Source organism: Mesorhizobium sp. C416B (genome assembly GCF_030323165.1).
Taxonomy (GTDB): Bacteria; Pseudomonadota; Alphaproteobacteria; order Rhizobiales; family Rhizobiaceae; genus Mesorhizobium.
The window spans coordinates 5038771-5096112 of the sequence record NZ_CP100471.1 but is presented as its reverse complement, the minus strand read 5'-3'; the positions used below and the strand labels follow the sequence as shown (position 1 = coordinate 5096112).

At 63.2% G+C, this 57342-nt stretch carries 53 protein-coding genes and 1 tRNA gene (1 of these 54 only partly in view); 34 read left to right on the top strand and 20 right to left on the bottom strand.

Translation table 11 applies throughout. The annotated features are described in order from the left end of the window. On the bottom strand, positions 1–320 hold the 5' portion of the coding sequence (locus NLY43_RS24905) for a hypothetical protein (protein ID WP_245260023.1). 37 nt of this gene lie to the left of the window's left edge; only the first 320 of its 357 coding nucleotides appear in the window; it begins with the start codon at positions 318–320; the stop codon falls past the left edge of the window. Between the two features lie 170 nt (positions 321–490). On the opposite strand from NLY43_RS24905, the gene NLY43_RS24900 reads away from it, so the two are divergent. After that, the gene (locus tag NLY43_RS24900) at positions 491–805 is read left to right on the top strand and encodes a hypothetical protein (RefSeq protein ID WP_156033727.1); all 315 of its coding nucleotides are present in this window, start codon (positions 491–493) and stop codon (positions 803–805) included. 39 nt (positions 806–844) lie between these two features. On the opposite strand, the gene NLY43_RS24895 is transcribed toward NLY43_RS24900, so the two are convergent. Continuing rightward, entirely contained in the window at positions 845–1144 is a 300-nt protein-coding gene (locus NLY43_RS24895) for a putative quinol monooxygenase (RefSeq protein ID WP_023683279.1), read from the bottom strand. Between the two features lie 123 nt (positions 1145–1267). Here NLY43_RS24895 and flhA point away from each other — a divergent pair, with 123 nt between their 5' ends. The 8 genes from flhA to NLY43_RS24855 all read left to right on the top strand — a co-directional run bounded on the left by flhA (position 1268) and on the right by NLY43_RS24855 (position 6839). Beyond that, entirely contained in the window at positions 1268–3355 is a 2088-nt protein-coding gene (gene flhA, locus NLY43_RS24890) for a flagellar biosynthesis protein FlhA (protein WP_023671908.1), read from the top strand. Beyond that, positions 3352–4104 (top strand): flagellar biosynthetic protein FliR, encoded by a 753-nt coding sequence (fliR, locus tag NLY43_RS24885; protein WP_023710960.1) that lies wholly within the window; start codon positions 3352–3354, stop codon positions 4102–4104. Before flhA ends, fliR begins: the two co-directional genes overlap by 4 nt. A 1-nt stretch (position 4105) precedes the next feature. After that, complete coding sequence (locus NLY43_RS24880; RefSeq protein WP_023691741.1) at positions 4106–4489, top strand: hypothetical protein; 384 nt, start codon at positions 4106–4108, stop codon at positions 4487–4489. A gap of 67 nt (positions 4490–4556) precedes the next feature. Next, positions 4557–4691, top strand: coding sequence for a hypothetical protein (locus tag NLY43_RS24875; RefSeq protein WP_023691742.1), 135 nt, complete (start codon positions 4557–4559; stop codon positions 4689–4691). A gap of 89 nt (positions 4692–4780) precedes the next feature. Next, positions 4781–5353, top strand: coding sequence for a rod-binding protein (locus tag NLY43_RS24870; protein ID WP_023710959.1), 573 nt, complete (start codon positions 4781–4783; stop codon positions 5351–5353). Between the two features lie 13 nt (positions 5354–5366). Continuing rightward, positions 5367–5783, top strand: coding sequence for a hypothetical protein (locus NLY43_RS24865; protein ID WP_023671919.1), 417 nt, complete (start codon positions 5367–5369; stop codon positions 5781–5783). A 28-nt stretch (positions 5784–5811) separates the two neighbouring features. Further along, a complete protein-coding gene (locus NLY43_RS24860; protein ID WP_023683275.1) occupies positions 5812–6360 on the top strand; it encodes a hypothetical protein in 549 nt (182 codons plus the stop codon). Between the two features lie 194 nt (positions 6361–6554). Then, on the top strand, positions 6555–6839 hold the full coding sequence (locus NLY43_RS24855; RefSeq protein ID WP_023683274.1) for an SCP2 sterol-binding domain-containing protein: 285 nt from the start codon (positions 6555–6557) through the stop codon (positions 6837–6839). Positions 6840–6908: 69 nt separating this feature from the next. Here NLY43_RS24855 and NLY43_RS24850 read toward each other — a convergent pair whose 3' ends face one another. Continuing rightward, positions 6909–7451, bottom strand: a complete 543-nt coding sequence (locus NLY43_RS24850) for a GNAT family N-acetyltransferase (protein ID WP_023686385.1) — start codon at positions 7449–7451, stop codon at positions 6909–6911. 143 nt (positions 7452–7594) lie between these two features. Further along, a complete protein-coding gene (gene odc2 / locus NLY43_RS24845; RefSeq protein ID WP_023671923.1) occupies positions 7595–8728 on the bottom strand; it encodes an ornithine/lysine decarboxylase in 1134 nt (377 codons plus the stop codon). Between the two features lie 541 nt (positions 8729–9269). Here odc2 and NLY43_RS24840 point away from each other — a divergent pair. From NLY43_RS24840 to NLY43_RS24825, 4 genes are all read left to right on the top strand, one after another. Then, positions 9270–10469: an amidase gene (locus NLY43_RS24840; protein ID WP_023710958.1), complete on the top strand. Its 1200-nt coding sequence runs from the start codon at positions 9270–9272 to the stop codon at positions 10467–10469. 2 nt (positions 10470–10471) lie between these two features. Further along, positions 10472–11371 carry a LysR family transcriptional regulator gene (locus NLY43_RS24835; protein WP_023671925.1) on the top strand — a complete coding sequence of 300 codons (900 nt, stop codon included), beginning with the start codon at positions 10472–10474 and terminating at the stop codon, positions 11369–11371. Between the two features lie 89 nt (positions 11372–11460). After that, the gene (locus NLY43_RS24830; protein WP_023671926.1) at positions 11461–12129 is read left to right on the top strand and encodes a DUF1007 family protein; all 669 of its coding nucleotides are present in this window, start codon (positions 11461–11463) and stop codon (positions 12127–12129) included. Between the two features lie 8 nt (positions 12130–12137). Further along, positions 12138–13295: a nickel/cobalt transporter gene (locus tag NLY43_RS24825; RefSeq protein ID WP_502882180.1), complete on the top strand. Its 1158-nt coding sequence runs from the start codon at positions 12138–12140 to the stop codon at positions 13293–13295. 10 nt (positions 13296–13305) lie between these two features. Here NLY43_RS24825 and denD read toward each other — a convergent pair whose 3' ends face one another. From denD to NLY43_RS24805, 4 genes are read right to left on the bottom strand one after another with little or no spacing between them, the layout of a single operon-like run. Beyond that, positions 13306–14289, bottom strand: a complete 984-nt coding sequence (gene denD / locus NLY43_RS24820; protein ID WP_023710956.1) for a D-erythronate dehydrogenase — start codon at positions 14287–14289, stop codon at positions 13306–13308. A gap of 11 nt (positions 14290–14300) precedes the next feature. Further along, positions 14301–14507, bottom strand: coding sequence for a hypothetical protein (locus NLY43_RS24815; RefSeq protein WP_023686390.1), 207 nt, complete (start codon positions 14505–14507; stop codon positions 14301–14303). A 58-nt stretch (positions 14508–14565) separates the two neighbouring features. Continuing rightward, positions 14566–15537: a cation diffusion facilitator family transporter gene (locus NLY43_RS24810; protein ID WP_023710955.1), complete on the bottom strand. Its 972-nt coding sequence runs from the start codon at positions 15535–15537 to the stop codon at positions 14566–14568. A gap of 15 nt (positions 15538–15552) precedes the next feature. After that, entirely contained in the window at positions 15553–16239 is a 687-nt protein-coding gene (locus NLY43_RS24805; RefSeq protein WP_023710954.1) for a GNAT family N-acetyltransferase, read from the bottom strand. An 83-nt stretch (positions 16240–16322) separates the two neighbouring features. On the opposite strand from NLY43_RS24805, the gene NLY43_RS24800 reads away from it, so the two are divergent. Then, positions 16323–17507, top strand: a complete 1185-nt coding sequence (locus NLY43_RS24800) for a pyridoxal phosphate-dependent aminotransferase (RefSeq protein WP_023710953.1) — start codon at positions 16323–16325, stop codon at positions 17505–17507. A gap of 12 nt (positions 17508–17519) precedes the next feature. Here the strand turns inward: NLY43_RS24800 and NLY43_RS24795 are convergent, their stop codons facing one another. Further along, on the bottom strand, positions 17520–18281 hold the full coding sequence (locus NLY43_RS24795; RefSeq protein ID WP_023710952.1) for an SDR family oxidoreductase: 762 nt from the start codon (positions 18279–18281) through the stop codon (positions 17520–17522). Positions 18282–18423: 142 nt separating this feature from the next. Here NLY43_RS24795 and NLY43_RS24790 point away from each other — a divergent pair, with 142 nt between their 5' ends. Further along, a complete protein-coding gene (locus tag NLY43_RS24790) occupies positions 18424–18546 on the top strand; it encodes a hypothetical protein (RefSeq protein WP_023710951.1) in 123 nt (40 codons plus the stop codon). 88 nt (positions 18547–18634) lie between these two features. Here NLY43_RS24790 and NLY43_RS24785 read toward each other — a convergent pair whose 3' ends face one another. Next, entirely contained in the window at positions 18635–19372 is a 738-nt protein-coding gene (locus NLY43_RS24785) for a tellurite resistance TerB family protein (protein ID WP_023671935.1), read from the bottom strand. A gap of 205 nt (positions 19373–19577) precedes the next feature. Between NLY43_RS24785 and NLY43_RS24780 the strand changes: the two genes are divergently transcribed. Further along, entirely contained in the window at positions 19578–19940 is a 363-nt protein-coding gene (locus NLY43_RS24780; protein ID WP_023710950.1) for a YybH family protein, read from the top strand. Between the two features lie 23 nt (positions 19941–19963). Here the strand turns inward: NLY43_RS24780 and trhO are convergent, their stop codons facing one another. Continuing rightward, positions 19964–20890, bottom strand: a complete 927-nt coding sequence (gene trhO / locus NLY43_RS24775) for an oxygen-dependent tRNA uridine(34) hydroxylase TrhO (RefSeq protein WP_023710949.1) — start codon at positions 20888–20890, stop codon at positions 19964–19966. A gap of 173 nt (positions 20891–21063) precedes the next feature. Here trhO and NLY43_RS24770 point away from each other — a divergent pair, with 173 nt between their 5' ends. Next, positions 21064–21702 carry a 2-dehydro-3-deoxy-phosphogluconate aldolase gene (locus NLY43_RS24770; protein WP_023710948.1) on the top strand — a complete coding sequence of 213 codons (639 nt, stop codon included), beginning with the start codon at positions 21064–21066 and terminating at the stop codon, positions 21700–21702. Between the two features lie 138 nt (positions 21703–21840). Here NLY43_RS24770 and NLY43_RS24765 read toward each other — a convergent pair. From NLY43_RS24765 to NLY43_RS24755, 3 genes are all read right to left on the bottom strand, one after another. Further along, positions 21841–21914: transfer RNA gene (locus NLY43_RS24765), tRNA-Gln, on the bottom strand. A 115-nt stretch (positions 21915–22029) separates the two neighbouring features. After that, complete coding sequence (mepK, locus tag NLY43_RS24760; protein WP_023710947.1) at positions 22030–23856, bottom strand: peptidoglycan L,D-endopeptidase MepK; 1827 nt, start codon at positions 23854–23856, stop codon at positions 22030–22032. Positions 23857–24245: 389 nt separating this feature from the next. Beyond that, entirely contained in the window at positions 24246–25784 is a 1539-nt protein-coding gene (locus tag NLY43_RS24755; RefSeq protein ID WP_023671940.1) for a sigma-54-dependent transcriptional regulator, read from the bottom strand. A 145-nt stretch (positions 25785–25929) separates the two neighbouring features. On the opposite strand from NLY43_RS24755, the gene NLY43_RS24750 reads away from it, so the two are divergent. From NLY43_RS24750 to NLY43_RS24695, 12 genes are all read left to right on the top strand, one after another. Then, a complete protein-coding gene (locus NLY43_RS24750) occupies positions 25930–27768 on the top strand; it encodes a M3 family oligoendopeptidase (protein WP_023710946.1) in 1839 nt (612 codons plus the stop codon). A gap of 414 nt (positions 27769–28182) precedes the next feature. Then, positions 28183–28899 (top strand): helix-hairpin-helix domain-containing protein, encoded by a 717-nt coding sequence (locus tag NLY43_RS24745; RefSeq protein WP_023683256.1) that lies wholly within the window; start codon positions 28183–28185, stop codon positions 28897–28899. A gap of 163 nt (positions 28900–29062) precedes the next feature. Beyond that, positions 29063–30208, top strand: a complete 1146-nt coding sequence (locus NLY43_RS24740; protein WP_023683255.1) for an aminodeoxychorismate synthase component I — start codon at positions 29063–29065, stop codon at positions 30206–30208. After that, positions 30157–30819 carry an aminotransferase class IV family protein gene (locus tag NLY43_RS24735; protein WP_031199162.1) on the top strand — a complete coding sequence of 221 codons (663 nt, stop codon included), beginning with the start codon at positions 30157–30159 and terminating at the stop codon, positions 30817–30819. Before NLY43_RS24740 ends, NLY43_RS24735 begins: the two co-directional genes overlap by 52 nt. Before the next feature lie 52 nt (positions 30820–30871). Beyond that, a complete protein-coding gene (locus NLY43_RS24730) occupies positions 30872–31795 on the top strand; it encodes a heme-dependent oxidative N-demethylase family protein (RefSeq protein ID WP_023701040.1) in 924 nt (307 codons plus the stop codon). A 2-nt stretch (positions 31796–31797) separates the two neighbouring features. Next, positions 31798–33036 (top strand): hypothetical protein, encoded by a 1239-nt coding sequence (locus NLY43_RS24725; RefSeq protein ID WP_023710945.1) that lies wholly within the window; start codon positions 31798–31800, stop codon positions 33034–33036. 127 nt (positions 33037–33163) lie between these two features. Continuing rightward, positions 33164–34609 (top strand): homospermidine synthase, encoded by a 1446-nt coding sequence (locus NLY43_RS24720; protein ID WP_023710944.1) that lies wholly within the window; start codon positions 33164–33166, stop codon positions 34607–34609. 186 nt (positions 34610–34795) lie between these two features. Further along, positions 34796–35173: an Omp10 family outer membrane lipoprotein gene (locus NLY43_RS24715; RefSeq protein ID WP_023671949.1), complete on the top strand. Its 378-nt coding sequence runs from the start codon at positions 34796–34798 to the stop codon at positions 35171–35173. A gap of 197 nt (positions 35174–35370) precedes the next feature. Beyond that, positions 35371–37398 carry a bifunctional metallophosphatase/5'-nucleotidase gene (locus NLY43_RS24710; protein ID WP_023701038.1) on the top strand — a complete coding sequence of 676 codons (2028 nt, stop codon included), beginning with the start codon at positions 35371–35373 and terminating at the stop codon, positions 37396–37398. A 156-nt stretch (positions 37399–37554) separates the two neighbouring features. After that, entirely contained in the window at positions 37555–38619 is a 1065-nt protein-coding gene (gene hemH, locus NLY43_RS24705; protein WP_023686407.1) for a ferrochelatase, read from the top strand. A gap of 158 nt (positions 38620–38777) precedes the next feature. Then, positions 38778–39728 (top strand): SPFH domain-containing protein, encoded by a 951-nt coding sequence (locus NLY43_RS24700; protein ID WP_023701037.1) that lies wholly within the window; start codon positions 38778–38780, stop codon positions 39726–39728. A 96-nt stretch (positions 39729–39824) separates the two neighbouring features. Then, entirely contained in the window at positions 39825–40289 is a 465-nt protein-coding gene (locus NLY43_RS24695) for an NfeD family protein (RefSeq protein WP_023701036.1), read from the top strand. Between the two features lie 87 nt (positions 40290–40376). Here NLY43_RS24695 and NLY43_RS24690 read toward each other — a convergent pair whose 3' ends face one another. Continuing rightward, complete coding sequence (locus tag NLY43_RS24690) at positions 40377–41372, bottom strand: KpsF/GutQ family sugar-phosphate isomerase (protein WP_023710943.1); 996 nt, start codon at positions 41370–41372, stop codon at positions 40377–40379. Between the two features lie 150 nt (positions 41373–41522). Here NLY43_RS24690 and NLY43_RS24685 point away from each other — a divergent pair, with 150 nt between their 5' ends. Continuing rightward, on the top strand, positions 41523–43307 hold the full coding sequence (locus NLY43_RS24685) for an outer membrane beta-barrel protein (protein WP_031199161.1): 1785 nt from the start codon (positions 41523–41525) through the stop codon (positions 43305–43307). On the opposite strand, the gene galU is transcribed toward NLY43_RS24685, so the two are convergent. Further along, a complete protein-coding gene (gene galU / locus NLY43_RS24680; RefSeq protein ID WP_023671956.1) occupies positions 43308–44213 on the bottom strand; it encodes a UTP--glucose-1-phosphate uridylyltransferase GalU in 906 nt (301 codons plus the stop codon). It abuts the gene before it with no gap. 207 nt (positions 44214–44420) lie between these two features. Here galU and NLY43_RS24675 point away from each other — a divergent pair, with 207 nt between their 5' ends. Continuing rightward, entirely contained in the window at positions 44421–45644 is a 1224-nt protein-coding gene (locus tag NLY43_RS24675) for a lytic murein transglycosylase (protein ID WP_023710941.1), read from the top strand. 103 nt (positions 45645–45747) lie between these two features. Continuing rightward, positions 45748–46953 carry an SGNH/GDSL hydrolase family protein gene (locus NLY43_RS24670; protein WP_023710940.1) on the top strand — a complete coding sequence of 402 codons (1206 nt, stop codon included), beginning with the start codon at positions 45748–45750 and terminating at the stop codon, positions 46951–46953. Here NLY43_RS24670 and NLY43_RS24665 read toward each other — a convergent pair. After that, positions 46950–48404 (bottom strand): glutamate synthase subunit beta, encoded by a 1455-nt coding sequence (locus NLY43_RS24665; RefSeq protein WP_023710939.1) that lies wholly within the window; start codon positions 48402–48404, stop codon positions 46950–46952. The two genes, NLY43_RS24670 and NLY43_RS24665, sit on opposite strands and share 4 nt — an antisense overlap. 140 nt (positions 48405–48544) lie before the next feature. Further along, positions 48545–53296, bottom strand: coding sequence for a glutamate synthase large subunit (gene gltB, locus NLY43_RS24660; protein WP_023710938.1), 4752 nt, complete (start codon positions 53294–53296; stop codon positions 48545–48547). A 508-nt stretch (positions 53297–53804) separates the two neighbouring features. Between gltB and NLY43_RS24655 the strand changes: the two genes are divergently transcribed. After that, the gene (locus NLY43_RS24655; RefSeq protein ID WP_023710937.1) at positions 53805–54854 is read left to right on the top strand and encodes a threonine aldolase family protein; all 1050 of its coding nucleotides are present in this window, start codon (positions 53805–53807) and stop codon (positions 54852–54854) included. An 18-nt stretch (positions 54855–54872) separates the two neighbouring features. Then, the gene (locus NLY43_RS24650) at positions 54873–55769 is read left to right on the top strand and encodes an MBL fold metallo-hydrolase (RefSeq protein WP_023710936.1); all 897 of its coding nucleotides are present in this window, start codon (positions 54873–54875) and stop codon (positions 55767–55769) included. On the opposite strand, the gene NLY43_RS24645 is transcribed toward NLY43_RS24650, so the two are convergent. Together NLY43_RS24645 and NLY43_RS24640 are read right to left on the bottom strand one after the other, a co-directional pair. After that, positions 55766–56530, bottom strand: a complete 765-nt coding sequence (locus NLY43_RS24645) for a sulfite exporter TauE/SafE family protein (protein WP_023701029.1) — start codon at positions 56528–56530, stop codon at positions 55766–55768. The two genes, NLY43_RS24650 and NLY43_RS24645, sit on opposite strands and share 4 nt — an antisense overlap. Before the next feature lie 157 nt (positions 56531–56687). Further along, complete coding sequence (locus NLY43_RS24640) at positions 56688–57155, bottom strand: Hsp20 family protein (RefSeq protein ID WP_023671202.1); 468 nt, start codon at positions 57153–57155, stop codon at positions 56688–56690. Positions 57156–57342 lie beyond the last annotated feature (187 nt).

Genomic DNA, 57342 nt, shown 5'->3' with positions numbered 1-57342 from the left:
GTGACACTGTACACGTGGCAAGCGCCGGGACATTTTAAAATGCCGGCTGAGGCCTGTTCTTCGCCCGACAGGTCGCGCCGCGCCTTGTCGAGTCCTCGGCGTAGCGTCGCATCAGATGGCCCTCGGTCAAAAGCCGACAACGGCCCGGTTGTCGAAATTCTCGACCACCGCCAGTTCCTCGGCGACGGCGCGCTGGAGGTTCCGGCGGCGGACTGGACGTTCATGCTCGGCACCAGCACCGCATCCGTGAACTTGGCCAGCGCCAGCACCGGCGTGTCACCATCGGACGGATCGCTGTGCAGTTCGGCGACGATCAGCACGCCGACATAATGCCGGCTGCTTGCGGCGCCATTCTGGTGCTGAGGCGCAGTCAGGCTTGCCGCCCCGCTTCAATTCCCCGCGAGCGTGTCGAGGTATATGAGCGATCGCTTACGCAATCGACGCAGCTGTGTTATTTTTGGCCGTCTCTATTTCCCTCAAGGAGGAGAAGATGAGTGCGCGGGGATTTTTTTCATTAGCTGTTGGCATGATTTTTTTGAGCTCGTCTGCGGTGAGCAATTCAAGCATGGATATGCCGGTTAGGTCTGTTGTGTCACACCCGATGTCTCTTTTTTTGGCGGGAGGCAATCCGGAAAGCCAAAGCCGGCCGGCAAAGGAATTTATCCAGACTGCACAACAAGATGTTTGCTGTCCTGGCGGCTACCCTTGGTATCGCAATTCGACGAACACCTGCTACGGCAGCTATGAAGACTGCCACGATACCGATGGCGGCGGATGGTCCTGCAGACAGGTCAACGCCTGCTAGACTTTCTTGGGCCCACGCCTTCTTGACTGTGCCCGGTCCTCAGATCGGCTTCGGCTCGCCGGCCTCATAGAGCATGAGGTTGCGCTCGCCTATGCCGAGCGATGCCCAGCTCGCCCGCCAATCGGCGATGTGAGGCGAGCGGAAATGCGCGTCGAGCGCGGCCCTGTCGCTCCACACCTCGGTTACATGGATGAGCCCGACGTCGAGCACGTCCTGCGCGTAGGAGTATTCGATGCAGCCGGGCTCCGCACGGCTGCCCAGTATCATGCGCCGCATGGCCGGCCTTGCCTCGTCGAGCCGTTGCGCAGGCAGGCGAATGGTGCCGATGATCACCAGCATGATCTCTCTCCTCAAGGCCTCTGTCGTCCTGGCAAGTAACCAGTCCTCCCACCCTCGCGCAAGCTTGACCGGTTAGGCTCGAAGGGCTGTCGCGTGCTCGGCAGGCTTGTGATTGGGGACGATATGGCCGTCAGCGAAAGCTTAGCGACAGGAACAGTGGCCAAGAACGGCCGCGATGTCTTCTTCGCCATCGGCATCGTCATCATCCTGGCCGTGCTGTTCCTCCCGATCCCGGCCTTCCTCATCGACATCGGCCTCGCCTTCTCGATCGCACTGTCGGTGCTGATCCTGATGGTGGCGCTGTGGATCCAGCGGCCGCTCGATTTCTCGTCCTTCCCGACCGTGCTGCTGATCGCCACCATGCTACGGCTATCGCTCAACATCGCCACCACGCGCATGATCCTGTCGCACGGCAATGAGGGCACGCACGCCGCCGGCTATGTCATCGCCGGCTTCTCCAAACTTGTGATGGCCAGCGATTTCGTCATCGGCCTGATCGTCTTCATGATCCTGATCGTGGTCAACTTCATCGTCATCACCAAGGGCGCCACCCGTATTGCCGAAGTCGGCGCCCGCTTCACCCTCGACGCCATCCCCGGCAAGCAGATGTCGATCGACGCCGACCTGTCCGCCGGCATGATCGACGACAAGACAGCGCAACTGCGCCGCCGCGAGCTGGAAGAGGAATCCTCCTTCTTCGGCTCGATGGACGGCGCCTCGAAATTCGTCCGCGGCGACGCCATTGCCGGCCTCATCATCACCGCCATCAACATCGTCGGCGGCATCGCCATCGGTTACATCAGGCACGGCATGGGCATGGGCGAAGCCGCCGATGTCTTCATCAAACTGTCGGTCGGCGACGGCCTCGTCACCCAGATCCCGGCGCTTATCGTTTCGCTCGCCGCCGGCCTGCTTGTTTCCAAGGGCGGCACGCGCGGCTCGACCAACCAGGCGGTGTTCGGCCAGCTCGGTGCGCATCCGCGCGCGCTCTATGTCGCGGCCTCGCTGCTCGTCCTGCTCGGCCTGATGCCCGGCCTGCCGTTCTTCCCGTTCTTCACGCTAGCCGCCGGCATGGCCGGCCTTGGCTACGTCATCCCGATGCGCGCCAACCGAGAGGCTGCCGCCGCCGAAGCGATCAAGGATCTGGAGAAGGCGAACAAGGTCGAGGAAGAGAAGAACTCGGTCAAGGCTTCGCTGACCACCGCCGAGATCGAGCTTCTGATCGGCAAACAGCTGTCGACGCGGCTGCTGGTGTCGCATCAGGAACTGGTGTTCCGCATGGCCAAGATGCGCAAGAAATTTGCCACGCAATATGGCTTCGTCGTGCCGGAAGTGCGCGTCGCCGACGATTTCGGCATCCCGCCGAAAAGCTATCAGATCAAGGTCCACGGCACCGTCGTCGCCGAATACCAGATGCGCGTCGGCGAGATCATGGTGCTGCTCGGCAACCGGGATTTGCCCGACGTTCCCGGCGAGGAAATCCGCGAGCCGGCCTTCGGCATGCGCGCCTTCTCGGTGCTCGAAACCTTCGCCGAGGATCTGAAGCGCGAGAACTATACCTTTGCCGACAACATGTCGGTGCTGCTCACCCATTTGTCCGAGGTGATCCGCAACAACCTGCCGCAGCTTCTGTCCTACAAGGACATGAAGGCGCTGCTCGAGCGCCAGGATCCGGAATACCGCAAGCTCGCCGACGAGATCTGCACCTCGCACATCTCCTATCCCGGCCTGCAGGCGGTGCTCAAATTGCTGCTGGCCGAACGCGTATCGATCCGCAACCTGCATTTGATCATCGAAGCTATCGCCGAGATCGCGCCGCATGTGCGCCGCACCGAGCAGATCGTCGAGCATGTCCGCATCCGCATGGCCCAGCAGATCTGCGGCGATCTCTCCGAGGGCGGCATGCTCAAGGTGCTGCGCCTCGGCAACCGCTGGGACCTCGCCTTCCACCAGAGCCTCAAGCGCGACGCCAAGGGCGAGGTGCGCGAATTCGACATCGACCCGCGCCAGCTGGAGGAATTCGGCCAGGACGCGACCAAGGCGATCCGCAAGCATCTCGAGGCCGGCGAGCGTTTTGTCCTCGTCACCGCGCCCGATGCTCGCCCCTATGTGCGCATGATCATCGAGCGCCTGTTCACGACGCTTCCCGTTCTCTCCCATGTCGAAATCGCCAAGGGCGTCGAGATCAAGGTGCTCGGGACGATCTCGTGAACATACTGTCGCAAGGCCTCGTCATCGCCGCCTTCCTCGCCTTCTGTCGCATCGGCGCCTGCTTCATGCTGATGCCGGGCCTGTCCAGCGCCCGCGTGCCGGTCCAGGTCCGGCTGTTCGTGTCGATCGCCGCCACCGGTGGCCTGCTCGCCTTCCTGTGGGACAAGATCTTTCCCTTCGTCGATGCGCGTCCGCAGGTGCTGGCGCCGATGATCATCTCCGAACTTTTGGTCGGCGGGCTGATCGGCGCGATGACGAGGCTCTACATGGAGGCGCTGCGCTTCATGGGTTCGGCCATCGCCATGCTGATCGGCTATGGCGGCACCGGCGGCCCCGCCATCGAGGAGCCAGAGCCGCAGGCGGCCCTCGCCGCCATCATCTCGTTTTCAGCGTTGCTGCTGCTCTTCGTCTTCGATTTCGACCACGAGATCATCCGCGCTCTGGTCGCCTCCTACACGGTGGCGCCGGTCAACGTCTTCTTCAATCCGCAGGCCGCCCTGGTCGATCTCACCGACACGGTGTCGGACGCCTTCTTCCTGGTCATCCGGCTCGGCAGCCCGTTCATCGCCTATGCCATCCTGGTCAATTTGACGATCGGCTTCGTCAACAAGCTGACGCCGCAGATTCCGGTCTACTTCATCTCACTGCCTTTCGTCATCGCCGGCGGCATGATCATCTTCTACTTCGCCATCGGCACCATGCTGTCGCTGTTCGTCGACGGCTTTGTCGATCTGACGCTGGCGAGGTGAGATGAGCACGCGCAAGGAACGGCTGAAGAAACTGGTCAAGGTGCAGGAGCAGCTGAAGGCCCTGCACGAGACGCGCCATGCGGCCTTCCTGGCGGCAGCGGCAACCGCCGAAACCGAGGCCAGGGAACTTGTCCAGCATTTCGACGCCGACCAGTCGATGGCGGTGCTGTTCCCTGACCTCTACCATCGCCGCATCGCCAATGCGCTGGTCCGGCAGGAAGCGAGCCTGGAAGGCGCCAGGCAGGAGGTCACGCTCATCGCCACTGCGACGGCGCGCACCAACATGGTCGAGCGCGCCTACAAGGACGTGCGCCGACAGGACGAACGCGAACGCTCCGACCGCGACCGGCTCGATCTGATCGCGCAGAGGCGAGGGCAGGAATAATCGGAAGTTAGAGCCGGGTTACCTGCGGACGGCGTTCGGTTTCGTTCCGTGCGGCGGGCTGTGTTGGGTGTACGGCGCCGTGTTCGGCCTCTGCGCCTACGCCACCTACGATCTGACCATGGCGACGCCGGCAGCGCCCACCGCAAACGACCAGATCGCATCGACCCAGCCGGAGTTGCCGCTGCTGATAGCAATGGCCTAGCATCCGGCGAAGGATTTCGAGCCGGCAAGCCTGCCACAAGCTTGCTGCGGCATGGTCGCTCAGGAAACCCGGCAAAGAGGCGGACTTTCTTGGCGATTTCTCCACCCAGCGACATCGTTCTCGATGTTGCCCGAGCCGTCGACCCGGCGGATATCGAGGCTGCCCGTGCCGCGCTGGCCAAGCGGGCCAACGGCGTTGGCGGCGCCTTTTTGGTCGACATGGCGGCTTCGGTGGATACCGGCTCGATCTTGTCGCGTGCCACGGCCGACAAGGCCGCGGCAGGCGCCGATCCCGCGGGAAAATTCAAGAAGTTCGAGGCCATGGTCTTGCAGACCTTCATCCAGAACATGCTGCCCAAGGACACAGAGGGCGTCTACGGCAAGGGGCTGGCCGGCGACATATGGAAATCGCAGCTTGCCGAGCGTGTCGCCGACGTCATGGCCGAGCGCGGAGGGATCGGCATCGCCAAATCGCTGCTCGCCGACCACTACAAGGACGGCAAGCGCACCGTGCCGATCGGCCCGGTGTCAACCGGGCCGCACAAGACCGAGATCGACCAGCAGACCCGGCTGTCCACCTCGCTGGTCGAGGAATTGCAGCGCAAGGCCGCAGGGTCGATGACCGGCGACGAGACGACCATCAAAACCGAAATCAAGATCTAGACCAGGATTTTCAATGGCCGATTTTTCAAAATACTCTTCCAACCTGCCGGCGCGTACGTCCGAAGCGCCGATCCCGTTTGCACGGCCGGGCAACCTTGCCGCCATCATCGGCCGCATCGAGGAAGCGGTCGAGGAAGAGACGGCCGGTTTGAAGAACGACACCAGCTATGACCTCAAGGCCTCCAACGCCCGCAAGAGCCGCTACCTCTATGAGCTGACCCGCGCCATGAAGGGCGCCAACGAGATCGAATTCCTGGAACAGCATCGCGACAGTCTGGCGCGGCTGCGCCAGAAGCTCGCGAAAAACGAGGCTGCAATCCTCGCCCACCTCAACGCGGTCAACGAAGTCGCCACGCTGTTGAAGAACGCCATTCAGCGCGCCGAAGCCGACGGCACCTATTCGGCCGGCGAATTCGGTTGGGCGAGCTGATGATCTCGGCAACAGGCGGGAACAACCGGTGATCAAATTCATCGCTGCCGCGATCTGGATCTGCGCCGCCACGCTTGGCGCGGTGTTCTATTCGTTCCAGGCGGCCGGTGAGCGCGGCGTCGGCGAGACGCCGAAACCGATGCTGGGTGGCCTCGACTACGTCAAGACCGACATCATCTCGGTGCCGCTGATCCGCGATTCCAAGATCGACGGCTATTTCCTCACCAAGCTCGTCTACACGGTCGAGCCGGCCGAGATAAAGAAGATGTCGATCCCGGCCGAAGCGCTGATGACCGATCAGGTCTATTCCTATCTCTACTCCAATCCTCAGATCGACTTCACCAAGAAGGAAACCATCGATCTCGATGCCTTCCGCAAGGCCATACGCGACACCGTCAACGCCCGCGTCGGCGCCGACCTGGTGCATGAAGTGCTGATCGACCAGGTCAACTTCCTGACCAAGGACGAAATCCGCGACAACGCCATGCGCCGCCGCAAGGATCCGGCCACGCCGACCGAACCGGCCCCGGCGGAATCGGCCCAGGCCGAGGCGGCGAAGCCCGCTGCTGAACACTAACCTTCGTCGCAGGGCGAATGTTCTCTGCCGCATTCCTTCCGACTGAAACGAGATGACGCATCGCGCGTTGACGTTTACGTCAACTCGAAGCTATATGCGCCAAGCGACCAGATCGCGGTACGCGCGAGACAGTGACTTCGGCGGAGGCCGGTCACTGAAGCGCGGCAAAACGCAACGAGACCAGGAGAACAGTCATGAGCGTTCAGGATATTGCCGAGAAGATGAGGTCGCGCGTGGCGAGCGCCGGGTTCGAACATTCCGTGAAGTTCGATACCGGCAGCAACGGCGTCATCGTCATCGACGGCGCGACCGTCTCGACCACCGACGCGCCGACCGACTGCACCATAAAGCTGTCGCTCGACGATCTGGATTCGCTGATCGCCGGCGACCTCAACCCGACCATGGCGTTCATGTCCGGCAAGATAAAGGTCGAAGGCGATATGTCGGTCGCCATGGCGCTCAGCCAACTGATCGGCTGAGCCCTTCGCAACAACAAAACGCCGCCCTCGCTGAAATGCAAAGGACCGGCGGCGTTTGTTTTTGGACAATCAGGCGGCCAGCGACAGCCTCTGTGCCTTGAGCTTGCGACCTGCAGCCTTCAGCGTGCCATGCGCGCCGTCGAGCGCACCATCGATCAGTTCCAGCGCCAGCAGGCGGTGCCGCTCGTACGGACCAGGCATGGCGAGCGCGCCGGTCTTCTCCGCCGAGAAGCCGAAGCGGCCATAGTAAGGCGCATCGCCGACCAGCAGCACCGCGGCATGGCCGAGACGCGCGGCCTCGGCCAAAGCATGGCGCATCAGCGCCGAGCCGATGCCGGCGTTCTTCAGCGCCGGATCGACGGCGAGCGGTCCGAGCAGAAGTGCTCCCGGGCCACCCTCGCCAAGACGCACGTCCCACAGCCGCACCGTACCAGCAACCGCGCCGGTTGCATCGCGCACGACAAAAGCGAGGCCTTCGGAAGGCCGGCGGCCGCGCCGCAGCTTCTCCGACGATTTCTTGCGCCGCATCGGCCCCATGGCGCGATCGAGCAACGCTTCACGCGATGCAATGTCTGCCGCAGTTTCGGCGACGATGGGAATGGCGCCGGCCATCTCCCCCTCGGGGGGGAGAATCCAATGCCGTCAATGTAATTTACAATGTCCATTTCCGCGATCCTTCACGAGCGGAGCTTGTTCCACAGGCGAACCCGGGCGGACGCAAACGTCCGCCTGGGGTGATCTGAAGGCCGAAGCCGTCAGATCACGTAGGATCGGAGAGGCTCGAAGCCGTTGAAGGCGACCGCCGAGTAGGTGGTCGTGTAGGCGCCGGTGCCTTCGATCAGCACATCGTCGCCGATGGTCAGCGACAGAGGCAGCGGATACGGCGTCTTCTCGTACATCACGTCGGCCGAATCGCAGGTCGGGCCGGCGAGCACGCAAGGTGCGGTCTCCGAACCGTCATGGCGGGTGACGATCGGATAGCGGATCGCCTCGTCCATCGTCTCGGCCAGACCGCCGAACTTGCCGATGTCGAGGAACACCCAGCGCACATTGTCGTTTTCGGCCTTCTTCGAGATCAGCACGACTTCCGACTTGATGACGCCGGCATTGCCGACCATGCCGCGACCCGGCTCGATGATGGTCTCAGGGATCGCATTGCCGAAATGCTTGCGCAGCGCCGAGAAGATGGCCTGGCCATAGGCCTGGGCCGCCGGCACGTCACGCAGATAGCGCGTCGGGAAACCGCCGCCCATATTGACCATCTTGAGGACGATGCCTTCATCGGCGAGCGTGGCGAACACCTTCTTGGCGTCGGCCAGCGCACGGTCCCACGCCGTCAGGTCGGTCTGCTGCGAGCCGACATGGAACGACACGCCATAGGCGTCGAGGCCGAGCGTCCTGGCATGGCGCAGCACGTCGACGGCCATCGCCGGCACGCAGCCGAACTTGCGCGACAGCGGCCACTCGGCGCCTTCGCCGTCGGTCAGCACGCGGCAGAACACGCGGGCGCCGGGAGCGACGCGGGCGATCTTGTCGACTTCCTCGACGCAATCGACGGCAAACAGCCGAATGCCGAGCTGGTAGGCGCGTGCAATGTCACGCTCCTTCTTGATGGTGTTGCCGAAGGAGATACGGTCCGCCGGCGCACCGGCGTCCATCGCCATCTCGACCTCGGCAACGGAAGCGGTGTCGAAGGACGAGCCCATCGCAGCAAGCAGGCGCAGGATTTCCGGCGCCGGATTTGCTTTCACCGCATAGTAGATCCGGGAATCGGGCAGCGCCTTTTCGAAGGCGCGAAAATTGTCGCGCACGACATCGAGGTCGACGACGAGGCAGGGGCCGGACGGACGTCGGGTGGCGAGGAAGTCGAGGATGCGCTGGGTGGCCATCGGGGTCTCTCCATTAACGCCTTGCGGCGCGCAATAAGGCTGCGGACGCGGGGCTTTCGGCCTCGCGAACACGCGGTCAAACAAAGGCGGGACGGAAATCCATGGAACCAGCCGGTGGAGACCCCGGAACCATGAAACGCCATCTCGCGGCGGTGAACCTTGGCCTTGCCCGGCCTCGGTTCGCTTTGTCTGCCTTGGCTTGGATGGGAGACCCGTCCGCACTGCCGGCAATGAAGGTGTGCCTCTTCAGTAACCCCGGTCTTTGGACGACCGGCAGAACACCAGAAAGGCCCGCACCGTCGTTGCTTCAAGGTGTCCTCGGGCTGGCGGTTGGCCGCTAGACCGACTGGAGGGGTTAGCTCCAGTTACCTTACCGATTTCCCTCACCATTCGAGGATCGGCGGACACCCACAGGCACGTGCGACTTTGGGCAAGCGCGATATAAGATCGAAAGATTTCACAATCAATAAAAATCGTATCCCAGGTTGTAAAATTTCCGGCATCGAACAATGCTGGGCCTACTGTGTACGGATATCGAACGATGCCAGGCACGCACGGCCCGCTCAACGCCTTTCTCGACCTGCGCCGCATGCCGGTCGCCAATGCGGAACTGGGGCCGCTGGCCGGGCTCAGGCTGGCGGTAAAGGACATTTACGACGTCGCCGGCTACCGCACCGGTTGCGGCAATCCGGTGAAGTTCGACGAGGCGCATGCCGCGTCCAGCACGGCACCGGCCGTGCAGATGATTCTCGACGCCGGCGCGCGCTTCATCGGCAAGACGCAGACCGACGAGTTCGCTTTCTCGCTGATGGGCCAGAACGCGCATTTTCCGTTTCCGGTGAACCCGGCCGCTCCCGATCGCGTCACCGGCGGCTCGTCCTCCGGATCGGCCGCGGCGGTGGCCGGCAAGCTCGCCGACATCGCCACCGGCTCGGACACCGGCGGCTCGATCCGCGCCCCGGCGAGCTTTTGCGGATTGATCGGGCTGCGCACCACGCATGGCCGCATCTCGCTCGAAGGCACGATGAAGCTGGCGCCGAGCTTCGATACGTTCGGCTGGTTCGCCGACGACATCGAAACCTATGAGACGGTCGGCAAGCTGTTGCTTGGCCGCGACCCGCATCAGCATCCGCTCAACAGCCCGCTGTCGATCCGCTGGCTGGACGCCTTCGTGGCCGGTCCCGCCGAGGCAGCCGAATATGCCAGGATGAGAGCGCTGGCCGCCAGTCTTATCGGTGAGCCGGCGCCGGTGGAGTACAGCTTCGCCTCCTTCCCCGACGAGCTCTACTGGTGCTTTCGCCGCCTCCAGGCCGCCGAGGCCTGGCAGCAGCATGGCGCCTGGATCATTTCGGGCGAGCGCGATCTCGGGCCGGGCGTCGAGGAGCGCTTTGGTTTCGGCCGGACAATCGACGAAAAGACCGCGCGGGCCGAGGCGGTGCGCCGCTTGACGTTCCGCTCCGAGCTAGCCGCGCTGCTCGGCCAGGACGGGTTTCTTGTCCTGCCTACCGTTCCAGGCCCCGCACCTCTGGTCAAAAGCGAGCCGCAGCAGCTCCAGGCCTACCGCGAAAGGGCCTTGCATCTTTTGTGCCTTTCGGGTCTTTCAGGCTTTCCGCAAATCACCCTGCCGCTGGGCTCGGTTGACGGCGCCCCTTTCGGCCTCTCGCTGCTCGGTCCTCCCGGCAGCGACATTGCCCTGATACGGCTCGGCCGGCGAATTCTCGATGCGGCACGAAAGGCCTGATGATGGATACACTGACCCGCATGCGCGCCTTCATCGACGTCGTCGAGGCCGAAGGCTTTTCGGCGGCCGCGCGCAAGATCGGTCGCTCCAAGGCGCTGCTGTCGAAATATGTGCGCGAACTCGAGGACGAACTCGGCGCGCTGCTGCTCAACCGCACCACGCGGCAGTTCTCGTTGACTGAGGCCGGCCATACCTATTACAGCCGCGCTTCGGAAATCGTGCGCGAGGTCGACAGCCTAGCCGACGCCGTGCGCGAATCCTCCGGCGACGTGCGCGGCAGGATCAAGCTCTCCGCGGCGCGCACCTTCGCCGACGCGCCGATAGGCCAGTCGCTCATCGACTTCGCCAAACAGCATCCCGACATCGTGCTCGACATCCATCTCGACGACCGTTTTGTCGATCTGGTCGAGGAAGGTTTCGATCTTGCCGTGCGGATCTCGCGCCTGGAGAACTCATCGCTGATCGCCCGCCGCCTGGGGCCGTTTTCGATCAAGCTTTGCGCCTCGCCGGAGCTGATCGCCAAGCACGGCAAGCCGACGCGCCCGCAGGATCTCGCCAACTTGCCCTGCATCGTCGACACCAATGGCCGCTCGCTCGCCAACTGGCGCTTCAGGGGCGATGGCGAGGAGTCAGTCAGTGTCAACGTATCGGGTCCGATCGAGGTCAACAGCCCGATGGCCGCGCGAGCCGCCGCCGTGTCCGGTCTGGGCTTCACCATCCTGCCGGATTTCATCGCCGCGCCCGACCTCGCATCCGGGCTGCTGGTGTCCTTGCTCGACGACCGCATCCAGTCGGGCAGCGGCATTTTCGCCGTCTACCCGCACCGTCGCTATCTGCCGGCCAAGGTCCGTGTCTTCGTCGATTTCCTGGTGCAATGGTTCAAGAACCGCGAGAGCGCTTGAGCCGGTCCTGCCGTGCCGCGGTCCCAATTTCGCCCCGTTTCTGGTAACCTCTCGAAATCTCTCCGAGGCCGATGGAACAGCGACCGAGAATGCATCTGAAACGGCACGCAATCATGCTGGCTTCGGCCCTGGCGACGACTTTTGCCTCCGTCGGAGCGGCTGGCGCGCATCCTCATGTCTTCGCCGAGGCCCGCCTCGACGTGATCCTCTCGCCGGATCACCAAAGTGTGAAAGCGCTGCGTCACCTCTGGCGTTTCGATGATCTGTTTTCGAGTACGGTGATGATGGAGTTCGACAAGAACTCCGACCTGAAGCTTGACGACAAGGAGCTGAAGGATGTCGCCGACACAGTTCATGCCTCGCTGGCCGAATTCAACTATTTCCAGCTCGTCACCGTCGACGGCAAGGACGTGCCTATGACGCCGCCACCGCATCTGATGGCCAATTTCGACAACGACCAGTTGATCATCCTGTTCGAATCCGAACCCAAGGTGCCGATTAAGCTCGCCGGCAAGATCGATTTCGGCGTCTACGATCCAACCTTCTACACAGCGATCGACTTCACCGAGGATAGCAACATCACGGTGGAAGGCCTGCCCTCGAACTGCACCAAGAGCGTCATCCGGCCTGATCCAGACGAGGCGATCAAGGAAAACCAGAAGACCCTGACGGACGCGTTCTTCAACGACCCGACAGGCACCGACATGAGCAAGATCTTCGCCACCAAGCTCGAACTGAATTGCCCGCCAGAAGGATAGATCCGGTGATGAAACCGTCCCTGCGTTTGGCATTCGGCCTCGTGGCCGCTGCCCTGCTGATGACGCACTTTCTCGGGCAGGCCCATGCCCAGAGCTCACTCGGCATCGGTGTCAATGACGGCATGGCGCCCACCACCGGCCCGTTCGCCCACATCCTGATGTGGATCAATCTGCGCCAGCAGGAATTCTACCGCGCATTGGCCATGGCGATGAAAGCAATGCGCGAGGACGGCAGCAAGATGTGGCTGCTGATCGGCCTGTCCTTCGCCTACGGCATTTTCCACGCCGCCGGCCCCGGCCACGGCAAGGCGGTGATCTCGTCCTACATGGTGGCCAATGAAGTGGCGCTCAGGCGCGGTATCCTGCTGTCCTTCGTCTCGGCGCTGCTGCAGGGCCTGACCGCGATCCTGGTGATGCTGCTTGCCTATTTCGTCCTGCGCGGCACCGCCATCTCGATGACCGACGCAGCCTGGTTCATGGAGATCATGAGCTATGTCTTCGTCACTTTGTTCGGCGCCTGGCTGCTGTGGCGCAAGCTCGGGCCTACGGTCCTGCGCTGGTTCGGCAAGGCGCCCGCCTACAGCCTGTCGGCAGCGCACGCCGGTCATTCCCATGGCGGCCATTCGCATGCCGCTCACAGCCACGCGGCGCATGCGCATTCGCATGCCTTGCATGTGCATCACGACCATTCGCATGATCATCACGATCACGCTGCGCACGACCACGACACGCACGATCATTCCCATCACGACCACGCTCATCACGATCACCCAGCCGGCGAGGTCTGCGACACATGCGGCCATTCGCATGCGCCCGATCCGGCGCTGCTGTCGGGCGATCGCTTCGACTGGCGCACGGCCTGGTCGGCAGTAGCCGCCGTCGGCATCCGTCCCTGCTCCGGCGCGCTGATTGTGCTCAGCTTCGCGCTGCTCAACGGCCTGTGGCTCGGCGGCCTGCTCTCGGTGCTGGCGATGTCGATCGGCACCGCCATCACAGTCTCGGCGCTGGCGACGATCGCGGTGACAGCCAAGAACTGGGCGGTCTATTTCGCCAGCGACGGCCGCATGGGCAACCGCATCCACACAGTCGTCGAAATCGGCGGCGCCGCCTTCGTCTTCCTGTTCGGGCTGTTGCTGTTGTCGGCGAGCCTGTCCGGAGCTGTGTGACCTCGGCGGGTCAGGCCTGACCCGCGATCATTCCGCCCAGCTCATCCTCGATATGAGCGCGGATGATTTCATCGAAACTGTTTTCGGCGCTGAAGCCGAGGTCCCTTGCACGGCGCGCCTCGAAGCGCGTCGGCCAACCCTTGACGATCGCCCAGATCGTTTCGTCGGGCTCCTCACGGATCAGGCTCGCCACCTCGGCGCCTGCAGTGCGCTCCAGCGCCTCGATCTGCTCGCCGACGGTGACGGCAACGCCGGGCATGGTGAGGTTGCGGCGCGGCCCGACAGCGGCACCGTCGAGCCCGGCGGCATGGATCAGGAAACCGACCGCAGAGCGCGGGCTGGCATGGGTGTGCAGCACCGAGCGCGGCACCGGCAGGATCGCCTCGTGGCCGCTCAGCGGCTCGCGGATGATGCCGGAGAAGAAACCTGACGCCGCCTTGTTCGGCTTGCCGGGCCGCACGCAGATGGTCGGCAGCCTTATGCCGATGCCGTCGAAGAAGCCGCGCCTGGAATAGTCGGCCAGCAGCGCTTCGCTCATCTGCTTCTGCGTGCCGTAGGAGGTCAGCGGCGTCGGATGAAAGTCGTCCGGGATGACATCCGGGAACGGCGCGCCGAACACCGCGATCGACGAGGTGAAGACCAGACGCGGCGAAAAGCCCGCCAGCCGCACGGCGTCGAACAGCGCCCGTGTGCCGTCGAGATTGACGCGGTAGCCGAGATCGAAATTGGCTTCCGCCTCACCCGACACGATGCCGGCGAGATGGAACATGACGTCGGGTCGTGAGGCGACCAGGCTCTCGGCAGCACCGGCGTCGGCAAGGTCGCCGGTATGCGTGGCGATGCTGACGCCGTCCATCGCCGGCGCCTGCGGCGGCACGATGTCGTGCAGGTCGAGCCCGGTGATCTTGCGGCCGTTGAGCGTGCCGTCCTTGGCCAGCCGGTCGACAAGTTTGCGGCCGACCATGCCGGCGGCGCCAGTAATCAGGATGCGCATTTCAAAGCCTCTTATTTGCCCTTGTTCTGGCTGCGACCCCGCAACCAGAACACCAGAAAGAATGCCAGCACGAAGGCGATGCCGACGATGCCGGCAAGTACGGTCGAGACATTGCCGACGGCCAGCATCACGGTCGGCAGATAGAACGCCGCGATGCCGAACAGCAGCATGATCCAGGCTGCGGCAATCAGCGCGTTTCGCGTGTCGCGATCCATCATGCCGTCCCGCCACAGCGGGAACTCGTCAACTCGGATGCCAATGCCATGAAATTCCCTGTCAGTGATAATGGCCGTGATGCGGTGGCGCACCATGGTCGTGGTCATGATCGTGCTCGTCATGGCTGTCGGCGCACTGGCCGAATTCCGGTTCGACCGTCGCGTGGCTGATGCCGTGTTCGGCGGCGAGCCGCTTCTTGATGGCGCTGACCGCCTGGTGCGGATCGACGCCATCGTTGAGGCAGGCATGCAGCGTCGCCATGTTGCTGGAGCCGTCCAGCGACCAGACATGCATATGGTGCACCTCGCGCACGCCCTTGACGGTGCCGGCAATGTCCTTGGCGATGATGTCGCGGTCGAGGCTTTTCGGTACGCCTTCGAGAAGGACGTGGGCGGCTTCGCGCATCAATGACCATGCGGTGGACAGGATCAGCACCGAGACCAGCACCGACAGAATCGGGTCGATCGGCGTCCAGCCGGTGGCCAGGATGACCAGCGCCGCCACGATCGCCGCCGCCGAACCGAGCAGGTCGCCCAGCACATGCAGGATGGCGCCGCGCATGTTGAGGCTGTCGCGGTCGCCGCCATGCAGCACGAAGAACGAGGCGAAGTTTACCAGAAGGCCGGCGATCGCCACCACCAGCATCGGCCCGCCCAGCACCGGCGCCGGCGTCATCAGCCGGCCCCAGGCTTCGTAGACGATCCACAGCGCAATCGCGAAGATGGCAATGCCGTTGGTGTAGGCAACCAGCGTCTTGACTCGGCCGAAGCCGAAGGTGAGGCGCACCGTCGCCGGCCGCCCGCCAAGATGGAAGGCGTACCAGGCAAGGCCAAGCGCGATCGAGTCGGCGAGCATGTGGCCGGCGTCGGCCAGCAGCGCCAGCGATCCCGTCAAAAGGCCGCCAAGCCCTTCGGCCACCATGAAGCCGGCGGTCAGGCAGGCTGCGATCAGCACACGCTTCTTGTCGGTCGAGCCATGCACGTGGCCGGCGCCATGCCCAGCATGCAAACCATGATCATGGCTGTGCGCCATCGGAAAAAACTCCTGTTACGCGCCGAACTCGGCGCGGAAATCCTCGAGCCGCCGCTTCTGCCGGCCTTCGCCATCGAAATTGGCAGGATCGAGCCATGCCTCATAGGCTTTGCGCAGCGCCGGCCATTCCTTGTCGATGATCGAGTACCATGCCGTATCGCGGTTTTCACCCTTGACCACAAGATGCTGGCGGAAAATGCCCTCGAACTTGAAGCCGAACCGCTCCGCAGCGCGCTTCGAAGGGTCGTTGCGGTTGTTGCATTTCCACTCGTAGCGGCGATAGCCGAGCCCGTCGAAAATGTACTTCATGAACAGGAACTGCGCCTCGGTCGCTGCCGGCTTGCGCGAGATCAGTGGCCCCCAATAGATGTTGCCGATCTCGATGACGCCATAGGCGGGATCGATGCGCATCAGCGTCTGTCGCCCGGCGACCTTGCCGCTGGCCTTGTCGATGACGGTGAAGAACAGCGGATCCTCGCTCGCCTCGACCTTGTCCAGCCATGGCTGGAAATCGGCGCGGGTTTGCGGCGGGTAGTCGGGCAGCCAGGCAAAGCGTCCATCGATGTCGGGCACGGACGACGCCTCGTACAACCCATCGCCGTGCTTTTCGGCGCTCAGCGGTTCGAGCCGGACATAGCGGCCGTCAATGGGCTTGCGCTCGGGCCGCGGACGCGCTTGCCAATCTTTGAGATTTTCCGACACGCAAAACTCCAATCCGTTTGACTTTTGTGAGCAGACGCTCACAAAAACGCGACCTAACAGCAAGAACCACACGGACGGGAAAAATGCTCCACACGATTTCGGCCTTCGACCGTCTCGGCGAGGAAAACGCCTTTGCCGTGCTGGCGCGCGCGACTGCACTGGCTCAACAGGGCCGCGACATCGTCAATCTCGGCATCGGCCAGCCCGACTTCAAAACGCCGCAGCACATTGTCGAGGCCGCGATCAAGGCGCTGCGCGACGGCCACCATGGCTACACCCCCGCCAATGGCCTGCTGGCGACGCGCGAAGCGGTGGTGCGGCGCACGCTGACCACTACCGGCGTCGAAGTCTCGCCCGAGAATGTAATGATCCTGCCCGGCGGCAAGCCGACCATGTTCGCGGCCATCTTGATGTTCGGCGAACCCGGCGCCGAGATCCTCTATCCAGACCCAGGCTTTCCGATCTACCGCTCGATGATCGAGTTCACCGGCGCCGCGCCCATTCCGGTGCCGATCCGCGAGGAGAACGGCTTTGCCTTCTCGGCAGAAGAGACGCTGGCGCTGATCACGTCGAAGACCAGACTGCTAATCCTCAACTCACCGGCCAACCCGACCGGCGGCGTCACGCCGCGCGCCGAGATCGAGAAGCTGGTGAAGGGACTGCAAGCGCATCCGCAGGTCGCCATCCTCTCCGATGAAATCTACGACGTCATGACCTATGACGGCGAGACGCATTTTTCGCTGCTCAATTTTCCGGAAATTCGCGACCGGCTGATCGTGCTCAACGGCTGGTCGAAGACATGGGCGATGACCGGCTGGCGCATGGGCTGGTCGATCTGGCCGAATGGCGACAAGGGCGGGCATCTCTACGACAAGGTCCGCAAGCTGGCGGTCAATTGCTGGTCCTGCGTCAACGCGCCGAGCCAGTTCGCCGGCATCGCCGCGATCGACGGCCCGCAGGACGATGTCGACAAGATGATGCGCGCCTTCGACAACCGCAGGAAGATCGTGGTCGAGGGGCTGAACGCGCTGCCCGGCGTCTCCTGCATAACGCCGAAGGGCGCCTTCTATGCCTTTCCGAATGTCTCGAAGACCGGCTGGAAGGCCAAGAAGCTCGCCTCGGCACTGCTCGAGGAGGCCGGCGTGGCGCTGATCGGCGGTCCCGATTTCGGCATTCTCGGCGAAGGCTACATCAGGCTTTCCTACGCCAATTCCGAAGAGAACATCTTGCGAGCGCTGGAGCGGATCGAGGCGTTTTTGAAGAAGTAGGCCTTCGGCTGCTCACCCACGCCCCACGAACGGCATCTTGGTCGCCATCACGGTCATGAACAGCACGTTGGCGTCGAGCGGCAGGCTGGCCATGTGGACGACGGCGTCGGCGACGCGTTGGACGTCCATCACCGCTTCGGCGGCGATGGTGCCATTGGCCTGCGGCACGCCGACCGTCATGGCATGCGCCATATCGGTCAGCGCGTTGCCTATGTCGATCTGGCCGCAGGCGATATCATAGGGCCGGCCGTCGAGCGCCAGCGTCTTGGTCAGCCCCGATATGGCGTGCTTGGTCGCGGTGTAGGGCACCGAGCCCGGCCGTGGCGCATAGGCCGACACCGAGCCATTGTTGATGATGCGGCCGCCCATCGGCTTTTGCTTGCGCATGGCGCCGAAGGCGGCGCGGGCGCACAGGAAGGATCCGGTGAGATTGACGCCGACAATATCGTTCCAAACCTCGACCGGTATCTCGTCGATCGGCGTCGACTTGTAGCTCATGCCGGCATTGTTGAAGAGCAGGTCGACGCGGCCGAAGGCTGCGGCCACCGTCTCGAACAGATCATCGACTTCGCCGGCCTTGCTGATGTCGCAGGCAACTGCCAGCGCCTTGGCGTCCGCTTTCCCGGCTTCGGTAATGGCGGCGTCGAGCACCGCTTTGCGGCGGCCGCAAAACACCGTGTTCCAGCCCGCCTTGAGCAGCGCCGTGGCGACGCTCTTGCCGATGCCGGTGCCGGCGCCGGTGACGATGGCGGTTTTCTCTGTGAGGGCTGTCATGGATTTCGCTCCTGCGCGCCGCGCATCCCGGCAACAGATCGGGGTGCATCCGAATGCACCGACCCATCGCAAATGACGGGGATCATGGCAAGCCGGACACTGTGCATGTCGCTCAAAGTGGCCCCGGTTGTGAGAGAACGACATGCATCAGGACAAAAACATGAAGCGCGACGCACTTTATGTGATCGGTCCAACAAAAAGGGCGGTCATTGGCGACCGCCCTGATCTGAACCGGGCTTGGGAGGAGGAAAGCCGATCCGACTGACTAAAATCATGCGCTTCCTCGGTAAACGAGACGTTAACGCATTTTTTCCGGCCTCGGCCCCCCTGCCCCAGGCGCGCGGCTGCGTTGTCTACCAGCGCGGGTTCGGCGCCGTGCCTGACGGGACCGGCACCTTGGCCGCCGACACCGTCGCCTCGACATGATCGACCAGCGCATCCGGCAGGCCGAGCCGGCCGGCGAGCAGGTCGAGATAGCCGCGTTCGGCGCGCGTATCGGGGTCGATCGTCAGTCGCGACGCCGTGTAGAGCTCGAGCCTCTGCTCATCGGTCTTGGCGCCGGCGACCAGCGTATCGAGGTCGAGCGGGCTGTCCAGCTCGGCCATCAGAAACTTTTCCGCTTCCGTGCCGATGCCGGCCAGACTGAGCTTGCCGGCGATCTTTTGGCGTTCCGCGTCATCGACATGGCCATCGGCCTTGGCCGCCGAGATCATCGCCCGCACCAGGGTCAGCGTGAACTCGTCCTCGCCCTGTGGCGCCTGTGAAGGATGAAAGCCGGTGTCGGCGGGCGGCGGCAGCAATTCCGGCTGGCCGGCCGCCGGCGCCTGCTCGGGTGCATTGCCGGCCTTGTAATTCTGGTAGGCCTTGTAGGCGAGACCGCCGATCGCAGCCAGTCCGCCGAGCTTCACGGCCGTGCCGGTGACCTGCCGTCCCGTGCCGGTTCCAAGCAGCACCGCAGCCAGCGCACCGGCGGCCAGCGGATTGTCCTTGGCCATCTGCACAGCCTGCCCGGCCTTGTCGCGAACGGTGCCGGTTGTGCCGGGAACTTGCGAGCCGAGCAGATCGTCGAGAAGCTTCTTGGGGTCGAACATGGTGCCTCCAGAAAAGGGCCCGCGCCAAACGTGAACGGGCAGGTTTTGGACGTTGCAGAGGTAGGTCCCGCACACTGACATTACAATGACGGAGACGCGCTTTGCTATCGGCGCCGGCAATGCCGCAAATCGGTGATCGGTGTGTCAATACCGGCCCCGGCTTGCGCTAATGTCGCCGCCGCATTGCCGAGGGAGGAACCTTGCCGTGACCGATCAACCTGGCCGGGAACCGGCTCGCGATCCGCAGGATCTGGAACGTTTGTTGATCGACCGGCAGTGGGCCGGAGACATTGACGGCATGGTGGCGTTGTTCCAACCCGATGCCGTCATCGATACCGGAGCAGCCGAATTGACGCGTGGCCATGAGGCGATCCGCGCTTTGTTCGAAGCCTTTGCCGCGAGCTGGCGAAAATTCCAGCGCGGCGAGCAGCGCCCGGCGGCCATTAACGGCGACCTCGCGTTGACGTCGACCAGGCTTGCCGACGGCTCGATAACCTCAGAGGTCGCGCGCCGGCAGGCCGACGGCACATGGCTGTGGGTGATCGACCGCTATTCTGTCGTTTGGTGATCCAGTCAGGGCGTCGGCGGCACTTAACTGCCGATATGTCCCCTGCCCTGCGCCTGCGCAAGTTCGACCTGGCGCTGGCGCTCGGCATAGCGGGTGCGATCCTCATCCGAGCGTGCCTCGTAGCAATGCGGGCATGACACGCCGGTGGAAAAATGCGGCGACAGCCGGTCCTCCGGCGTCAGCGGATGCCGGCAGGCGCGGCAGAGTTCGGCCTCGCCTTCGGTCAACCCATGCGACACCGAGACCCGCTCGTCGAAGACGAAACACTCGCCCTGCCACAGGCTGTCTTCGGCCGGCACCTCTTCAAGATATCTGAGGATGCCGCCCTTGAGATGGAACACATCCTCGAAGCCGAGCGACTTCACATAGGCCGTCGCCTTTTCGCAGCGGATGCCGCCGGTGCAGAACATCGCAACCTTGCGGCCGTCGAGTTGGTCGCGGTGTTTTTCCACCCAGGCCGGGAATTCGCGAAAGCTCGACGTGCGCGGGTCCACCGCGCCCTCGAACGTGCCGATCGACACTTCGTACGCGTTGCGTGTGTCGATGACGATGGTGCCGGGGTCCGAGATCAGCGCGTTCCAGTCGGCCGGCGCGACATAGGTCCCCGCACCCGTCGCCGGGTCGAGGTCTTCGACGCCCATGGTGACGATCTCGCGCTTCAGCCGCACTTTCATGCGATGGAACGGCATTTCGGCGGCAGTGCTGTATTTGACCTCGAGATCGGCAAGACCCTCGATGGCCTCGAGATAAGCGATCAGGTCGGCTATGTCGGTTTCGCTGCCGGCGACCGTGCCGTTAATGCCCTCCTGCGCCAGAAGCAGCGTGCCCTTGATGCCGCGCCCGCAGCAGAAGGCGGCAAGCGGCGTGCGCAAGACCCGCAGCGCGTCGAAGTCGCCCAGCCTCGCAAATTTGTAGAGCGCGGCGACGCGCACGGGTTCATGGTTGGTCATCGCCAAGCCACTAGACTGTGGTCAAAGCGGATTCAAGGCAGAGCTAAAGCACTTCGTCGGTATTCGCCCGCAGGCTCGTTGGCCGACATGTGACATCGCGGCAGGCCGGGTTTCGTGGACTCGGAATCGGCCTTCTGCTAATCGGTTGAAATCACCTAGGGAGAGACAAGCCAATGCTCAGCAAGACCGAAACGCTCCTGTCGCTGCTCAATGGCCAGCCGGTCATTCCGGTGCTGAAGATCGCCAATGTCGCGGACGCCGTCCCGCTCGCCCGGGCGCTGGCCGCCGGCGGCCTGCCGGCAATCGAGATCACGCTGAGAACCGCCGATGCGCTGGAAGCGATCCGCCGCGTCGCCGGTGAGGTCGAGGGCGCCATTGTCGGCGCCGGCACAATTCTCGATGCCAAGCAGTTCGACGAGGCAGCGGCCGCCGGATCGAAATTCATCGTCAGCCCCGGCATCACGCGAGAGTTGCTGGCGGCGACCAAGGACAGCGACGTTCCCTTGCTGCCCGGCGCCATCACGCCCGGCGAGATCATGGCTGCCCGCGAGGCCGGCCTGCGGTTCCTGAAATTCTTCCCGGCCGAACAATCCGGCGGCATCGCCTCGCTGAAGGCCTTTGCCTCGCCGCTGGCCGACGTGAAATTCTGCCCGACCGGCGGCATCTCGGCCAAGAACGCCGCCGACTATCTCAGCCTGTCCAACGTTATCTGCGTCGGCGGCTCGTGGGTGGCGCCGGACGAGTTGGTCAAGGCCGGCAAGTGGGATGAGATCGAGGCGCTCGCACAGACCGCGAGCAAGCTCGGAAAATAACCTCCGCTACTTTGTCTTTGCGCAATTCCCAAGGGAAGCGCTCCGCGCTTTTCCGGGAAAATCACAGTGTTCCCGGAATTGCACTCGGCACAAAAACCCGCCAGCTGCGCCGACCGGGTTTGCTACGCGTTGAGATTTTGGTTCCCGCTCATGGGCTCGAACCACGATTCACGCCTTCAAAGGGCGCTGTCCTACCATTAGACGAAGCGGGAATGCAGTTTGGTGGTTAGCATTCTGTGGCGATGGAAGCCAGTGCTCGATATCTCGCTAGAAGCAAAAGCCGCGCGGGTTGCCCAGCGCGGCTTCAATGTTTACCCCGTCGAGCTCTTACTTCGTCTGGAAGCGGGCGACCGAAAGGAATTTTACGGCATTGCCGGTGAAGCGGTTGGCATCGGCCATCTGGTTGTCCGCATGGAAGCCTGCGGTGTAGACCTCGCTCGGCGGCGTATGCACGATGTTGTAGGCATAGCGCGGCGCAGTCGTCGGGCTGGAAACGGTGGCGATGTTGTCGCCGCTGCTCAGCGCCCAGCGCGCCGCCTGCGGTTCGGCCGCCACCACCACTGCCTTCGGTCCTGGCTTCAGGTCGCGGGCCGAAGCCCTTGCTTCCTTGCGTGTCGTCTTGACGCCGGCGCCGATCACCGAGGCTGGATCGGTACCGGCGGGACGGGCAGCAATAGCGCCGCGCGGCGATGCGGCATCGACACCTGACGGATCGTTGAACGCCGAGCGCGGCTCAAGCGACGCAACCTGATAGTCGTCGGTAGCACCGGCTGCATCGGCGGCGCTGGCCTGTTCGAGAACCGCCTTGACCTCGTCCGGACGCTGCGACGGCAGCACCGAGAACGCGTCGGTTGCGGTCTGCTTGTGGGCAGCCGTATCGGCCAGCGCCAGCAGAACGCCCTTGTCCTGCGGCGCAAGCTCAGCCGGCGGCGAAGAGCGGTCGGGACGCCAGGTCGGCAACGGGACGTTGACCGCGACCTGCGCCGGAGCGGCAGCTTGATCGGCCCCCTGGTCGGCATTGCTCGCATCGGCCGTGCCGAACGGCACATTGGCCGGCGCCTGCGCCGTCGCCACCGTCTGTTCGGTGGTGGCATCGGCCACGCCGAACGGCACGGTCTCAGGTTGTTGCGCGCCGACATCGGCCTTCGGCCGCGGTGCGAAAGCGGGCAGCGGCACTTCCTTGGCGGGCAGCGCGGCGATGATCGTCTCCGGCGTGTCCTGCGGCTCCGAATCGTCAGCGCTGTCGTCGGCAAGCTGCGGAATGTTGGCGCGCTTGGCGTTCTGCGGCGACACGATCGCGATGCCAGGCAGATTGCTGTTGTTGTTGCTCGTGGCAGCCAGCACCGGCTTCACGCTTCTCGGCGGCGGCGCGGCGGTAGCGACATCGGCGCTGTCGTCGGCTTCGTCTTCACCGCCACCGCCAAAGAACGCGGACAGGAAGCCACCGGATTTCTTGGTGCTGCCGCCTGCGCTGGCCATCATGATGGCAGGAGAACCGGCGCCCTTGCGCGCCTTGTAGGAGGCGAGCGCCTGGTCATAACCCGGCAACGGCCTGCCGTCGCTCGGCACATGCAGCGTCTTGCCATTGGGGAACAGGCTGACCAGTTCCTGGCGGCTGATGCCTGGCCAATGCCGCACATTGCCGACGTCCATGTGGACGAAGGGCGAACCCGACGACGGATAGTAGCCGACGCCGCCGCCCTGCATCTTCAGGCCGATGTTACGCAGCTTTTTCAGCGGCACACCCGGAATGTAGAAGTCCATCGCCTTGCCCAGCATATGCTGGCTTTCCTTGGCGACACCGCGGCTGCGGCTGCGCAGCATCGAATTAGTCGACGGCGAGCGATAGCCGCAGACGACCTGGATATAGTCGGTGGCCCCGGCCTGCCGGTAAGCTTCCCACACCAGATCGAGCAGGCGCGGATCCATCTTGGTCGGTTCGTTGCGACGCCAGTCGCGCAGGATGATGTTGATCTTCCTGAGGCCTGCCGGATCGTAGCGGCCATTGCGCTTGTAGACGATCTCGGCCTTTTCGTGCGTGTGGAGGTGATAGAGCTTGAGCGAGCGCGTTTCAGCGCTGGCGCCGGCAGCAGTTGCGGCGAGGAAAGCGAACGCAACGATCAACGCTGCCAGCCATCTCGGCCAGACGCCCATGTGATCGCGCCGCCCGTTTCTGTGTCGTTCGACTTTGTTCAAATCAAAAGGCCTTGCAGGCTGCCGTTTGTCCCCGGATTTGTCCAAACGGATGCGTGGTTCTCACATCCGAATATCGATCCTAATGGTTAATCATCGCTTATTGAAGCCGAAATGCGGTAACACCGTGGCGATATCCCGTCAAAAATAATACACAGGATTTCTTGGTAAACTGCTGGTTTAGATCAAGATTCAGCCTTTTCCCGCTACACGATCTGTTACCGCTGGCCTTAATGCGTGAACAACGCTGTCCGCATCAGCCATATTCCCGCCCCAACCCTTATGCAGCGCCGGATGTGGCATGGCAAGCTGGTCCCGGCCTTGCGTTGGCAAGCTGTGGAATTCGGCGTTCAGGAGGCAAGGCGGTCGAGGCGGCCGGTTTCCGGGTCGATGCCGTATTCCTTGAGCTTGCGGTAGAGCGTCGAGCGGCCGATGCCGAGACGCCGTGCGACCTCGCTCATCTGGCCGTTGTAATGGTCGATGGCGAGCTTGATCATTTCGAGTTCGACATCGGCCAGCGCACGCACATTGCCACGCTCGTCCAGCGCCCTCAATGTGCCGAAACGCTGAAGCAACCTGGCCGGAGGGGCGAGCTCGGCAGCTGCAGTACCGGCGTCATCAGTCTGCGCGCCATCGCCTTGCGATCCGGTGCTCAAGGCCATGCCGGGGTCCGACAAGGACGCATCGGCGTCGAGATTGACGGTGCCGTCGACCTGCGCCCGGATCTGCGGAAATTCGTCAGTCGTGAGCACATCGCCTTCGGCAAGCACCGAGGCCCTGAACACGGCGTTTTCCAGCTGCCTGATGTTTCCCGGCCAATCATAGGCCTGCAGCATGGCCAGTGCGGCATCCGAGATGCCGTGCAGGCGATTGCCCGCCGGCGCCACCTTGTCCATGAAATGCTTGACCAGATAGGGGATGTCGTCGCGGCGGTCGCGCAGCGGCGGCACGACGATCGGGTAAACGTTGAGCCGGTAGAACAGGTCCTCGCGAAACTTGCCGTCCTTGACCTGCTGCAGAAGGTTGCGGTGCGTGGCCGAGATCAGCCTGATGTCGACCCTGACGGTGGAACGGCCGCCGACCGGATCGACCTCGCCATCCTGCACGGCGCGCAACAGCTTGACCTGCACGTCGAGCGGCAGGTCGCCGATCTCATCCAGGAACAGGGTGCCCGAATGCGCCTCGACGAACTTGCCGGTGTGCTTTTCGGTGGCGCCGGTGAACGAACCTTTTTCGTGACCGAACAGGATCGATTCGACCAGATTGTCGGGGATGGCGCCGCAATTGACGGTGACGAACGGCTTTGTGCGGCGTTCGCCGCTGCCCTGGATGGCGCGCGCCACCAATTCCTTGCCGACGCCCGATTCGCCCTCGATCAGGATCGGGATGTTGGAGGCCGCAGCCTTCTGGCCGAGGCGGATCACCCGGTCCATCGCCGGGCTGTGCGTGATCATGTCCTTGAAGGTCAGGTGGCCGCCGCGACGCCGCGACGTGCGCTTGACCTCGTCCTCGACCGCCTCGACCTTGAGCGCGTTGCCGACCGCGGTCTGCAGCCGGTCGGGAGACGCCGGCTTGACGACAAAATCGAAAGCGCCGTGGCGCATCGCCGAAACCACCGTTTCGATGCCGCCCTGCGCAGTCTGCACAATGACGGGAACAGTGATGCCGCGCTCGCGCATCGCCTTCAGCACGCCGATGCCGTCGAGGCCCGGCATGACAAGGTCGAGGATGACTGCCGAAATATCCCTCGCATTGGGTCCGTCAAGCGCGCTCAGACCGGCCTCGCCGCCATCGGCAACGATGGCGCTGTGGCCGAATTTCGTCACCGCCGCCTCGAGCAGCCGGCGCTGCACGGGATCGTCATCGACTATAAGAATGGAACCTGTCATGACTGATTTGAGTTGCCCGCCTGGGAAATTCCCATGGATCATCTTGGCACAGGGTTCTAAACAAGGTTTCAAAAAACCCGGTGAACGAATTCCTTAGGATTTGACCGGCTTGTCCTTTCCCCTTGATTCCAGAAGGTAATTGTTGATGAGCAGGATTCTCGGTCGGCAGCTTGCGGCGGTAGCGTCCGGTCAGGGCGCGGCGGAACTCGGCGACCTGCCGGAATGGAATCTCGCCGATCTTTATTCCGGCATGGAGGCGCCCGAACTGAAGCGCGACCTTGCCAAGGCGGCGGCCGATGCCGTCGCCTTCGAGAACCGCTGGAAGGGCACGCTGGCTGCGGAGGCCGAGCGCGGCAGCGCCGGCAGGCTTGGCGAGGCGCTGACAGCCTATGAGGCGCTGGAGGAACTGATCGGCCGCATCGTCTCCTATGCCGGCCTGATCTATGCCGGCAACACCGCCGATCCGCAGCGCGCAAAGCTCTATGGCGACATCCAGGAGAAGATGACCGACGCCAGCGCGCATCTTTTGTTCTTCGCGCTGGAGCTGAACCTGATCGACGACAAGGCGCTCGAAGCAGCCCTCGCCGCCGACGCCGGCTTTGCCCATTACCGCCCCTGGGTGCTCGACCTCAGAATGGACAAGCCCTACCAGCTCGAGGACCGGGTCGAGCAGCTGTTCCATGAGAAATCGATCACCGGACGCGGTGCCTGGAACCGGCTGTTCGACGAGACGATGACCGATCTGCGCTTCGACATAGACGGCGAGGAACTGACGCTGGAGCCGGCGCTGAACCGCCTCCAGGACGCCGATGGGGAGGTCCGCCGCCGCGCCTCCGAAGCGCTGGCCGCAACCTTCCGCAAGAGCCTGCGCACCTTAACGCTGATCACCAACACGCTGGCCAAGGACAAGGAGATTTCCGACCGCTGGCGTGGCTTTGAGGACATCGCCGACTCCCGCCATCTCGCCAACCGCGTCGAGCGCAGCGTGGTTGATGCGCTGGCGTCTGCCGTGCGCGAGGCCTATCCGCGCCTGTCTCATCGCTACTACGCGATGAAGGCGCGCTGGCTCGGCATGGAGGTGATGAACCACTGGGACCGCAACGCCCCCTTGCCCGAAACGCCGCAAGCGGTGATTCCTTGGGATGATGCCAGGAACACTGTGCTGTCGGCCTATCAGCGCTTTTCCCCCGACATGGCGGAGATCGCCCGCACCTTCTTCGACCGCAACTGGATCGACGCGCCGGTCAGGCCCGGCAAATCGCCCGGCGCCTTCGCCCATCCGACCGTGCCTTCGGCGCACCCTTACGTGCTGCTCAACTACATGGGCAAGCCGCGCGATGTGATGACGCTGGCGCATGAACTCGGCCACGGCGTGCATCAGGTGCTGGCCGGCGGCCAGGGCGCCCTGATGGCTTCGACGCCGCTGACTTTGGCCGAGACGGCCTCGGTGTTCGGCGAGATGCTGACCTTCCGTTCGCTGCTCGACCAGACCACCGACAAGCGCGAGCGCAAGGCGATGCTCGCCCAGAAGGTCGAGGACATGATCAACACGGTCGTGCGCCAGATCGCCTTCTACGAGTTCGAGCGCAAGGTGCATGCAGAGCGCAAGAACGGCGAACTGACCTCCGACAAGCTCGGCCAGTTCTGGCTCGAGGTGCAGGCCGAAAGCCTGGGGCCGGCGATCAAGCTGCGTGAGGGCTATGAGGTCTTCTGGACCTACATCCCGCACTTCGTCCACTCCCCCTTCTACGTGTACGCCTATGCCTTTGGCGACTGCCTGGTGAACTCGCTCTACGCGGTCTACCAGAACGCCGAGCATGGCTTCCAGGACAAGTATTTCGAGATGTTGCGCGCCGGCGGCACCAAGCATCACTCGGAGCTTCTCGCGCCCTTCGGCCTCGACGCCACCGACCCCGCCTTCTGGCAGATCGGGCTTGGCGTGATCGGCGGCCTGATCGACGAGTTGGAAGCGCTCGACAGTTAATGCGCGCACCCATTGGACCGATGGCGCAGAGTGACAGGTTCAGGAGCGGTCTCGACTTTGCGGAATCGCAGAACAGTTTAGCCGGAATGCATGTGACGGCAGCGTTGTTCTTGTTCTAAATATCTGTTCTTGAATAACTCTCCGGCGAAATTTTCCGTTAGCTTTCCCGAAGCCGTATGATAGCTTTCCGACCGAAGCTCAGCCGGGCGCGCGGCTTAAGGCCGGACAGCATCCCGGCCCATGGCAGCGGTCTGACGAATGCGACAGCGACGGTTGGCAATGGGCGGGAAAGCCGAACGCCGACAGTCGACGACAGACCGGCTGTTCCCTGAGCCGCCGAACCACATTGGATGATCCGATCTGCCAAGGTCATGACTTGGGACGGCGGCGGACGGATCCGACTGGAGAGAGACGATGACCTTCTTTTACATTGTCCTGGCGTTCCTTGTAGGTGTGTTGGTTGGCTGGTTTATCTGGGGCCGGCTGCGCGGCGAACTTGACAGCCTGCGCGGCGATCTCGACCGCACCCGCAGCGAGCGTGACAGACTGCGCGCCGACGCCGATCGTCTGACTGGCGAACTCGACGCCTGCGGCAAGACCCGCGCCGATCTCGAACGCCGGCTGCGTGAAACATCGACTCCATCCGCCAAGCCTTCCAGTTCGGCGCCGGCCGCGCTGGTGTCGACAGCGGCAACGGCCAAGTCCGCCTCGGCCGCGAAACCTGCCCCCGCCAAACCCGCCGCGGCCAAACCAGCTGCGGCCAAATCCGCGGCCGCAAAACCAGCGGCCAGCAAACCTGCCGCCGCCAAGGCCGCGCCCAAAGCCGCGGCTTCAAAGCCCGCCGCCGTCCCGAAGAAGGCCGCCCCGGCAGCTGGGAAGGCCGACAATTTGCGTCGCCTGATCGGTATCGGCCCGGTCAACGACAAACTGCTCAAGGGCCTTGGCGTCACGACCTACGCGCAGATCGCCGGCTGGACCGCGGCCGACGTCAAGCGCATCGAGGACACGCTGAATTTCGACGGCCGCATCGCTCGCGAAAAGTGGGTCGAGCAGGCCAAGCTGCTTGCCGCCGGCGACGAAAAGGAGTTCGCACGCCAATTCCCGAGCGCCGGGACCGCCAACAACAGCTGATCTGTCATCGGCAACATAACCAGAAGGCGGCGCTCTCGGGCGCCGTCTTTGTTTTTGCATTCGCCACTGTCTTTGCGCCCTGCGACGCCGCTCCCTCGATTGCACGCCGCCCGGCCCCCATATAGAGCGGTTCTGGCGTCATCGACCGCAGTACCCGAGCCCCATGCCCCTGCCCTCTGCCATTTTCCGCAACGATGAAAGCGGCCGTCAGTTGGTCTTCGACCACCCGGCCGACATCATCATTGCCTATGATGGCAAGGATTTTCTGCCGGCGCTGGCGGCCGCGCAGGCGGCGAGCGATGCCGGCAAATGGCTGGCCGGCTATTTCTCCTACGAAGCGGGCTATCTGCTCGAACCGAAACTGGTGCCGCTGTTGCCTGAAGGCCGGCGCGCGCCACTGGTTTGTCTGGGTGTCTTCGATGCTCCGGCCGAAGAGGCCGTGCCGCGCAACGATGCGCCGGCCACCAATGGCCCCATCTTCGACGCCAGGGCCAGTTGGTCCGCTCAGGACTACGCCAAACGCTTCGCGCGCCTTCACGACCACATCCGCAAGGGCGATTGCTACCAAGGCAACCTGACCTTTCCGGTCCGTGCCCAATGGTCGGGCGATCCGCTTGCTGCCTTCGACGCACTGACAGGACGCCAGCCGGTCAAGTATGGCGCACTGATTTCGCTCGGCGATCCCATCGTCTTGTCGCGTTCGCCCGAGCTGTTCTTCGAGATCGATGCCTTAGGCATGATCGAAACCCATCCGATGAAGGGCACCGCACCGCGCGGCGCGACCAAGGCCGAGGACGCGCGGTTGAAGTCCTTCTTGCGCAGCGATGAAAAGAACCAGGCCGAGAACCGGATGATCGTCGATCTCCTGCGCAACGACATCTCCCTGATCAGCGAGATCGGCACGCTGGAAGTGCCGGAACTGTTCCGCATCGAGAGCTACCCGACCGTCCATCAGATGGTGAGCCGTGTGCGGGCGAAGCTTCTGCCTGATCTCGGCATCCGCCAAATCTTTGGCGCGCTGTTTCCCTGTGGCTCGATTACCGGCGCACCGAAAATCCGCGCCATGGAAATCCTGCACGAGCTGGAAGAGACACCGCGCGACGTCTATTGCGGCGCCATCGGCTGGATCGCGCCTGCCGGCATGATGCGCTTTTCGGTGGCGATCCGCACCATATCGCTCTTTTCCAGTGGCGAGGCCGTTTACAATGTCGGCGGCGGCGTCGTCTTCGATTCGACGGCGCAAGAGGAGTATCAGGAGTGTCTGCTGAAGGCGCGCTTCGCGACGGGGACACCGCCGATTTCGAGCTGATCGAGACGATGCGCTGGGAGCCCGGCCAGGGCTTTCTGCGCTTCGAACGCCATCTCGCGCGCCTTTATGGCTCGGCGGAAGAACTCGGCTTTGCCTGCGATCCGCAGCGGATCGGCGAGGTGCTGGCGAATACTATCGGGGCGCAGCAAAAGGCGCTGCGCACCCGGCTCGTCCTGCAGCGCAATGGCGAAGTGACCGCCTCGGTCCAGCCCTATGAGCCGTTCGCCGCCGACAAGGTCTGGCGGCTGCAGCTGGCACGGGTGCGGCTCTCCTCCACCGACACGCTGCTGCGCCACAAGACCGGCCGGCGGCAAGTCTACACTCACGCCCGCTCCGAATATCTGATCACCCAGGCCGACGAAGTGTTGCTCGCAAATGAGCGCAGTGAAATCTGCGAAGGCACCATCACCAACGTCTTCGCCGATTTCGGTGATGGCATGCTGATGACACCCAGGCTCGACTGCGGGCTGCTGCCTGGCGTATTGCGCGCCGAGCTGCTGGACGAAGGCCGCGCCCAGGAGGCGATCTACAGCTATGACGAGTTGAAATCCGCCAAAACACTGTTCGTCGGCAATTCTCTGCGCGGCTTGATCCCGGCAACATTGGCCTGATACGAAGCGGCTGCGAGAATAACCGCCGGCATTGGACACTTTCTAGCGAAGCATGAATTCTCGTCAGCCCACGCACACGCCCTATGATGGCTCCTCAAAGCTCTTCACCATCGGGCTGAAGCCGCTCGAACTCGACAAGTGGATCGAGGTCGACCGGTATCTCTTCGACCATCTCGCCGAAAAGCGCCGGCTGTATGCCGAAATCCCCGACAAGGTGTTTGTCGAGGAAGACGGCACGCGCGACGCCCAGCGCGAAGTGCGCGGCCTCATCGAAGCACATCTGCTGTCGACATTTCCCGGGATGTACCGGCGCACCAATGCCGGGGTTGAGGTCATTGGCGCCAAAGCCGACTCTGACGCCACCTTCCCCGATGCCCCGCTGGTCGCAGCGTCGCTGCTCGTCCAGGAAGACCTGATCCTGATGCGCCGTGACGACACCGGCTGGCGACTCGCCGCCGGCTCGCTGTGCTTCCCGTCATCCTGGTCGCTGGTCGAAAAATTCGGCCGGCCGCTGCAGCAGATCCACGCACCGGTGCCGGGCTTCGGTCCGGGCACCAGGCCGGCCGAGCTCATCAACCGCATGTTCGACGGCCTGCAGGGTCAGGCTGTCGAACGCTTCAACTGGTCGATCCAGGCCGACGACGCGCTCTATCATCCGCTCTCCAATGTCGAGCGCATCGACCGCGCCACCAGGCGCCCCTCGCGATTTCCCGACGGCGACGTCAACACCCACGCCTTCATCCGCGTCGAGCGCCAGACGCTGCGCAAACTGCCTCTGTCGCGCGACATCCTGTTCACCATCCGCATCCACCTCGACCCGCTGAAAGTGCTGGCGCGGCATCCCGACCGGGCAACGCTTGCCGCCTCTTTCGCGGCGCAATTGCAGGCGCTGGATGAGGCTCAACTCGACTATAAGGGGATGACGTCAGACCGTGACAGGCTGGTGCAACGCCTGCAAGCCATGACGCTGGAGTGACGATGATCCGAAAAATCCTGGAGCAAGCCGTATTGCTCGGTGCATTGCTGGCGTTGCCGGCAACGGCGCTCGCCGACCCCGTCACCTATGCCGGCAAGCTCGGCAACATCGACATCGTCGTCGAGTTTACCGGCGATCCGGCGACGGCTGGAGAGGCACTGGCGGCGCGCTATTTCTACCGCACCAAGGGCATCGATATTCCTCTGCAGGCGAAGTCGAGCAAGGGCGCCACCTTTCAATTGGCCGAGGAAGAAGCCTGCGATGCCAAGAAGTGCGGCGACGGCCAGGCTCCACCCATCGGCGCCGTCTGGCGGTTGAGTTCCGCCGACAAGGGCAAGACGCTGGAAGGCACCTGGACGGCCAAAAAGACCCTGCCGCTGAAGCTGACAAGGATCGCCAGCCGTGCCCAGACGGAGACGCCGGCGACGACGCCACGCGATCTCTATGATTTCACCGACATGACATTCTCGGGCGACGATGCGCCGATCACCATGGCGGCATCGCCCTACGACTATCTCAAGCTGGATTTCGCGCCCAAGGCAGACGCCAAGGAAGGTTGGCCGGATGCAGCCTACAACTATGTCACCGATCCGCGCACCAAATTCGCCAGGCCGCGCATCGTCGATCTCGCCGGCAGTGCGCCGATCGAAGCCGCCAATGCCTTGCTGCAGAACCGCCATTGGCATGACAGCCTCAGCGCCTTGACGTGCGCGGCGCTGCAATATGCCGGTTTCCACGACGGGCCGCCGATGGAGGGCATGGACGACGATTCGCTTGGCGGCTATGAAGACACGACGTCCAAAGTTACGTCATTGACGCCGAAGCTGATGAGCTGGTCGGAATCCGGCAGCCTCTATTGCGGCGGTGCGCATCCGAACAACTATTCCGACGCCTATGTCATGGACGTGCGCCGTGGCGCCTTGCTTACCCTTCAGGACATGTTTTCCGATACGGGCGACGGCAAGCCAGGCCCCTCGCTGGCCGCCTTCGTCAGGGAAAACCGCAAGAAGCCAAGCGACCAGACCGAGGTGGATTACGAGGCCGAATGCGGCATCGACGATTTGATCAGCGACTATCTCGGCGCCAGCCTGAAGCGCGATGGCGACAGGCAGGTTCTGGTCTTCGGGCTGCAAGGTTTGCCCAACGTCATCCAGGCTTGCGGCGACGATCTCGTTGAAATGCCGGTCTCCGAAGCACAAGCGCTGTTCACACCGGAATTCGCGAAACTGCTCGAACCGTAGGCGCATCTGCGCCGTCGGGAACTAACCTTATCCCTGCTTTTCGCTTTATTGTGACAATGATCTATGGTTTGTCGCGCGGCGGTCGAACGGCCGTTTTGGCGCGTTGCTTGAAGGAGTGCTCGATAAAATGGCGAATGAAAACTGGCCCGTTTACGGTGAAATCACCGGCCCTGTCGTGATGATCGGCTTTGGTTCGATCGGACGGGGAACGCTGCCTCTGATCGAGCGCCATTTCAAATTCGACAAGTCTCGCATGACGGTCATCGACCCGCTCGACACCGACCGCAAGCTGCTCGACGAGCGCGGCATCGCCTTCGTGCAGGAGCACGTGACCGAGAAGAACTACAAGAAACTGCTGACGCCGCTTTTGACCAATGGTGGCGGCCAGGGCTTTTGCATCAATCTGTCGGTCGATACCGGCTCGGTCGACCTGATGCGGCTCTGCCGCAAGCTCGGCGTGCTCTACATCGACACCGTCGTCGAGCCGTGGCTCGGCTTCTATTTCGACGCCAAGGCCGGCAATGCCAGCCGCACCAACTACGCGCTGCGCGAAGCCTTGATCAAGGAGAAGCACGACAAGCCCGGCGGCGCTACCGCGGTTTCGACCTGTGGCGCCAATCCGGGCATGGTCTCGTGGTTCGTCAAGCAGGCGCTGCTGAACCTTGCCGGCGACCTCGGCCTCGAGTTTTCCGAACCCGCGCAGGACGACCGTGACGGCTGGGCGAAGCTGATGAAGAAGGCCGGCGTCAAGGGCATCCACATCGCCGAGCGCGACACCCAGCGCACCAAGAAGCCGAAGCCGATGAACGTGTTCTGGAACACCTGGTCGGTCGAAGGTTTCATCTCGGAAGGGCTGCAGCCGGCCGAGCTCGGCTGGGGCACGCATGAGAGATGGATGCCGAAGAACGGCAAGGAGCACAAGCATGGCTCCAAGGCTGCGATCTATCTCGAACAGCCCGGCGCCAACACCCGCGTGCGCTCCTGGTGCCCGACGCCGGGCGCGCAATACGGTTTCCTGGTGACGCACAATGAGGCGATCTCGATCGCCGACTTCTTCACCGTGCGCGGTAAGAAGGGCAAGGTCCAATACCGCCCGACCTGCCATTATGCCTATCACCCCTGCAACGACGCCGTGCTGTCGCTGCACGAAATGTTCGGCGCCGCCGGCAAGGCGCAACCCGTGCACCATGTGCTGGACGAAAACGAGCTGGTCGACGGCGTCGACGAGCTTGGCGTGCTGCTCTACGGCCATGCCAAGAACGCCTACTGGTACGGTTCGCAGCTGTCGCTGGCCGAAGCCCGCAAGCTGGCGCCCTACCAGAACGCTACCGGCATGCAGGTCACCTCGGCCGTGCTCGCCGGCATGGTCTGGGCGCTGGAAAACCCGGAAGCCGGCATCGTCGAGGCCGACGAGATGGACTACAAGCGCTGCCTGGAAGTGCAGTCCCAGTATCTCGGACCGGTCAAGGGCTACTACACCGACTGGACGCCGCTCGATAACCGTCCGGGCCTGTTTCCCGAGGACCTCGACAAAAGCGACCCGTGGCAATTCCGCAACATCCTCGTTCGATAGCGGTTCCATACCCCTGCCCCACTGCCTTGCAATCGCCCGGAAATCGGGCGATTGAAGGGATGCGGACGAGAGCAGTGTGCATCCGTTTGGACGCACGAGGGACGGCTCTGGAAACTTGAGGCCACGCACATCGGTTCCCCAAACGTCGTTTGGCGATTGGGCCGATGCGCCAGGAGAGGATTTGATATGACGATTGCGCGCAAAATTCTTTCTGCGGGCGCGGCGGGCGTTCTTGCGACGATGCTTGCCGCCTGCACCACCGGCGGTTCCGACGGGCCACCGATCTCATCGCAGGCGCGAGGCGTCGAAGGCTCCTGGCTGAACGCCGAGGGCAAGGCGGTCTCGACATTGAACGGCGGCGTCTTCACCACCGTTTCGGCGGAGACCGGTGAGAAATTCGCTGACGGCAGCTACACCAAGACCGGCGCCACCTCGGTCGAGATCAACGGAACCTCGCTGATCCGGCAGCAGCCAATCGCTTTCAACTGCCTGCTGGTGTCCATAAACCAGCTGAATTGCACCAGCTCCGCCGGGCAGAACTTCGTGCTGACCAGGCGCGGCTGAACCTTTCCCATGCGGCTTTGCGGATGGCGGCGGCGCGATGCCGCCGCCTTTTTTATGCCGGCAAACCGATGCCGGTTATCCGCCCTGATTCTTCTTGCATCGCCACAACCGCGATGTGAACATACCCGAAATGCTGGCTGTTATCCTGCAGTCGGGCAAGAGCGTTAAACGCCTTTGATCATATCCGGGAGACGAAGATGAAGAAGCTCGCCGCCATTGCCGCCCTCTCTGCCTCGACACTCGGCCTGTCGGCCGCACCATCCTTTGCCGACTACACGTTGAACATCCTGCATTTCAACGATTGGCACAGCCGCATCGAAGGCAACAACAAATACGAGTCAACCTGCTCGGCCGAGGAAGAGACCAAGGGTGAGTGCATCGGCGGCGCCGGCCGGCTGGTCACCGCGATCGCACAGGAGCGCAAGAAGCTCGAAGGCCAGAACGTGCTGCTGCTCAATGCCGGCGACAGCTTTCAGGGATCGCTGTTCTACATCACCTACAAGGGCACGGCGGAGGAGGAATTCCTCAATCAGATCAAGCCCGACGCGGTGACGCTCGGCAACCACGAATTCGACGATGGCGAGAGCGCGCTGGTGCCTTATCTCGACAAGGCGAAGTTCCCGATCGTCAGCGCCAATGTCGTGCCCAACGACAAGTCCGGCGCCGCAGGCAAGATCAAGCCGTCGATTGTGCTTGAGGTCGGCGGCCAGAAGATCGGCATTGTCGGCGCCGTGACCAACGACACGCCGGAACTCGCCTCTCCCGGCCCCAACATCACCATCGCCGACGACGTCAAGTCGATCACCGCCGAGGTCGAGAAGCTGAAGGCGCAAGGCGTCAACAAGATCATTGCCGTCACCCATATCGGCTACAGGCGCGAGCGCGATGTCATCGCCAAGATCCCGGGCATCGATGTGGTGGTCGGCGGCCACAGCCATTCGCTTCTGTCCAACACCGACCCGAAGGCTGAAGGCCCCTACCCGACGATGGTCGACAACCCCGACGGCTCCAAGGTGCCTGTGGTGCAGGCCGCGTCCTATTCGAAATATCTCGGCGAATTCAAGGTCGTGTTCGACGACAATGGCAACGTCAAGGAAGCCAGCGGCGACCCGATCTTCCTCGACAAGTCGATCACTCCCGATCCGGCCGTTCTTGCCCGCATCAAGGAGCTTGGCGCGCCGATCGAGGCGCTGAAGAACAAGGAAGTGGCCGAGACCACCGAGGCCATCGACGGCAGCCGCGAAAGCTGCCGCACCAAGGAATGCGCGATGGGCAACCTCGTCTCCGACGCCATCCTCGACCGCGTCAAGGGACAGGGCGTCGAGATCGTCGTCTCGAATGGCGGCGGCCTGCGTGCTTCGATCGACAAGGGCACCGTCACCATGGGCGAGGTGCTGACCGTGCTGCCGTTCCAGAACACGCTGGCGACCTTCCAGATTTCCGGAAAGGATCTGGTTGCCGGGCTGGAAAACGGCGTCAGCCAGGTCGAGGACGGCGGCGGCCGCTTCCCGCAGGTGGCAGGTCTCAAATACTCCTTCGACAAGTCGGTCGCGCCCAATGCCGGCCGAGTCAAGTCGGTCGAGGTGATGCAGAACGGTGCCTGGGCGCCGATCAATCCGGACAAGGACTATCTGGTCGCCACCAACAATTACGTCCGCCAGGGCGGCGACGGCTACAAGGTCTTCGCCGAGAAGGCCAAGAACGCCTATGATTACGGCCCGGGCCTCGAACAGGTGGTCGCCGACTATCTCGCCGCGCACCGGCCCTATACGCCCAAGCTCGACGGCCGCATCACCGAGGTTACCGCAACCGTAGCGGCTGCCCCGGCCGCCGAGCCGGCAAAACCAGCCGAACCGGCACCTGCTCCAGCGGAACCGGCAAAACCGGCCGAGGCTGCACCGGCGGAGCCGGCGATGCCCGCATTGCCGGCAGGCTCCGGCGACATCACCACCACGCCGCCGACTGTCCCGGCGGAAACCGCCCCGGCAACGCCGGCTCCGGCCGAACCGGCAAAACCGGCCGAAGCCGCACCTGCTCCGGCAAAGCCGGCTGACGCCGCCCCGGCCGAAGCCAGCCATGTCATCGTCGCCGGCGATACCTATTGGGATCTCGCCAAGAAGGCCTACGGCGACGGCGCCAAGTGGAAGGTGATCTCCGAGGCCAACAAAGGCTACGAACCACGCCGGCTTCCTGTCGGCGCGACCTTGACCATTCCGGCGAAGTAACCTCGCTTCGCACTTGCGACCAGCAAAACCCGTCCGGGTAACCGGCGGGGTTTTTGGCTTTCAAGGTAAGGTGCGGCCAGACGCAGCATTGAAAACTCGCGCCGCATCGCTAGTTTCGCCCGACATCGTCGGTTTTCGCGGTGTCGGGAGACCTTCATGACGCTTTCCACGCCTGTCGACCCCAAAGCCGCGAAAGCGCTCGACCCGCTACCGGCCGGACATCCGCCGGTAAAGGCAGGCAAGATCGGCGTCATGCTGGTCAATCTCGGCACGCCCGACGGTACCGATTTCAAGCCGATGTGGCGCTATCTCCGCGAATTCCTGTCCGATCCGCGCGTCATCGAACTCAACAAGGCGATCTGGTATCCGATCCTCTACGGCTTGGTACTGACCACCAGACCGAAGAAGTCCGGCGCCAATTACGCCAGGATATGGAACCGCGAGAGGAACGAGTCGCCGCTGCGCACCTACACCCGCGCGCAGGGCGAAAAGCTGGCCGCAGCGCTCATCGACCTACCCGATGTCGTGGTCGACTGGGCGATGCGCTACGGCAACCCCTCGACCGCGAGCGTCGCTCAAAGGCTGGTCGAGCAAGGCTGCGACCGCATCCTGTCGTTCCCACTCTACCCGCAATACTCCGCGACCACCACCGCGACCGCCAACGACCAGCTGTTTCGCGCCTTGATGAAGATGCGCCGCGCGCCTGCCGTGCGCAGTGTTCCGCCCTACTATGACGAGCCGGTCTACATCGAGGCGCTCGCCCATTCGATCGAACGGCATCTGGCAACGCTAGACTTCGAGCCCGAGGTGGTCATCACCTCCTATCACGGCATCCCGAAGCCCTATTTCGAGAAGGGCGATCCCTATCACTGCCACTGCCAGAAGACGACACGGCTGTTGCGTGAACGACTGGGGTGGGATGAAAAGAAGCTGATCATCACCTTCCAGTCGCGCTTCGGCGCCCAGGAATGGCTGCAGCCCTACACCGACAAGACGGTCGAGAAACTGGCGAAGGACGGCGTGAAATCGATCGCCATCGTCAACCCAGGCTTTTCCGTCGACTGCATCGAGACGCTGGACGAAATCGGCCGCGAGGCGGCCGAGACCTTCCATCACGCCGGCGGCGAGAAATTCGCCCACATCCCGTGCCTCAACGACAGTGCAGAAGGCATGGCGGTGATCGAGGCGATGGTGCGGCGCGAGCTGTCGGGCTGGGTCTGAGGCCGCCACGTTGCGGCGATCGATCGCCGCAGTTGCGCTATTCCATGCACCAATAATCAACGATCACCTGATTGTAACATTATTGAAACACACCTAAGTGTTTGGTGAAGTCGGTTGCATGGAATCAACGCCATGGCCGGCATCTGAGGGAGATTCAAATGGACTTCAGTGGTTTCGGTATTGCGATTGGTGCGCTTGCCTTTCTGGTATTGGTGCTTCTTATCAAAGGCATCCGGACAATCCCGCAAGGCTATAATTATACGGTGGAGCGCTTTGGCCGTTACACCAAAACACTAAGCCCCGGCCTCAACCTCATCGTGCCGTTCGTCGACCGCATCGGCGCCAAGATGAACATGATGGAGCAGGTGCTCGACGTTCCGAGCCAGGAAATCATCACGCGCGACAACGCCATTGTCGGCGTCGACGGCATCGCCTTCTACCAGATCCTCAATGCGGCGCAGGCCGCCTACCAGGTCGCCGGCCTGGAGAACGCCATTCTCAATTTGACGATGACCAACATCCGTACCGTCATGGGCTCGATGGACCTCGACGAATTGCTGTCGAACCGCGACGCCATCAACGAGCGCCTGCTGCGCGTCGTCGACGAAGCGGCGCATCCGTGGGGCATCAAGATCACCCGCGTCGAGATCAAGGATATCAATCCGCCGGCCAACCTCATCGAATCGATGGGTCGTCAGATGACGGCCGAACGTAACAAGCGTGCGCAGATCCTCGCCGCCGAAGGCCTCAAGCAGTCGCAGATCCTCGAGGCCGAAGGCCGCAAGGAAGCCGCCTTCCGCGACGCCGAGGCACGCGAACGCTCGGCCGAGGCCGAAGCGCGAGCCACCCAGGTTGTATCGGAAGCCATCTCCAAGGGCGACGTGCAGGCACTCAACTACTTCGTGGCGCTCAAATACACCGAAGCGATGGGCAAGATCGGTACCGCCAACAACAGCAAGGTCGTGCTGATGCCGATGGAAGCCTCGGCGCTGATCGGCACGCTCGGCGGCATAAGCGAGATCGCCAGGGAGGTGTTCCGCAGCGAAGGCACCGCCGGCGCCGCCAGGCAGGCAGGCCGCCCTCCGGTGGTTCGCCCGAATGAGAACTGAGACCTGACGAGAACTGAGGTCGCGAGCATGATCCCGAAAAGTGGGAACCGGTTTTCGGAAAAGATCATGCTCCACAGGAAGTAGGAGCGCACGCCCATGTTTGACCGCATCATTTCCGAACTTGGTCCGTGGAACTGGATGGTTCTGGGCTTCGTCCTCCTGGTGATGGAGGTCATCGCGCCAGGAATATTCATGCTGTGGATCGGCATCGCCGCATTGGTAATCGGTGTGATTTCCCTGCTCATCTGGGACGCAAGCTTCTGGGCCTGGGAAGTCCAGGTCCTCGCCTTCTTGGCGCTGTCGCTGGTCTCGGCCTTCGTCGGCAAGAAACTAGTCGGCGGGCGTAATGTCCCGAGTGATCAGCCGCTGCTCAACCGGCGCGGCGCGCAGTTGGTCGGCAGGATGGCAACGCTGGCCGAGCCGATCAAGGACGGTCGCGGCCGCATCAAGCTCGGCGACACGCTGTGGCGCGTCTCCGGTCCCGACCTGCCGGCCGGCACGCAGGTGCGCGTCGTCAGTTCGGCCGACACCGATCTGGAACTGACCGTCGAGGCTGTTTGACATTTCGAAAGCGCATGGCGCTTTCGATCCGGAAAATCAGGGCGCGTCGCGTAGGGCTTCCCGAACGCGACGCGTCCTTTGATTTTTTCAGGCGGCGCCGATGCGCAGCAGGTCGTGCAGATGAACCAGTCCCACGAGCCGCCTGCCTTCGACCACCATCAGGCTCGTAATGGCCGAATTGTTGATAATCTGCAGCGCCGTCGCCACCAGCGTGTCCGGTGTGGCCGTCTTCGGCTTTTTCGTCATCACCTGATCGACGCTCATTTCCATGAGATTGCTGCCGATGTGACGCCTGATGTCGCCATCGGTGATGATGCCCACCAACGCGCCATCCGCCGTCGCGATCGCCACGCAGCCGAAGCCCTTGTTCGACAATTCGAGGATCGCCTCGCGCATGCCCGTGCCGGAAGCCACCAGCGGCAGCCTTTCGCCGACATGCATGATCTCGTGGATCTGCGTGAGATTGGCGCCGAGCTGGCCGCCGGGGTGGAATGTGCGGAAATGGTCGGGCGTGAAGCCGCGCGCTTCGAGCAGCGCTATAGCCAGCGCATCGCCGACCACCAGTTGCAGCAGGGTCGATGTCGTCGGCGCCAGGCCGTGCGGGCAGGCTTCCGGCACGGACGGCAGGAGCACCACCACGTCGGCCGCGCGCGCCAGCGCCGAGGCCGCGCCCGCGGTAATCGCAATCAGCGGGATCGAGAAGCGCCTGGAATAGGCGACGATGCCCATCAATTCTTTGCTCTCGCCGGACCATGACATGGCGATGATGGCATCGTCTCTGGCGATCATGCCAAGGTCGCCATGATTGGCCTCCGCCGGATGGACGAAGAAGGCAGGCGTGCCGGTCGAAGCCAGACTAGCCGCGATCTTAGTGCCGATATGGCCGCTTTTGCCGACGCCGGTGACTATGACGCGGCCATTGATACGCGACACCATGTCGACGGCGCGGGCGAAAGGTTCGGCCAGTTCGTTCTCCAGCGCGGCGGCCAATGCCGCCACGCCGGCCTGTTCCGTGGCTACCGTTCTCAGCGCCGAGGCGACCGAAGCCTCCAAAGGCTTCTTTTCTGGGGATCCCGCATGCATGGCTGATGCGATTAGCGCTTTGCCGTTCGCCTGTCCAACAGAATTGCCGTCCAGCCATGTCGTACAGGCACACCTTCAACCCTCCGTTAACCATCCCCGTTTACGGTTCGGTAAGTATGGCGCGCTTGCGCCGCGCAAGCAGTGGTGACGATGTCGCGGGCCCAGCCTCAAGAGAAAAAAGGTCGAACGGGCAGAGCCTTTTGCGCTCTGCTTCTGGCGACGAGCGTGCTCGCTTTGCTGCGGCCAACTGCGCTTCATGCCCAGGAGACCGAGCTGCGCGGCGAAGTTTCGGAATCGGCGATCCTGTCCGACCAGCAGCGCCGGGCCAGGCAATTGAGCAAGGCCAACACGCAGGTCAAGCCCGCCCCTGCCGACACGGCCCCCACGGGAAACACGCCAACCGCCTATGTGCCGGCCGGCGATGGCGCCTTGCCTGACGACACCGAGCCGTCACAGGCCGGCGCAAACAGCATTTTCGACCCGCCGGCGACCATCGACGATTCGTTCGTCGACAAGCCGCCCACCGTCCAGCCACGCCGGCCATCGACGGCAAAACAACGCGCCGCCGCGGATGCAGACAAGGCCAAGGACAAAACCAAGGCTGCCGACAAGAAGAAGCCTGGCAAAGCCACGGACCAGACCACCACCGCCGCGACTCCGGACGGCACTGCGGCAGGCGACGCCGATCAGGACACAGCCAACCGCCGTGTCCTCACCGTCGACGGCGTCGACCGACGAAAGCTCGACCCTGGAGCCGAACGCACCGACGCCATCGAGGGCCAGAAGAAGAAGCTCGAGGACGACCCGTACGCGGCAACCGGCATCAAGGTCGGCTCGTTCCTGCTGCGGCCGACGCTCGAGCAGGGCGTTGCCGTCACGTCGAACGCCGATTCCAGCGCTGGCGGCAAGTCGGCGGTGCTGTCCGAAACGGCGCTGCGTTTCTCCGCCGCCTCCGATTGGCGCGAGAATTCGGCGGTCATCGACGGCTACGGCAATTTCCGCAACACCATTTCGGGCCAGAAGATCAATGAGGCACGCGGCCGTATCCAAGGCACGTACAATGTCGACCTCGACAATGAACTGCGCGCCATCGCCAAGCTCGGCTACGAGATTGCGCCGGAATCGGCCTCCGCGCCCGACGCCATTGCCGGCGTCACCTCGCAGCCGATCCGCCAGACTGTCGACGGCAGCCTCGCCGTCGAGAAGGATGTCGGCAAGCTGCGCTTTGCGCTGACCGGTGCGGTCTCCCACGACATCTATGGCGACGCCAAGCTAACGGACGGCACCGTGTTGTCGCAGAAGGATCAGGACAACACGCTCTATACTGCAACGTTGCGGACCGGCTATGAAATTTCCCCGGCTCTGACGCCCTTTGCCGAGATTGAGCTCGGCCGAAGGGTATATGGCCAACGGATCGACAACAAGGGCTTCGAGCGCTCTTCGACCCGGCTTGGCGCACGCGCCGGTATCGAAGTCGACATGGGCGAGAAGCTCAAGGGTGAGTTCTCGGCTGGCTGGCTGAGGGAAGCGATCGACGACAAGAACCTGGAGGCGATTTCGGGAGCCACCATCAATGCCGACCTCAAATGGTCGCCCGAGCGCGGCACCATCATCGGCCTCACCGGGCAAACCACGGTCGAAGGCACGACGAACGCCGGTAAGAGCGGCGACATCCTCTATTCCGGCCGCCTCACCGGCGAGCGGCAGATCCGCGCCGACCTGACCGGCAACGCAGCCCTTGGGCTCGACTGGCGCAATTACACCGGCTCCGACGGCCATGACATGACGCTGAGTGCAGAGGCCGGGCTGACCTGGTGGCTGAACCGCTATGTCGGCCTCACCAGCCGCGCCCGCACCGAAAAGCTGACCAGCAATCTGCCCGGGCGCAACTACACCGCCAACAGCATCTATTTGGGGCTGAAGCTGCAGCGGTAGCTAAAAAGCAGCGCCGCGACGCTCGGACGGCTTCATCTCATCGAGCAGCGTGCGGATGACGCCGGCCATGTTCTCGTTCATGTCGCTGCGCCACAGCGCGAAGGCGACATTGGCCTCGACGAAGCCTTCCGGCGAGCCGCAATCGAAGGTGCGGCCCTGAAAGTGGTAGCCAAAGAAGGGCTGCTGCTTTTCCAGCTTCAGCATCGCGTCGGTGAGCTGGATCTCGTTGCCGGCGCCCTTTTCCTGGCTTTCGAGGATCTTGAAAATCTCGGGCTGCAGGATGTAGCGGCCGTTGATGTAGAGATTGGACGGCGCGGTGCCGGTCTTCGGCTTTTCGACCATCTCGGTGATGCGGAAGCCGTGATGCGTGTCCTCGCCGCGGCCGACAATGCCATATTTGTGGGTTTCGGCCGGATCGCATTCCTGCACCGCGATGATGTTGTTGCCGGTCTCCTCGTAGAGCTCGACCATGGCCTTCGTGCAGCTCTTCTCCGACTGCATGATCATGTCGGGCAGCAACAGCGCGAAGGGTTCGTCGCCGACCAGTTCGCGGGCGCACCAGACGGCGTGGCCGAGCCCCATCGGCACCTGCTGGCGGGTGAACGAGGTCTGCCCCGGCGCCGGCTGCAGCCGCTGCAAGCGGGCCAGCTGATCGTCCTTGCCGCGCTGTGCCAGCGTATCATAGAGCTCGAACTGGATATCGAAATGGTCTTCTATGACCGCCTTGTTGCGGCCGGTGACGAAGATGAAATGTTCGATGCCGGCCTCGCGCGCCTCATCGACGACATACTGGATGACCGGCCGGTCGACGACGGTCAGCATCTCCTTGGGAATGGCCTTGGTGGCCGGGAGAAACCGTGTGCCGAGACCGGCGACCGGGAAAACTGCCTTGCGAACTCGCTTCATGCGTCAATTATCCGTTTGAGGGCGTGCCCGGCAATCCCGCCTCGCGACATTTTCGCGCCGGAATTGTGGATTATCGGGCCATTGAGGGAAACATCAACCGGTAAAGCATCCAGGTGTCTTTTCGTTCCAGGCGCCGCCTATGGTAAACCAATTGCTAACCCGGTTCGGCGATGAATGGTCTTTCCTGAGATAGAGAAAGGGGAAAATATGTCCGTTCGCAGTGCCGCAAAACTCTTTACCAGCGTGCTGACGGCGGCCAGCCTCTCGCTCGCCTTGCTGATGCCGGCCGGACCGGCCTTCGCCGATGCCGGTTTTCGGCAATGGGTCGCCGGCTTCCGCGCCACGGCCGTGGGGGGCGGCGTTTCCGGCGGGGTCTACGACCGAGCGTTCCGGGGCATCAATGAGCCCGACCCGGTGGTGCTGGAAAAGGCACGCACCCAGCCCGAATTCACCGCACCTGCCTGGGACTATTTCGACAACCGCGTCCACGACCAGTCCGTTGCCGTCGGCCAGCAGATGGCCAGGAAATGGAAGCCGTGGCTGGAACGGATCGAGGCGAGGTTCGGCGTCGACCGCTACATCCTGCTCGCCATCTGGTCGATGGAATCGAATTATGGCGAGATCCTCAAGCGCGACGACATCATGCGCAATGTCATCCGCTCGCTGGCAACCCTCGCCTATGGCGACCCGAAGCGTTCGAAATTCGCCCGCACCCAATTGGTCGCCGCGCTGAAAATCCTGCAGACCGGCGACATCGACGAAAGCCACCTGATGGGCTCCTGGGCCGGCGCCATGGGCCAGACCCAGTTCATCCCGACCAGCTACCAGCATTATGCCGTCGACATGGACGGCAACGGCAAGCGCGACATCTGGAATTCGATCCCCGATGCGTTGGCGACATCAGCCAATCTGCTGAAGAAGAATGGCTGGCAGGGCGGCAAGACCTGGGGCTACGAGGTCACCATTCCGGCGGGCAAACTGCCGGCCGGCTCGAAGACATTGGCGCAGTGGCAGGCGCTCGGCGTCACCAGGGCCAATGGCAAGCCGTTCAAGAACGCAACCGACAAGGCGACCCTGAAAGTGCCGGACGGCCGCGGCGGACCGGCCTTCCTGATGATCAAGAACTTCTCCGTCATCAAGGCCTACAACAACGCCGACAAATATGCCCTGGCCGTCGGCCTTCTTGCCGACGAAATCGCCGGCTCTAATGGTCTGGTGCAGGACTGGAAGCGGCCTTTCACCAAACTGTCCTTCGAGGAAAGGCAGGAGTTGCAGAAGCGGCTTTCGCAGCACGGACTTTACGACGGCAAGTTCGACGGCAAGATCGGTGACGGCACGAAAACCGCCATCATGACCTATCAGGCAACGGTCGGCTTGACCCAGGACGGGTATCCGAGCATGGAAGTGCTCAAATGGCTCAGAAAGAAATAGAGCCATCGGCAGCGCCGCGCATTGCGGCGCACAAGCGATGCCGTAGCATTGATGTGTGCATGATCCGCTGCGAGGGCCATGCACCAAGGGATGGAGAGGGTGCTTGGTTTCGGCAGCGCGTATCCGTGTGATCGTTTTCCGCTTGCCGATCCTCGTTCTGGCCATCGTTGTCCTGGCGACGGGACTCGCCGGCAGTTTCCACACACCGGCTTTGGCGCAGGAACAACCGCAGAACCGCGGCTGGTCGCTGCGCGACCTTCTGTTCCCGCGCCGCAGCGAACGCATCGAGCCGCCGCTCGACGTCCGCAAGGCAAAGCCGAAGGTCAAGAAGAAGCCCCGTGCACCCGTTGAACCTTCCGCTCCGATTGTCGAGAAGACACCGGATGCCCGCGTCGTTCTGGTGATCGGCGATTTCATGGCCAACGGCCTGGCCGAAGGCCTCGAAACAGCCTTTGCCGACAATGCCAACGTCAGGATCGTCGAGCGCGCCAACGGTTCTTCGGGTTTCGTGCGCGATGATGTCTACAATTGGCCCGAACAGGTCAAATCGCTGGTCGAGACCGAAAAACCCTCCGTGGTCGTCGTCATGCTCGGCTCCAACGACCGCCAGCAGATGCGCGTCAACGATGTGCGCGAGCAGCCGCGCTCCGAGAACTGGACCAAGGAATACGAACGCCGGACCGAAGCCTTGGGAAAGGCACTGGCGGCGACCAAGGTGCCTTATCTGTGGGTCGGCATGCCAGCCTTCAAGACGCCGAAGATGACCTCCGACATGCTGGCATTCAACGACATCTACCACTCGGCAGCCGAGAAGAACGGCGGCGAATTCGTCGATGTCTGGGACGGGTTCGTCGACGAGAACGGCGCCTTTGTCTCGACCGGCCCCGACATTAACGGCCAGGCCGTGCGGCTGCGCTCCGACGACGGCATCAACGTCTCGAAAGCCGGCAAGCGAAAGCTCGCCTTCTACACCGAAAAGCCGCTGGCCAAGATCCTCGGCCTGGCAGCGCCGGGAAGCGTGGTGACGGCTGCCGCGCCGGCCGGCGCCCCGGTCGAGGCGCCGTCGCTGCCCGCCGCCCCGATCGTGGTCGACCGCACCGTTCCAATGCTGCTCAACGATCCGGCGCTCGACGGCGGGACCGAGCTTCTCGGTGCGGCGGCGGCGCCGAAAGCCAATCCGGATCTGCCCGGCGAAAAACTAATCCTCGAAGGCAAGGCGCCCGAGGCCTCGCCCGGCCGCGCCGACGACTTCTCGTGGCCGCCCAAGGCCGCTGCCGCGACGGATACGACGACGGCGATCAACCGTTAACGGGGGAGTACCGTCGACCCCATCAGCGCTTCATCGATCGAGCGCGCGGCCTGGCGGCCTTCGCGGATCGCCCACACCACCAGCGACTGGCCGCGGCGCACATCGCCTGCGGCGTAAAGCTTGTCGACGCTGGTCTTGTAGTCGCGATCGTTGGCTTCGACATTGCGGGAACGGCGGCTGTCGGTGGTGATTTTCATCTCACCGTCCAGCTCTTTCGCGACGCCCACGGCGGCCGGGCCGGCAAAGCCGATGGCGATGAAGGCGAGGTCTGCACGGATGACGAATTCGGTGCCGGGGATAGGCTTGCGCTTCTCGTCGACCTCGCAGCACTTGACGCCGGTCAGTTGGCCGTCCTCGCCGATGAATTCGAGCGTCGCCACCTGGAATTCGCGCTCCGCACCTTCGGCCTGTGAGGACGAGGTGCGCATCTTGGTCGCCCAGTAAGGCCAGACCGAAAGCTTGTCTTCCTTCTCCGGCGGCTGCGGGCGGATGTCGAGCTGGGTGACGCGCACCGCGCCCTGGCGGAAGGCGGTGCCGACGCAGTCGGACGCGGTATCGCCGCCGCCGACGACGACGACATGCTGGCCGCCGGCGATGATCGGATGCGACGGCCAGGCCACCGACTGGATCGGCTCGCCGCCGACGCGACGGTTCTGCTGCACCAGATAGGGCATGGCGTCATAGACGCCGCCGAGATCGTCGCCCGGAATGTTGGCCGGACGCGGCGATTCCGAACCGCCGCAATAGAGCACCGCATCGTATCCGGCGAGCAACTCTGCCACCGGCTTGTCGACGCCGACATTGACGCCGCAATGGAAGGTCACGCCCTCGCCCTGCATCTGCTCGATGCGGCGGTCGATATAGTGCTTCTCGATCTTGAAGTCGGGAATGCCGTAGCGCATCAGCCCGCCGGGACGGCTCTCACGCTCATAGACGCTGACCTCGTGGCCGGCGCGGCCAAGCTGCTGCGCCGCCGCCATCCCTGCCGGGCCGGAGCCGATGACAGCGACCCGCTTGCCCGTCTTCTTCTCTGGCGGATAAGGCCGGATATGGCCGGTTTCATAAGCCTTGTCGGCGATTGCCTGTTCGACAGTCTTGATGGCAACCGGAATGTCCTCGAGGTTCAGCGTGCAGGCTTCCTCGCAGGGCGCGGGGCAGATGCGGCCGGTGAACTCGGGGAAGTTGTTGGTCGAATGCAGGTTGCGGATCGCATTGTCCCAGTCGCCATTGTAGACGAGGTCGTTCCAGTCCGGGATCTGGTTGTGGATCGGGCAACCGGTCGGCCCGTGGCAGAACGGGATGCCGCAATCCATGCAGCGCGCAGCCTGTTTCTCGACCTCCTTGTCCGACATCGGCAGCGTGAATTCACGAAAATGCCGGATGCGGTCGGAGGCCGGCTGGTACTTGTGCACCTGCCGGTCGATTTCGAGAAAGCCTGTTACCTTGCCCATAGTCCAGTTCCTGCTGTCCAGATGGTGCGGTTTTCGCACCCGTTAACCCCTTGAGGCAGCCGTGGCAACCTTGCATCCGAGGTCAAACTGTCGCTGAAAGTTCCGCCGGGAAGCCTGCGCCTCCCGGCAAGTCGAAAAACCTATTCCGCCGCCACGCCCATGCGCATGCGTTCCATCTCGATCAGCGCGCGGCGGTATTCGACCGGCATGATCTTGCGGAATTTCGGCCGGAAGGTCGTCCAGTCGTCGAGTATCTCGCGGCCGCGCACCGAACCGGTGAAATGGACGTGGTTCGAGATAAGCTGGTAGAGCCGTTCCTCGTCATGGGTGGTCATGTCGCCCGAGACGTCGACGCGACCCTTGTGGTCGAGGTCACCGCCATGATGCAGCAGCCTTTCCATCAGATCGTCTTCTTCCGGAACCGGCTCCAGCTCGACCATCGCCATGTTGCAGCGCGCGGCGAAATCGCCGGCCTCATCCAGAACATAGGCCACGCCGCCCGACATGCCGGCAGCGAAGTTGCGACCGGTCTGGCCGATGACGACGACGATGCCGCCGGTCATGTACTCGCAGCCATGATCGCCGACGCCTTCAACGACGGCGGCGACGCCCGAATTGCGCACCGCGAAGCGCTCGCCGGCGACACCTGCGAAATAGGCCTCGCCCTCGGTCGCGCCATAGAGGACGGTGTTGCCGACGATGATCGATTCCGCCGCGACGATCCTGGACTCCTCCGGCGGCCGGATGACGATGCGTCCGCCCGACAGGCCCTTGCCGACATAGTCGTTGGCCGCACCGACGAGATCGAACGAGATGCCGCGCGCCAGGAAGGCGCCGAACGACTGGCCGGCGGTGCCGGTCAGCTTCACCTGGATCGTGTCCTCGCGCAGGCCCTTGTGCCTGAAGCGCTTGGCGACTTCGCCCGACAGCATGGCGCCCGTGGAGCGATCGACATTGCGGATGTCGACCTCGATCTTGACCGGCTGCTTGCTTTCGAGCGCGGGCTTCGCCAGTTCGATCAGCTTGCGATCGAGTACATCGTCGATCGGGTGTTTCTGCCGTTCGGTCCAGTGCACCGCCTCATGCGGCGCGTCCGGCTTGAAGAACATCTTGCCGAAATCGAGCCCACGCGCCTTCCAATGCTGGATCATCTCACGCTTTTCCAGCAGGTCGCTGTCGCCGATGATCTGGTCGATATGGGTGTAGCCCATCTCGGCCAGCAGCCCCCTCACCTCTTCCGCAACATAGAAGAAGAAGTTGATGACATGCTCGGGCGTGCCCTTGAAACGCTTGCGCAGAACCGGGTCCTGCGTCGCGACGCCGACCGGGCAGGTGTTCAAGTGGCACTTGCGCATCATGATGCAGCCGGCCGCGATCAGCGGCGCGGTCGAGAAGCCGAACTCGTCGGCACCGAGCAGCGCACCGATGATGACGTCGCGCCCCGTGCGCAAGCCACCATCGACCTGCAGCGCAACGCGCGAGCGCAGCCCGTTCAGCACCAGCGTCTGGTGCGTCTCGGCAAGGCCCATTTCCCATGGACTGCCGGCATGCTTGAGCGAGGTCAGCGGCGACGCGCCGGTGCCGCCATCATAGCCGGAGATGGTGATGTGGTCGGCGCGCGCCTTGGCGACGCCCGCCGCGACCGTGCCGACACCGACTTCCGACACCAGCTTTACCGAGACATCGGCCGCCGGGTTGACGTTCTTCAGATCATAGATCAGCTGCGCCAGATCCTCGATCGAATAGATGTCGTGATGCGGCGGCGGCGAGATCAGGCCGACGCCAGGCGTCGAGTGCCGGACCTTGGCGATGGTGGCGTCGACCTTGTGGCCGGGCAGCTGGCCGCCCTCACCGGGCTTGGCGCCCTGCGCGACCTTGATCTGCATGACATCGGAATTGACGAGATACTCGGCGGTGACGCCAAACCGCCCCGAGGCGACCTGCTTGATCGCCGAACGTTCGGGGTTCTTGCTGCCGCCGGGCAGCGGCAGATAGCGGTCGGCCTCTTCGCCGCCCTCGCCGGTGTTCGACTTGCCGCCGATCTGGTTCATGGCGCGCGCCAGCGTCGTGTGTGCCTCGCGCGAGATCGAGCCGAACGACATCGCCCCGGTCGAGAAGCGCTTGACGATATCGGCCGCCGACATCACGTCCTCTATCGCCACCTTCTTGCGGCCGGTCTCTTCCGCAAGCTTGATCCTGAACAGGCCGCGTATGGTCTGGGCACGGGCAGTCTCGCTGTCGATCTGCGCGGAATACTCCTTGAACGTCTCCCACGAGCCTTGGCGCACGGCGTGCTGCAAGGTGGCGACGGCATCGGGCGACCACATATGGGCTTCGCCGCGCATGCGGTACATGTACTCGCCGCCGACCTCAAGGCTGTTGCGCAGCACCGGATCGTTGCCGAAACCGTCGGTGTGGCGGCTGAGCGTCTCGGCCGCAACCTCGTCCAGGCCGACACCTTCGATCAGCGTCGCTGTGCCGGTGAAGTACTTCTCGACGAAATCCGACTTCAGCCCGATGGCGTCGAATATCTGCGCGCCGCAATAGGACTGGTAGGTGGAGATGCCCATCTTCGACATCACCTTGAGGATGCCCTTGCCGATCGACTTGATGTAACGCGAGACCACCTCGTAGGCGTCGACCTCAGCCGGCAGTTCGCCACGCTTGTGCATGTCGAGCAGCGTATCGAAGGCAAGGTAGGGGTTGATCGCCTCGGCGCCGTAGCCGGCGAGACAGCAGAAATGATGCACTTCGCGGGGCTCGCCGGATTCGACGACCAGGCCGACCGCGGTGCGCAGACCCTTGCGGATCAGATGGTGGTGCACGGCAGCCGTCGCCAGCAGTGCCGGAATGGCGATACGGTCGGGACCGACCTGGCGGTCGGACAGAATGATGATGTTGTAGCCGCCGGCAACGGCCGCCTCGGCGCGCTCGCACAGACGCTCGACGGCGCCCTGCATGCCGGCCGCGCCCTCGCTCGACCCGTAGGTGATGTCGATGGTCTTGGTGTCGAAACGGTCCTCGGTGTGGCCGATCGAGCGGATCTTTTCCAGATCGCCATTGGTCAGGATCGGCTGGCGCACTTCGAGCCGCTTGCGGCGCGAATTGCCGACCAGGTCGAAGATGTTCGGCCGCGGCCCGATGAACGAGACAAGGCTCATCACCAGTTCCTCGCGGATTGGGTCGATCGGCGGGTTGGTGACCTGGGCGAAATTCTGCTTGAAGTAGGTGTAGAGCAGCTTCGACTTGTCCGACATCGCCGAGATCGGCGTGTCCGTGCCCATCGAACCCACCGCTTCCTGGCCGGTGGTCGCCATCGGCGACATCAACAGCTTGGTGTCTTCCTGGCTGTAGCCGAAAGCCTGCTGGCGATCGAGCAGGCTGACATCCTTGCGCAGCGCGCGCGGCTCGACCGGCTTCAGATCCTCGAGGATCAGCTGCGTGTTGTTGAGCCAGGTCTTGTAGGGATGCCTGGTGGCGATCTCCGACTTGATCTCCTCGTCGGAAATGATGCGGCCCTTGGCGAGGTCGATCAGAAGCATGCGGCCGGGCTGCAGCCGCCACTTCTTGACGATCCTCTCCTCCGGCACCGGCAGCACGCCGGCCTCTGACGCCATGATGACGCGGTCGTCGTCGGTGACGATGTAGCGCGCCGGCCGCAGCCCGTTGCGGTCGAGCGTGGCGCCGATCTGGCGGCCGTCGGTGAAGGCGACCGCGGCCGGCCCGTCCCACGGCTCCATCAGGGCTGCATGGTATTCGTAGAAAGCCTTGCGGTCGGCATCCATCAGCTTGTTGCCGGCCCAGGCTTCCGGGATCAGCATCATCATGGCATGGCTGAGGCTGTAGCCGCCCTGGAACAGGAATTCGAGCGCATTGTCGAAGCACGCCGTGTCGGACTGGCCGTCATAGGAGATCGGCCACAGCTTGGAGATGTTGTTGCCGAACAGTTCGGAATCGACCGAGGCCTGGCGCGCCGCCATCCAGTTGTTGTTGCCGCGCACCGTGTTGATCTCGCCATTATGCGCGACCATGCGGTAGGGGTGCGCCAGCTTCCAGGACGGGAAGGTGTTGGTCGAGAAGCGCTGGTGGACGAGGATCAGCGCGGTCTCGAAACGCGGATCCGACAAATCCTTGTAATAGGCGCCGACCTGGTAGGCCAGGAACATGCCCTTGTAGACAATGGTGCGCGCCGATAGCGACACACAGTAGGCGCCGATATCCTTGTTGTTGTTCTCGGCGTAGATGCGGCCGGAAATCACCTTGCGCAGCAGGTACAGCCTGGCCTCATATTCCTCGTCATCTGGAATGTCTGATGTGCGGCCGATGAAGACCTGGCGATGGAACGGTTCGGAGGCCGCGATATCGGGCGCCTTCGACAGCGATGAATTGTCGACCGGCACGTCGCGAAAGCCGAGCAGCGGCAGCCCTTCTGACTGCGCCGATTCGGCGATGATCTCTTCGATATGGGCGCGCAGTGCCGCATCCTGCGGCATGAACCAGTGGCCGACGCCGTATTGGCCTGCCGCCGGCAGTTCGACGCCCTGGGCCGCCATCTCTTCGCGGAAGAAATGATCGGGGATTTGCACCAGCACGCCGGCGCCGTCGCCCATCAGCGGATCGGCGCCGACAGCGCCGCGATGCGTCAGGTTTTCGAGCACGAAGAGCCCGTCCTTGACGATCTGGTGCGACTTCACGTTCTTCATGTTGACGATGAAGCCGACGCCGCACGCGTCATGCTCGTTGCGCGGATCGTAGAGACCCTGCGCGGCCATACCGTTGCCGGTCAGGCCGTTGGTGGTTCGGCCTTCTTTGGTCAGAACGGTATTTTTAACGGCTGCCGCTTTCGTCTGCGCGGCCTGGCCGATAATCGCAGATGGCGTCAGTTCCGTCATCGTCCTGTCCTCCGTTCCGGCCCCTTGCACGTCTAGCATTTGGGGCGCTGGTCTACCTTGGGAAGCGACTGGCTTCCGCTCTCATTCTTGCGGCACGTCTTTTCGAAATCCTTGGCGGACCGTGCGGTGCACCGCCGGTTCGTATCCGGTATCGTACAGGCCACAGCCGAGCCGTCTACCCGTCGCTCGCGGCAACGGCCGGAGTGGCCCAAATGATACGCCAATCCAGCCTGACTTGTGCGACAAAATAAGACAGCACTACTGTCCTAAATTTTTATGGCAGAAATCCTGGGCGCACACAAGACCGATTCACCAAATCTTGGACGTTTGGCGACAGAAAATTACGTCAGGCGCTGTTGAAACGAAATTTCGGTCCCGGCGCTCCTTCGTGATCGCCTTTGGCTTCACCGCTTTTTCAGCCCTTGGCCCTTGCGCGTCAAACCCCGAAACGGCCATGGTCGCGCTCTTGTCGCAACCAGACTTTCTCAACCAGGCAGGGACTTTCCTGATGTTCTTTGCATCCGACAACTGGGCGGGCGTCCATTCCAACATTGCCGCCGGGCTGTCAGCCAATGCCGGCGGCTTTTCGACCGCCTATGGCGATGGCGATCTCGACCGCGCCGTCTACCAGCGTTTCAGCGAGATCTTCGAACGCGAGGTCGCGGTGTTCTTCGTCGCTACCGGCACGGCGGCCAACTCGCTGTCCCTGGCCGCTTACAACAAGCCCGGCGGCATTTCCTTTGCGCACCGCGAATCGCACATCATCGAGGACGAATGCGGCGCGCCGGAATATTTCAGCGGCGGCTCGCGTCTCCATGCTGTCGACGGCGCCCTGGGCAAGATCGATCCGCACAATCTTGAACGCGCCGTCGCCCGTTTCGCACCCGAAATCGTCCATTGGGGACGCCCGACGGCCGTCTCGATCACCCAATCGACCGAAGTCGGCACAGTGTACGGGCTCGACGACATTTCCACCATTTCGGAGATCGCCAAACGCTTTTCCCTGCCGCTGCATATGGACGGCGCCCGTTTTGCCAACGCATTGGTCGCGCTTGAGACGACGCCGGCCGAAATGACCTGGAAGCGCGGCGTCGATATCGTCTCGTTCGGCGGCACCAAGAACGGCTGCTGGTGCGCCGAAGCGGTGGTGCTGTTCGATCTAGACCGCGCCAAGGAGCTGTCCTTCCTGCGCAAGCGCGCCGCACAGCTGTTCTCCAAGTCGCGCTTCATCGCAGCGCAGTTCGACGCCTACTTCACGGACGGCCTGTGGCTGGACACGGCCCGTCATGCCAATGCCATGGCCGCGCGCCTGGCGGCTGCGATCGAGGATTCGGCAACGGCGAAGCTCGCCTGGTTGCCGCAGGCCAACGAGGTGTTCGCGGTGATGAAAAAGGCGGAAGCCGAAAGGCTGCAATCGGCCGGCGCCGCCTTTTACGACTGGCACAGGCCGCACGGCTTCGATGGCCATGTCGGCGAGGACGAGTTGCTCTATCGCTTCGTCACCAGCTTTGCCACGACTTCAGATGAGGTCGATCGCTTCGGCCAGATGATCGCCTGAACTCGCGAGACCGCGCCAATGACAAAGCCACTTCTCGGCTCAACCATGCGGCTGGTTCGCCCGGCGCCAAACGTGCTCGGCTTCTACGATGGCCGCATCGACGGCGTTCGCGCCTGGTCGGACGAACCGAACTGGCTGGACGACGGCGCCTATGCCCTCGGCATCTGCACCTATGCGATCGTCGATGGCTCGCAGGCGCTTGTCTACGACACGCATATTTCGCTGCCTCACGCGCGCTTCATCAGGCAGACGCTCGAAGACATGGGGGTCAGCTCGATCCGGGTGGTGCTCAGCCACTGGCATGACGATCATATTGCCGGCAATGAGGTGTTTCAGGATTGCGAGATTATCGCCAACACGCTCACCGCCTCGGCGCTCGCGAACAACCGGGCCGAGATCGAAAGCGGTGTTCCACCGATCAAGCCTCTCGTGCTGCCGAACAGGACCTTCGAAGGCAGTCTTGACCTCACCGTTGGATCGATCGCCGTCGAGCTGCGTCAGGTCGAAATCCACAGCCATGACGGCACCGTGCTGTTCATGCCTGGGAACGGCCTGCTGCTGGCGGGCGACACGCTGGAGGATCCGATCACCTATGTCAGCGAGGCGGATCGGCTGGCGCAACATCTGGTCGATCTCGAACGCATGAGCGGGTGGCCGATAGACCGCATCTTGCCCAATCACGGCTCGCTCGAAGCGATTGAGCGAGGCGGCTACGACAAAGGCCTCATCGCCGCCACGCAAGCCTACGTTCAAAAACTGCTTCGCTGCCGGCATGAGCCTGATCTTGCGAAGCAGGATCTGAAAACCTTCGGCGCCGACATGTTCGCCACGGGCGAGGTCGAGTACTTCGCGCTGTACGAGCCCGTCCACCGGCAAAACGTCGAGGCCGTTCTCGCAACCGGCACCGGTGGCTAAGCAAGGAAAGGCCGCGCCAAAAGCTCGAGGCCAAGCAAGATCAGGAAAATCAGAAACCAGCGCCGGAAGGTCGCCGGGCTGATCCGCTGCCGGAGCAACTGTCCGAGCCACATGCCGAGCAAGGCCGGCGCAACCGCCAGCGACGACATGGCGACATGCCCGACCTGGAACGCGCCGTGCGAGGCAAGGCCGGCAGCGAGCGCGATCGTCGACACGGTGAAGGACAGGCCGAGCGCCTGGATCAGATCGTCACGGCTCAAGCCCAGCGCCTGAATGTAAGGTACAGCGGGCACGACGAACACGCCGGTGCCGCCGGTGACGATGCCGGTAAGGAAACCGACGATGGGCGACGACCAGCGCTCGGCTGACGCGGGAACCGTCAACTGCCGCGCCAGCAGCGTATAGACGGCATAGACGATCAGCGCCGCCCCGAGGCCGGCCGTCGTCCATTTGACATTGTCGCTGGCCAGCAGCCATGAGCCGGCCAGCGTGCCGGCGACGATGCCGACCATCATCAGCCACAGCCGCCTGAGGATCCATCCGAAGCTCGGGCCGGCAAACAGCTGCCAGATATTGGTGACGAAGGACGGCACGATCAGCAGCGAAGCCGCGGCGACCGGCGGCATGATTGTGCCCAGCAGCCCCATCGCCAACGTCGGCAGTCCCATACCGGTAACGCCCTTGACGATGCCGGCCAGCAGGAAGGTCACCGCAATGGTTGCCGTTAGGGCCAGGGAAAAATCAGCCGAGAGATCAGACATCGCCCTTCATGGGAAGACGGCGCCCGCCGCAAAAGAGCCAGAACTCTTCGGTTGGGGTGACAGAGGCTGCGGCGAAAAAAAGCGGCGCCTCGCGGCGCCGCTTTCGTCTCGGGAGGAGACGCTTTTAACCTTGGGCGTTGTGACGCCGCCGTCTCGATCACGCGGCGTTCTTGGCCTCGATCTGCTTGGCGTTGGCCGAAGAGGCGGTAATCGCGATCTTGCGCGGCTTCAGCTCCTCGGGGATGTTGCGCTTAAGGTCGACGAAAAGCAGGCCGTTCTTCAGCGTGGCGCCGACGACCTCGACATGGTCGGCAAGCTGGAAGCGGCGCTCGAACGAACGCGAGGCAATGCCGCGGTAGAGCAGCTCGGAGCCTTCGCCATTGCCCTCTTCCTTGCGCTCACCCTTGACGGTCAGCACGTTGCGGTGGGCTTCGATCGAAATCTCTTCGTCCGAGAAGCCGGCAACCGCCATCGAGATGCGATAGGCGTCCTCGCCGGTGCGCTCGATGTTGTAGGGCGGATAGGTCTGCGCGCCATCGGGCTGGGCCAGCGAGTCGAGCATGGTGAACAGGCGGTCGAAGCCGACGGTCGAGCGATAGAGCGGGGAAAAATCAACGTGACGCATGAGGTGTTCTCCTGTTGAGCAACATGTTTGCGTGTGGCCGGTGCGAAACCCTGGAAAGGCGTTTCGGGTGGACCAGCAGCCCCGACATCGGCGGCTGCATCCGACATTTGGGGAGCGCAAAAGCTCATTTCAAGGATTTTTGAAGAGCGCCAATCGAGGCGTCGATGAACGGCAGATGAACCGCTGC

Coding starts and splice junctions, on each gene's coding strand:
- NLY43_RS24900 (WP_156033727.1), top strand. CDS start 491: ATGAGTGCGCGGGGATTTTTTTCATTAGCTGTTGGCATGATTTTTTTG.
- NLY43_RS24895 (WP_023683279.1), bottom strand. CDS start 1,144: ATGCTGGTGATCATCGGCACCATTCGCCTGCCTGCGCAACGGCTCGAC.
- flhA (WP_023671908.1), top strand. CDS start 1,268: ATGGCCGTCAGCGAAAGCTTAGCGACAGGAACAGTGGCCAAGAACGGC.
- NLY43_RS24880 (WP_023691741.1), top strand. CDS start 4,106: ATGAGCACGCGCAAGGAACGGCTGAAGAAACTGGTCAAGGTGCAGGAG.
- NLY43_RS24865 (WP_023671919.1), top strand. CDS start 5,367: ATGGCCGATTTTTCAAAATACTCTTCCAACCTGCCGGCGCGTACGTCC.
- NLY43_RS24855 (WP_023683274.1), top strand. CDS start 6,555: ATGAGCGTTCAGGATATTGCCGAGAAGATGAGGTCGCGCGTGGCGAGC.
- NLY43_RS24850 (WP_023686385.1), bottom strand. CDS start 7,451: ATGGCCGGCGCCATTCCCATCGTCGCCGAAACTGCGGCAGACATTGCA.
- odc2 (WP_023671923.1), bottom strand. CDS start 8,728: ATGGCCACCCAGCGCATCCTCGACTTCCTCGCCACCCGACGTCCGTCC.
- NLY43_RS24840 (WP_023710958.1), top strand. CDS start 9,270: ATGCCAGGCACGCACGGCCCGCTCAACGCCTTTCTCGACCTGCGCCGC.
- NLY43_RS24835 (WP_023671925.1), top strand. CDS start 10,472: ATGGATACACTGACCCGCATGCGCGCCTTCATCGACGTCGTCGAGGCC.
- NLY43_RS24830 (WP_023671926.1), top strand. CDS start 11,461: ATGCATCTGAAACGGCACGCAATCATGCTGGCTTCGGCCCTGGCGACG.
- NLY43_RS24825 (WP_502882180.1), top strand. CDS start 12,138: ATGAAACCGTCCCTGCGTTTGGCATTCGGCCTCGTGGCCGCTGCCCTG.
- denD (WP_023710956.1), bottom strand. CDS start 14,289: ATGCGCATCCTGATTACTGGCGCCGCCGGCATGGTCGGCCGCAAACTT.
- NLY43_RS24815 (WP_023686390.1), bottom strand. CDS start 14,507: ATGATGGATCGCGACACGCGAAACGCGCTGATTGCCGCAGCCTGGATC.
- NLY43_RS24810 (WP_023710955.1), bottom strand. CDS start 15,537: ATGGCGCACAGCCATGATCATGGTTTGCATGCTGGGCATGGCGCCGGC.
- NLY43_RS24800 (WP_023710953.1), top strand. CDS start 16,323: ATGCTCCACACGATTTCGGCCTTCGACCGTCTCGGCGAGGAAAACGCC.
- NLY43_RS24795 (WP_023710952.1), bottom strand. CDS start 18,281: ATGACAGCCCTCACAGAGAAAACCGCCATCGTCACCGGCGCCGGCACC.
- NLY43_RS24790 (WP_023710951.1), top strand. CDS start 18,424: ATGCATCAGGACAAAAACATGAAGCGCGACGCACTTTATGTGATCGGT.
- NLY43_RS24785 (WP_023671935.1), bottom strand. CDS start 19,372: ATGTTCGACCCCAAGAAGCTTCTCGACGATCTGCTCGGCTCGCAAGTT.
- trhO (WP_023710949.1), bottom strand. CDS start 20,890: ATGACCAACCATGAACCCGTGCGCGTCGCCGCGCTCTACAAATTTGCG.
- NLY43_RS24770 (WP_023710948.1), top strand. CDS start 21,064: ATGCTCAGCAAGACCGAAACGCTCCTGTCGCTGCTCAATGGCCAGCCG.
- mepK (WP_023710947.1), bottom strand. CDS start 23,856: ATGGGCGTCTGGCCGAGATGGCTGGCAGCGTTGATCGTTGCGTTCGCT.
- NLY43_RS24755 (WP_023671940.1), bottom strand. CDS start 25,784: ATGACAGGTTCCATTCTTATAGTCGATGACGATCCCGTGCAGCGCCGG.
- NLY43_RS24750 (WP_023710946.1), top strand. CDS start 25,930: ATGAGCAGGATTCTCGGTCGGCAGCTTGCGGCGGTAGCGTCCGGTCAG.
- NLY43_RS24745 (WP_023683256.1), top strand. CDS start 28,183: ATGACCTTCTTTTACATTGTCCTGGCGTTCCTTGTAGGTGTGTTGGTT.
- NLY43_RS24740 (WP_023683255.1), top strand. CDS start 29,063: ATGCCCCTGCCCTCTGCCATTTTCCGCAACGATGAAAGCGGCCGTCAG.
- NLY43_RS24730 (WP_023701040.1), top strand. CDS start 30,872: ATGAATTCTCGTCAGCCCACGCACACGCCCTATGATGGCTCCTCAAAG.
- NLY43_RS24725 (WP_023710945.1), top strand. CDS start 31,798: ATGATCCGAAAAATCCTGGAGCAAGCCGTATTGCTCGGTGCATTGCTG.
- NLY43_RS24720 (WP_023710944.1), top strand. CDS start 33,164: ATGGCGAATGAAAACTGGCCCGTTTACGGTGAAATCACCGGCCCTGTC.
- NLY43_RS24715 (WP_023671949.1), top strand. CDS start 34,796: ATGACGATTGCGCGCAAAATTCTTTCTGCGGGCGCGGCGGGCGTTCTT.
- NLY43_RS24710 (WP_023701038.1), top strand. CDS start 35,371: ATGAAGAAGCTCGCCGCCATTGCCGCCCTCTCTGCCTCGACACTCGGC.
- hemH (WP_023686407.1), top strand. CDS start 37,555: ATGACGCTTTCCACGCCTGTCGACCCCAAAGCCGCGAAAGCGCTCGAC.
- NLY43_RS24700 (WP_023701037.1), top strand. CDS start 38,778: ATGGACTTCAGTGGTTTCGGTATTGCGATTGGTGCGCTTGCCTTTCTG.
- NLY43_RS24695 (WP_023701036.1), top strand. CDS start 39,825: ATGTTTGACCGCATCATTTCCGAACTTGGTCCGTGGAACTGGATGGTT.
- NLY43_RS24690 (WP_023710943.1), bottom strand. CDS start 41,372: ATGCATGCGGGATCCCCAGAAAAGAAGCCTTTGGAGGCTTCGGTCGCC.
- NLY43_RS24685 (WP_031199161.1), top strand. CDS start 41,523: ATGTCGCGGGCCCAGCCTCAAGAGAAAAAAGGTCGAACGGGCAGAGCC.
- galU (WP_023671956.1), bottom strand. CDS start 44,213: ATGAAGCGAGTTCGCAAGGCAGTTTTCCCGGTCGCCGGTCTCGGCACA.
- NLY43_RS24675 (WP_023710941.1), top strand. CDS start 44,421: ATGTCCGTTCGCAGTGCCGCAAAACTCTTTACCAGCGTGCTGACGGCG.
- NLY43_RS24665 (WP_023710939.1), bottom strand. CDS start 48,404: ATGGGCAAGGTAACAGGCTTTCTCGAAATCGACCGGCAGGTGCACAAG.
- gltB (WP_023710938.1), bottom strand. CDS start 53,296: ATGACGGAACTGACGCCATCTGCGATTATCGGCCAGGCCGCGCAGACG.
- NLY43_RS24655 (WP_023710937.1), top strand. CDS start 53,805: ATGTTCTTTGCATCCGACAACTGGGCGGGCGTCCATTCCAACATTGCC.
- NLY43_RS24650 (WP_023710936.1), top strand. CDS start 54,873: ATGACAAAGCCACTTCTCGGCTCAACCATGCGGCTGGTTCGCCCGGCG.
- NLY43_RS24645 (WP_023701029.1), bottom strand. CDS start 56,530: ATGTCTGATCTCTCGGCTGATTTTTCCCTGGCCCTAACGGCAACCATT.
- NLY43_RS24640 (WP_023671202.1), bottom strand. CDS start 57,155: ATGCGTCACGTTGATTTTTCCCCGCTCTATCGCTCGACCGTCGGCTTC.